Raw genomic sequence first — 57,671 nt, 5'->3', positions numbered from 1 at the left:
CCTGACCACTGTCAAACATTGTTAGAAACATTGGAACGCTATCCAAATTGTAAAATGGTTGGTAATGCAACAACATTCCGCATGTTCGAACAATTCTACCGCACACCAAAGCCTGATCAATATTACACAGTAAAAGAAGGCGACGAAATTTGCTTAGGTAAACATACTCTTGTATCCTACACAATGCCTATGGTTCACTGGCCAGAAGTAACTTGTACCTATGAAAAATCTACAGGTACATTGTTCTCTGCTGATGCATTCGGTACATTTGGTACAATCAATGGCAACATCTTTGCTGACCAAACTGATTTCGTAGCAACCTATGAAGATGAAGCTCGTCGTTACTACACAAACATCGTTGGTAAATACGGTCCTCAAGTACAAAATGCAATTCGCAAGGTTTCCGGCCTTGAAATCAAACGCATTGCTCCACTTCATGGTCCAATCTGGCGTACACCTGAAACGATTGAATATATCTTGCACAAATACTTACACTGGTCCAGCTACACAGCTGAGAAAAAAGGTGTTGTTATCGCCTTCGGTTCCATGTATGGCAACACTCGTGACATCGCTCAACAATTGGCTAAACAATTGTCTAAACGGGGTGTTACAGATATTAAAATCTACGATGTTTCCAAAACTAATCCTTCCTACATCATCGCTGATGCTTGGAAATATACAAACTTGGTAACAATTGCACCAACTTATAACTTGAACCTATACCTTACTATGGAAAACTTCATTCACGAGTTAAAAGCGCTTAACTTCCAAAATCATAAGGTATCCATCATCGGAAATCATTCCTGGGCTTCCGCTGCAATGAAAACAATGGTTGCTCATTTCGAAAACGACTTCAAAGATATTGAAATCGTATCCCAACCTCTTGATATCAAATCCTCTTTAAAAGAAGAAGATATCCCATTAATCGAAAAAATGGCAGACGATATCAAAGCATCCATCGATGCACAAGAAATCAAAGAAGTATTATAATATACTTACTAAAAGCCGTCCTTCGGGACGGCTTTTTAAAACTCTTATGAAACTATAATAATTCTACTATTTTGTTCTTGACATAAATCTAACTTTTTCATATACTATACAAGTACCTGTTACACAACAGAATACATGGAGAGGTGTCCGAGCGGCTGAAGGAGCATGATTGGAAATCATGTGTGCGGTTATACCGTACCCAGGGTTCAAATCCCTGTCTCTCCGCCACATATAAGAAGGTTATCCGATGGATGACCTTCTTTTTCTATATACAAGCAAAAAGGGACTGTACTTATACAGTCCCTCTTATTTATTTTACATGTATTTGTTTTGCTATTTCTTGAATGATATCAGGATTTGTTCGGCAACACCCACCGATTATATTAGCCCCGGCCTTGCGCCATACATCAATATAATCAATGAAGCTTTGTTGTCCGCCTGACCATGTTTTAGTTTCTCCATCATAGGTTTCACCAAGATTTGGATATACAGCAATCGGTTTATTGGTTACAGACCGTATATCTTTAATCAAGGATTCTACATATTCCGGCGCTGTACAGTTAATCCCTATCCCCGTTACTTGACGCACCTTATCGATCATTTCAGCGCATTTAATGATGGTCTCTCCGCTTGAGATATGATGTTCATCTTTGCAAGAGAAAGAAATCCATGCAGGAATGCCTTTTGTCGTAAGCGGATCACACAAGGTACGGGCAATGGCAATAGCCTCATCATAGCAAGGCACAGTTTCACAAGCTAACACATCTGGGTTTTCTTCGCAGAATAATGCAATGCGAGGAATATGGAATACTTCCAAATATTCGGTTTGTACACCATAATCACCACGATATTCAGAGCCATCTGCCAAGAAAGCACCATATGGGCCAACAGAGGCGGCTACCAATGGTTTTGGTAAAGCTCCTTCGGAGAAATAGCGAACACTACCATCTGGCAATTGTTCACCTAATGTAATGCCACGCAATGTAAGCGCATCATTCGCTTTAGCTTCTAAAAATTCATTACGTGCTTGCACGGCTAAACGAACGGATAACTTCACCAAATCTAGTGCTTCTTCTGTACCATACCCATGAGCTTTAAACCCGGCTACAGTTGCTTGATAACCAGAACTTTCAATAATATCTGCACCGGCTGCCAAGTAGGAAATGTGCACTTTTTTGATGATTTCTGGATTTTCAATAAGCATCTTAGACGACCACAACTCATCATGAATATTACATCCATGACGCTCTAATTCTGTACCGAATGCACCATCTAGTACAAGAGGTCCATTTTCCTTTACAATCTTCAAAAATGCTTTCCGTTTAGCCATTCTATCACCTATTTCAAATCTTCTGCAGGTGGTTCTTTACCAAACCACTTTTTATAAATCTCTGCATATTTACCATTAGCCTTAATTTTGGCTAATCCATCATTTATTTTACCAAGTAACTCCGTATTACCTTTTTTCACAGCAATACCGAGTGGCGCCGCATCATAGTCTTCACCGGTTACTTTAGCAATGATAACATAAACATATCATATCACTATATATATCCTAGGTCAATAATTCCTACTATATAAATATGTTTTATTTAATATAGATTATATCTATATATCTAAGACAATCCCCAAGTCATCTCCATATAAAAACGCTCTCTACGAATTGTATTCATAGAGAGCGTTATTCATAATCCTCTTAGAGAGGATTCATGTTATTTAGCTGTTTTTTTAGCTTTAATGTACATAGCTACCTTGTACAAGAATGCACAGAGTAACAAGTACATTACAATACTGAGGTATGTTGCTTCTGGTGTTTCTACCCATTCTTGAGCAAATACATCAATACCTGCAATACGAAGTACGGCACTGAACAAGGAACCAATAGCACCACCGGCTACAAGACCAGATGCAATTGTACTACCTTTGGAGAAGCGAAGGTCTGCCAACGCTTTATCGTTTGTACTATTTTGTACAAAGTATGCAATCAGACCACCAACTAGTAATGGGGTGTTGATTTCCATAGGTAGATATGTACCTAATGCAAATGCCAACGGTGGAACTTTCACCATCCATAAGATGATTGCAAACAATGCGCCTGCCATGTATAAAGGCCATTGTGCACTACCACCAGTCATCATAGGTTCAATGATAGCAGCCATTGCATTCGCTTGAGGAGCATTCAATGCATGGTCCCCTACGAAACCATAGGCACCATTTAATAAGATCATGACACCTACAGAAAGTACAGCACAGAGAATGGTACCAACGATTTGCCATTGTTCCATTTTTTTAGGTGTAGCACCTGTCATGTGCGCTACCTTAAGTTCTGACATAAAGTTACCGGCCATACCGATGGTTGTACCGATAAAGGATGCCATCATGAGGACTGCAATCATGCCGACTTTACCAGTCATACCAGCAGCTGTTAAGCATACAGCAGAAATGATAATCATAAAGATTGTCATACCGGATACCGGTTCTGTACCAGTATACGCAATAGAGCTAATACCTACTACAGCAAGTAAGAAGGACATAATTAGAACGATTAAGAAGGCTACGCCTGTTTGCGCGAGGCTTTCAGAATACATAAAGTGGAAGTATACGGCAAATAACACAGTACATAACAAGATGCCTGCACCAATCCAAGATGTAGGAACATCACGTTGCGTACGGAGCAAGTTAACTTCTGTAGTTTTGGATGTGAATATATCTAAAACTGCTTTTTTAACAACGCTGCCAACCACCTTAGACATGCTCAAAAGACCAATGATGCCGGCCATAGCAAGCATACCGATACCAATATGACGCACATAATCAAGGAATACCTTACGAATTGGAGCATCCGCTAAAAATACAGATTGACCATTGATGTGCATCACATGTTCTGGCGCTAAGAAGTATACAATTGGAATACATACGAACCAAGAGAAGAAGGAGCCCGCTGCAATAATCGCTGCATAGCGAAGGCCTGTAAAGTAACCAAGACCGAGCAACGCTGCATCAGTGTCTACGGCAGCCGTCAATTTAGTTTGGTCTGCTAAGGCAGCGCCCCATTTAAACGTAGCTGTACGAATGACCTCTTCCCACCAGCCAAGGCTGTTTAGAATAAAGTCATATACGAGAGCAATAAGGCCAGAACCTAACATCAATTTAGCTTTACTACCTTCATTACTCATCAATACTTCAGCTGCAGCGCGACCGCTTGGGAATGGATACACATAGTGCATTTCTTCTACAAAATAGCGACGGAACATAACGCATAATAGAACACCAAGTACGCCACCGAGAATAATTGGAATTGCCATTTGTGTAAAGGTTACATCTGTTACACCCCAAATGTAAAGGGCTGGCAAGAAGAACATAGCCCCAGCTAATGTGTTTGTACTAGAGCTGGCGATTGCTTGAATGTGTACGGTTTCAGCAAACGCATTTTTCCGTTTCAAAATAACTGCTGTACCCATGGCAAGTACAGATACTGGAGCAAAGGCATCTACTGTTTGACCAATTTTCAAACATAGATAGCCAACAGCCAGTGTAAAGATTGCTGCATAGAACAGGCCCCAAAATACTACGTATGAATTAATTTCTTCGTAGTCCTTTTTAGGATCAAGTACCGGTTCTACGGGCGGAATAGAACGAGTTTCGTCCGACATAGTAAAACCTCCTCATAAAAAACACAAACGTATATCTATCCACCTTTATACTATCACGGCATTATATACGATTCAATTGCTTTATATGCATAATACGAATATTTTTACACATTATGCACCGATAGACTTTGCATTTTATGTACTACTAGTCTACAATTAAGATATATAGGCTAAATAGGTCTAACTATGGTATCAACCAATTATATATTCAATACATTCTCTCAAGGAGGCTTATTATGGAACCAATGGTTGAACGTTTTGTACGCTACACAAGCATAAATACACGGTCTAACGAGGAAAGTACAACGATTCCCAGTACGCAAACGCAAGTTGATTTTGCTACCAATGTGCTTGTTCCTGATTTGAAAGCAATTGGTCTTGATGAGGTCATCTACAATCGAGAAAACGGATTTGTCATCGGTACATTAAATGCTAACACAGATGCAAAGGCCCCTTCCATTGGTTTTATCGCCCATATGGATACGGCCGACTATAACGCAGAAAATATTAAGCCACGCATCATTGAAAACTATGATGGCAACGATATTTGCCTCAACGAAGAACATCAAATTTTCACACGTCGTACAGATTTTCCTAATTTAAAGAACTATATTGGTAAGTCCTTGGTCGTAACAGATGGTCTCACACTACTCGGCGGTGACGACAAGGCTGGCATCTGCGAAATTATGGAAGCCCTCTCCTATCTCGTGGCTCACCCAGAAATCAAACACGGTAAAATCATGTGTGCCTTTGGCCCTGATGAAGAAATTGGTACTGGCGCAGATCACTTTGATGTGAAACAATTCCCTGTGGACTTTGCCTATACGATTGATGGTGAAAGCCTAGGTCAACTCGAGTATGAAACATTCAATGCGGCTGGCGGTACTGTAACGCTCAAAGGCGTATCGGTTCACACGGGTACAGCAAAGGGTATCATGATTAACTGTGCTAAACTGGCTATGCAATTTGACGCGTTATTACCTGGGGCGGCCGTTCCTGAACACACTTGTGGTCGTCAAGGTTTCTTTATGCTCATGAGCATGGAAACACAAGTAGATACTGGTAAGATGAACTACATCATCCGCGACCATGACAAAGAATTGTTCGAAGCGAAAAAAGCATTTTTCCTACAAGCAGGTCAAACATTAAATGAAATCTATGGCCGTGAAGTTTGCGAAGTCTCCGTAAAAGATCAATATTACAATATGTACGATATCATCAAAGACAACATGGAATGTGTAAACGTAGCCAAAGCAGCCATGGAAAAAGCAGGTATCACACCTATCTGCGATCCTATTCGTGGCGGTACCGATGGCTCTAAAATTTCTTTTATGGGCATTCCAACACCTAATATTTTTACTGGTGTAGAAAATCTCCATGGTCGTCATGAATTTGCATGTATCGACGATATGAAAAAAGCTGTTGAAGTTATCGTCAACATTGTAAATATCGAAAAATAATACTATAAGATAGCAAAATGACTATCCGAGCAACTGCTCGAATAGTCATTTTTTATTACTCTATAAAATTGTATACCCAATGTCAAACATCATTTTATGCAAGTTTACCATTACGTTTACGATTTCTAATTTGTTCTTCTTCAGCACGTGCTTTCATGGAAAGATCTTTATCTGTGCCTACATAACGGCCATAGAATAAATAATAAGCAACTAAGGCAACAAGGGCTACTACAACAGTTACATGGAACATGCTTGTATAACCTACAACTTCTTTAATGGCACCTAAGATATATGGACCAAAGCCAAGGCCCACATCCAAGGCGATAAAGTATGTTGATGTAGCAACACCAATGCGGTGAATCGGTACAATTTTAACTGTTACCGCTTGTCCATTTGACATGAATGTACCATATCCAAGTCCGACGAATACGGCGGATAAAAGTACAAGCCATGTAGAGTGAGCAATGGATAGTAAGAAAATACCAAGCGCTAAAGATACGAAACAAGGATATAAAACGAAGTTTTCCCCTTTCATATCAAATAGAATACCAAGTAAAGGTCTTGTAATAGTGATCACTACGGCATAGACAACGAAGAAGAATGTACCTGCCATAATAAGATCTAAGTCTTTTGTATAGGCCGCCATAAAGCCGATAACACCAGAGTATGCAAAGCCTACAAGCACAGAGACAAGGCTAATAGAATTCATACGAGGTTCAATATAATCGGAAATCTTAATGCCCTTATGAGCTTCAGAATCGATATCAAGCTTAGGCTCCTTAAACTTCATAATTACGGCGCCAATGCCACAAATAACGATAAGAGCAACACAGAATGCGATGATAAAATCATAGCCAAGACTGTGAAGCATTAAAATACCTAAGAATGGACCTACTGCAGCAGCAAGAGAAGTAGATAAACCGTAGTAGTTAATCCCTTCGCCACGACGAGATTGAGGTATAATAGCAGCAATAATCGTACTTGTTGCAGTTGATGTAATACCGTAAGCAAAACCATTTATGAATCGAACGCTATCGAGCATTAACAAGTTAGGTGTGTAGAAGTACATGGCTGTTGAAGCCAAATAAATAAACAAACCTAAGTACAGCATCTTTCGGCAACTTAAGACACTAATAAAGCGTCCCGCTAACAATCGTGCCACGACGGTACCGATAATATATATACCAACAGCTAAGCCTGCTTGACTGGCTGTGGCGTGAAGGTTATCTTTTGCCACTACGGCAATAATAACAATTAATAAATAATAAATCAAAAATACTAAGAAATTAATCAAAGTATCGAGGACAAATGATCTTGTCCATAAGGCCTCCTTAGCCTTATCCATAGTATCAACTCCTATATCTAAAATATTTGTCAACCATATAATGACATTGGTTAATTATAGACCTCTCATCATAAAAAACAAGAATTAAAAAGTTGTTTTTGTTATCACTTTTAATTATGACTAATCTCATAGATTTATATACAATAAGCGAATTACCATATCACCTATTTACGTAAATTTTTAATAATAAAAATACCTTTGATAGGTTCTACTCTAATTTACCAGTTAGAATAGACCATCAAAGGTATCCTACTATTATTCAATTATTTTGTTTCTAATCCACAAGCTTTAAAAAATGCTTTATAAGCCTCCGCCTTCTTCACAAGACTCAACGGATAGGCTCTAGAGGTAGATGGCAAACGCGTCAAAGAAAGTTCTCGACCTTCATAAACAAAAGGAATCGTTTCTCCTGTTTTAGGTAGTTTTACCTTTTCAGGTAATAAACTAAGTAAGATTTCTGTAGCCTTGCCACCTGTTGTACCAATATGAGTACAATCTGGTATTTGTGCTAATACGTCAGCGAGAGGAACGGGCTCAACTACCTTTAAAAACGCATCAGATGCATTACCATGCTCACGAATAGCTTTCAATACCGTTGGACAAGAAGCTATACCAATTTGAGATAAAAAAGCTTTAAGCTTTTCCGCATCAAATGCTTTTTCTTCCCCTTTTCTAAAATGTTCTTTATCATCAAAGAACACCAAACCGAAAACACGCCACATATCATTTTGAAAATTCGGATAATGAAATTCCATGGCTCGCTTTTCAGATGTTGGTGGAAATGTTCCCATCATCATAACCGTTGCATTCTTCGGCAAGAATGGCGGAAATGGTCTCGTCTCTACAACTTCATTAGAATGTACTTCAACAGTAGTATTATCTTTCACGATACACATCTCCTTATTGTTTATGTTAACTATCTACTCTCACATTAACAAGTTTAGATGATTGATACTATGATAAAACTCACCTTTTATTGAACCATAGGTTGGGTCATAATCGTATTGACCGCATCAAATCCTGTTGGTACAGGAGATACGAGATATAAACATACAACGGCAGCTATAGCAAATCCAATTGCTAGGTAAGAGAAGGTGCCCCGTTTAGGGAATTCATACAAACCAAGCATGCGTATCCCAATAGCCGCACCAATGGCTGTAATAAAGGATGGCAATGAGAACATGCCATATACGCCAAAGATAACCATCAATCCCGCATAACCGCCTACTACAGTAATCATTGGTAGCATACGATCCATAGAACACTTATAGTCTCGAGTCAACCCAGATGGATAGTTGGAGCTTTCAATACCGAATAAACCAAGCAAAATGCCGAAATCAACCCAGATAAATTCCCAAATGCCTTTAAATGCATTTCGATTACGGCCTGCATACCAAGCAAAGGCAGTAATGGCCAAGATGGCTAAACCAACTAAGCCAAAATAGTAATCCCCACTAATAGTAGGACCTACATAGGCGCCAATAGCTGTTACAATAGCACTGAGAACGGAAAGTACAATAACGCGATGAACAGCAGGACGTTCCTGTTCAGGAATGCGTTTGAACACGGTTGCTAGCAATTCCAATACAAAGCAAGCCATAAAGACAGCAATACCAATAGCTGGATTAATGAAGGTACCAACTACCGTCAAAACTAAAGGAATTAACAAGCGCCATTTAGGAAATAATACGAGATCCTTGTAATCAAGGCGTACATCTTGTGTTTCAGATGTGAAATTATTATACACTACAAAGAGGAGCATAAACGCAACCACATCTAGTGGTGTAGCGCCCCAAATCAACAAGGTTGGTACAATAATCATGGATAACGCCACACCAGATATTCTAGATAGGCCGGCGGCGATGAACCCTAGCAGTAAAAATGGTAATAATAATGTTAAATATTCGAACATAATAAACCTCCCATCATCATATAAATCTAAGTATATAGTAATTAACTACAAATTTCTATACCGAATGAGTTGAGGTTTATACAGATTTACCATACGACACCATACTATACTACGTCTTTACTAAGATTGTTGCTGCTTTAATCGGTTTCTTATAACAGACGGGGAACATTCGAGTTGTCGTGCGATAGCTGCAATGGATAATCCTTCCATCCGTAATCTACTAATCTCATTCGTATCTACCTCTAACCGTTTACCACGCAAAGCAACACCAGATTCTCGTAAATATAAGGCAACCGTATTAGCTTGCAGTTGATAGGCAATACCTATATCCTTTGTACTCAACCCATGATAGCTATATAAATAGCTCATTTCATCGATAGGCATCACCTTACGCCGCCCACCGCGTATATTGACACCCATGTGATGTAAGATATGTAATACCTTCCATCGTGAAAGCCCCATCATATGGGCAATACGAGTTGTACTATTACCACTTTCATAAGCCTTTTTAATACGATCTGGTTCTACACTATGTATAGAATGGTCATGAGTACACAACAGTCCATACTCATGTAATCGATTAGATATGGTCGCAGTGGATACATTAAAACGACGGGCCAAGGCTTCAATACTCGTATGACTCACTTCATATAAATTTACCAAGGTTGCGCGATTGATATCTTTACGCGTTTCACGTCGCGCAATCTTATACATCTGCATACGCCTTACAATTGTATCTACACTACACCCAATATAATCGGCAATGTCTCGTAAGGTCCATTTCTCTTTAACATATAGATTCTCTAATAATTGTTTTGGAATATTTCGTACGCTGCGATACATATAATCGCTCCTTTCACATAATTTAGGCGAACTATATCCACACACCTATTACACTTATTATGAAAGGCTAGTTTTAGTCTTAGCAATAGAAAAAGGGTTCCCAATAGTCACCCCGGTGACCATTGGGAACCCTGCCTTTATCAGGAACAGATATACATTATCGAACCCTATGACGCAATGCCTTCGGCTTTTCTAATATAAAAGCCCATTTCATACCTTCTTTAATATCATGACGCGACTTGCGAGCCTTCTTCGTTACAGGCTTCGTATGAGTCTCTACATCAACAAGAGGAATCTTTACTTCTTCCATTGCTTTTTGGCGCTTAAATTCTGCTAGGCGCTCAGTCAATGTAGAAACTGCAACCGTTTTACTAGTAGATACTTTATGTTCTTCTCGTTGTTTATATTGCTCTTTTTTAGGTTGTTCTGCAGATTGATTATAAGAAATTTGAGTATTAGACGACTGATAGACAGCATCATTAGATGTAGCATTAACCGGAGGTTCTTCTATTTTACGTTCAATAGAAATACCGTATTCACGCTCCATATCCTCCCAAGTCTTTTCAGCACCTGAGGTTTCATACTCATCAGCATCTTCAGTCTTTGAGCTTTTCAAAAAGGAGAACACGATATAAGCAATTATAGCTAGAACAAATATAGGATTATGCGTAAAGGCCGATAGTACTGTAGACAAAATAGAGTCCATAGCTACTCCTATTCACCATCTGCTAAATTCTCACGCATCTTAGTGTCTGCAATAATATTATTCATATTGTAGTAATCCATAACGCCGAGATTACCGTTTCTGAAAGCTTCTGCCAATGCTTTAGGAACTTCAGCTTGTGCTTCCACTACCTTAGCTTGCATATCTTGTGTTTTAGCACGCATTTCTTGTTCTGTAGCAACTGCCATAGCACGGCGTTCTTCGGCACGAGCTTGTGCGATTTTTTTATCTGCTTCCGCTTGGTCTGTTTGCAATTGAGCACCAATGTTACGTCCTACGTCTACGTCAGCGATATCAATGGATAAGATTTCGAATGCAGTACCCGCATCAAGGCCTTTACCCAATACAGTACGAGAAATGTGATCTGGATTTTCCAATACATCTGTATGCTCTTCAGAAGAACCTACCGTTGTTACGATACCTTCACCAACACGGGCGATAATTGTAGCTTCACCAGCACCACCAACGAGGCGATCAATATTAGCACGTACCGTTACGCGAGCACGAACCTTAAGTTCAATACCATTTTTTGCCACTGCAGAAATGATTGGTGTTTCAATCACCTTAGGATTAACGGACATTTGAACCGCTTCCAATACATCACGACCAGCGAGGTCTATAGCAGCAGAACGTTCAAATGTCAACGGAATAGATGCGCGTTCAGCAGCGATTAATGCATCTACAACGCGGTCAACGTCACCGCCAGCAAGGTAATGTGCTTCCAATTGATTTACATTAACCTCAAGACCCGCTTTATTCGCCTTAATTAAAGGCATTACAATTTGAGATGGATTTACACGACGTAAACGCATACCAACTAATGTAAAAATGCCTACGTTAACACCGGCTGCCAACGCGGATACCCAAAGGCCTAATGGCACAACATACAAGAATACCATAATCCCAATCAGTAGAATGGGAATCAAAATTAAAATACCTACATCCATAATAACCTCCATTATTTACGACGATGTGGTGAAAGCTTAATCGCGCTTTCTAACAATATTGCGGCCACCTACAACACGAAGCACCACAATGGGTGAACCGGCATCGATGAAGTCCCCTTCGGTTACAACATCCACTAAATTACCATCAATTTTAGCAATACCTGCAGGGCGTAATGTTGTATGCGCTATGCCCTCCTTGCCAGCTAGATCCTTTAATACATCATTAGACACATATCCAGCTTTTGTGGTAGATCGTTGCCCTAAGGTAAAGAGCTTGCCAATCCAAGTTTTTGAAAAGTGATTAAAGAAGGTTAATAATACCACGACTAATACAATCGTGATACCAAGCACCGCATATAAGGCTATATCTGTACCACCAAGGCCGATAAATACGCCCCACATAAACAAACAGTACCCGATAAGACCCGCAATACCACCAGGTATAACTAGTTCAATAGCCATCAATACGAGACCTATAATAAGCCAAAAAATATAATCCATATAAACCTCCTTTCACAAAACATTTCATACAATATATTATACAATAGCCATTTATATTTTTCCAATAGACACGCTTCTATGATATATATAAAGGCCCACTATACAAAAACGCGTAGCCGAAAAGCTACGCGTTAATTATAAGTCTTGCTATATAGTTAAATGTATAATCAATTATACATCCGTTTTCTTTAATTGATCATTACCAATACCTGTTTTTTGTAGGATAAGAAGTACAATGCTCATCCCCATACCTACAACAGTGGCCAAGCCCATTCCTTTTAAAACAACAGGACCAATTACGAGCTGTGCACCACTAAGGCCTACAACAAGAATAACAGATGTAAGAATCATGTTAACAGGATTTGTATAGTCTACCTTGCGTTCTACGAGCATACGCAAGCCAGAAGCCGCGATGATACCGAACAATAGAATCGATACACCACCCATAACAGGGATTGGAATGGCATGAATAAGAGCGGCTACCTTGCCCACGAAGGAAATAATCATAGCCAATATAGCTGCACCGCCGATAACCCAAACGCTAAAGCACCGTGTAATTGCTAGTACTCCAATATTTTCACCATACGTTGTATTTGGTGTAGCCCCAAAGAAACCAGAAAGAATATTGGCAAGGCCATCACCTAATAAAGAACGTTCTAAGCCAGGTTCTTTCATAAGATCTTTTGATACGATGTTACTTGTAACAACAAGGTGACCCACGTGTTCCGCAAATACTACAAATAATGCTGGCATAATCATGACGATGGCATTGATATCAAATTCAGGCATACCATAAAACTGTGGTAGCGAGAACCATGGTGCCGCTTCAACAGCGGAGAAATCGACAACGCCCATGATAGCAGATAAGATATAACCTGCCACTACGCCGATAAGCACAGGAATTACAGCAAGGAATCCTCGGAATACGACGGTTCCTAACAAGGTCACAATCAAGGAGAACATAGATACTATGATAGCCTGCTCATGAGACATGCCAAGATTTTGATCACCGATAAGTCCAGCCATACCCATAGCGACTGGAGCTAGTTCAAGACCGATGATAGCAACGATAGCCCCCATCGCAGCTGGTGGGAATAATTTATCAATCCAACCGATACCAATATAGCGAACTAAGAACGATAAAATAACAAAGGATAAGCCAAATACAACAAAGGCACCTTTAGCGGCCTCATAACCCAAGCCTGCAGCCAATACCGCACTGACAGGAGCAATAAAAGCAAAACTAGAGCCTAAATAGGCTGGAATCTTGCCTTTACATACAAATAAGTATAGCAATGTACCAATACCATTCATAAATAATGCCGTTGCTGGATCGACTTTCAACAAATACGGTACAAGTACGGTAGAGCCAAACATAGCAAATAAATGTTGAAAGCTAAGTGGTAATAATTTACCCAATGATGGGCGTTCTTGAATATCAATAAAATCGTTCATAATTTTCCCTCATACACAACACATATATTATCGTTTATTTGGTGGTACAAAACGTCCCGGTAATTTAGATTCAACCGTTCTATTCGGTCTAAACCGACTCTGCGTTTCCTCGCGCAACGACGGCAACGTTTCCTTATTACCTACTGCTTTAACACCTTCTACGCCACGTCTCGCAATACTTGCTAAAATACCGATAGCTAAACAATTCATCATTAGAGAAGAACCACCATAGCTAACGAATGGCAATGGCACACCTGTTACAGGCAACATACCACAAACCATGGCGATATTGAAGAATGCTTGACCACTGATGAGAATCGTAATCCCAATGGCTAACCATCTACCAAAAGCATCGCGTGCTCTATTAGCAATACGGAATCCAAAATACGTAAACATGGCCATTAAGAATACGACCAGAATACCGCCTAAAAATCCCATTTCCTGTGCCCAAACAGCGAAGGCAAAGTCCGTATGTGCTTCAGGCAGATAGAAATACTTTGACGTACCATTCAGAAGGCCTTGTCCAAAGAACCCACCTGAGCCTACGGCTAACAAACCTTGTACAGTTTGATAGCCTTTATCCTGTGCATAGGACCAGGGATCAAACCAAGATACAACGCGTTCCCACCGATATGAACTACTACGAGCAGCATAAATACCTACGACAATAGCACCCATCAAGGATAAGCCAAATATACTTTTCTCAAAGCCAGATAAGAATATTAACAGGTATGAGAAACCTATAATCAATACGGCAGTCCCCATATCCGGCTGTTTAATGGTGAGCAAAGCAAATATGATTGGCCAAAGCAACATATAGCACATATATCTTACGCGTTCAAAAATATAACCTAATGCTACCTCTTTTTGAGACAAACCCTTCTTAGGTTTAATCATAGATGTAAATCTAGGTTTTACCCACGGTTTATCCGCCAATTTAGCTGCTGTCCACATGAGTGCAGCCAATTTAGCAAACTCTGATGGCTGGAACGAGAATAGGCCAAGAGAAATCCACCGGCGCGCACCATTGACCTCTACACCGACCAAATATATAGCCACTAAGGATACTGCGGTCAATCCCATTATCCAGGTCAGTAATTTAGCATTTTGTAATCGACGATAATCAAATCGATACAAAAGGACACCCAAAATAGCAGAAGCCAATAAATAACCTAAATGTCTCGGTGCATAGCCCAACAATCCAGTATCTGTTGTAATCGACCCAACATAGGTGGCACTAAAGATATTAATGCTACCAATCAAGGCCATAAGCGCTATAGGCAATAACATGCCTTGTAGGTCGTTCTTAAACACTTTCTCCCAAAAGTGTCCCTTCTTTTCCCCTTTTTGCACCATATTATGCCTCCTTAGTAACAGTCGGTTTCACTGCTTCTAATCGGAAAATAGGTTGTCCCTTTGCGCTAAACTTCTCTTCATATTCCGTTTTTACATTCGGTAAATCTGTACTATGTAAATCATAGGTGACATTCTTGAGTTCCCACCCACAATTTTTGAACTCCTCTAGAGAGAACATAAACAAGTCTTCATTATCGGTTTTAAAGTGCACTTCGCCATTATCTTTTAACAAACGTGCATAGCGGTCAAGGAATGTATGATATGTTAAGCGACGCTTAGCATGCTTAGCCTTAGGCCATGGATCACAGAAATTGATATAGAATCGATCTACTTCTTCAGGGGCTACAATTTCTTCAATGCCTGCAATATCAAACAAAGATACTTTTGCATTATCCCGTTGAGCTTCGAAAATCTTTTGTGCTGCATAGTAAATTACACCGATTTGAACCTCAAAACCAACAAAATTTGCATCTGGATATGCTTCAGACATGCCCGCAATGAATCGTCCTTTACCTGTGCCTAGTTCCATGTATAATGGTCTTTCTGGATGCGAAAAAGCCTCTCTCCATCTGCCTTTATAAGCCTCTTGTCCTGATAAAATAATGTGTGAATCATACTCGCGGATAGCCTCATCAATCCACGGTTTTCTACGAAGACGCATCGTTACTCCTTATATGTCTATTCTGAAAGTACTATATTACATAACTAATTGTTACCTATCCTTATTATTATAGAAAAATGCTTTACTTTACGTCAATTAGTAATATAAAAAAGCCCCTGTCATTATGAAAAGACAAGGGCTCATCATTAATTAGATAGCATATTTTCTAAGTATTCAATTTGTTGTGGGCTCAAGCCAAGCTCTGTTAAACTTTTCTTAGATGTAGCAAACACCGCATTTGATTTACCAACACGAGTACCTAATGCCGCTGCTGCTACGAGTTCACGATCAAGTTTGCCTAGACGTGATCTGTTTCTATTTTGTGGTTTTGGCTTTTTAATACGGAATGTATTATATTTTACAGCTGTTGATGCTTCATCAGCTTTAATTTTGGCAGCCATATTTGTACTATTTGAGCCATTACCTAGTAGAGCACTTAAGCCCACTCGCTTTGGCACAAGTTTATCATAATCTACACCAAACTCAGGGCGTTCTTCGCGAAGTTGCTCAAATGTAGCAAGAGCCGCATTCATTTGCTTTAAACCCGCTGCAGAGTACAACTGACGAATGGCAATACTTACCTCTTGAGGTGTCAAAGTACCGCGTTCAATAGCAGAAATAATCGTTTCTCTCAAGGAGCCAAGATCTCCGCTAGCTGTATAACGTCCGATTTCAACAAGATCTTTTTGACGTTCATTGAGCTCTTTTGGCACATATATATTAAATTCTGAGATGGAAGGCGCTTTTTTGGTTATCGGTTCTGCGGCACCATTTACCTCACACAGATAACCACTGCTGACTACAGCCAAAGCCACGGCCAAAGTTAAAACCTTTTTCAATGTTTCCAAATCTCCCTTTACACACCAACAAAAGCACGTTTACGTTCATATACTAACCAATACAGATTTATAAATTAGTAAAACTGTATCATACATCCAAATGGGTCAGTCTATTTTTATTATATACTACTTCATCTATTATTTATAGTCATATTGATAAAAAACTATAAAATATTTTATTTATAAATACTATTTATAACTCATATTCATATATTCAAAAAGTAGTAGTTTCTATGCTAATTAGAAAGTACTACTACTTTTCAATTCATTTATAAACAATATTTATATAAGTTATATTCTGTAGCGATTTTAACTTAGCAATGCTTTTACATCAGCTACAATTTGTTCTACAGAAACACCGTTTTCCTGCAAAATATACCACAATCTAAGAAAAAGAGCCAGTCCATACAGAACCAGCTCTTTATGTAGCAAAAAGGCGGTACAACCAAATGGTTATACCGCCTTGATTCATCAATTATTCTGCAGTGAATGGCAATAAAGCGATTGCACGTGCACGTTTGATAGATGTAGTCAATTTGCGTTGATGTTTTGCGCAAGTACCGGAAATACGACGAGGTAAGATTTTGCCGCGTTCAGTCGTGAAACGACGAAGTTTTGCAACATCTTTATAGTCGATTTGATCGATATGGTCTGCACAGAAAACGCATACTTTTCTTCTTGGCTTTCTGCCTCTATCTCTTCTCATTGCGAATCCTCCTTTTCGAATTAGTAGGAGTCTCGGACACTAGAACGGGATGTGTTCGTCATCGCCGCCTGTACTGAAACTATCAAAATTGGACCCACCATCGAAAGAATTAGTATTCATATCAAGGGATTGGCCCACAAAGTTCGCTACCACTTCAGTAACGTAACGTTTTTGACCATCCTGAGTCTCGTAGGAACGAGTTTGCAAGCGACCTTCTACAAAGCAGCGACTGCCCTTACGAAGATTACCTGCCGCTTCACCAAGTTTGCCCCATGCAACGCAATTAATGAAAGCAGTTTGTTCTTTCGTTTCATTGGTCGTAGAGTCAACATAAGTATTAGTAGCAGCTACTGTGAAAGTTGCCACTGCTCTACCAGTTTTAGTAAAACGTACTTCAGGATCACGAGCTAAATTACCTAGAATTTGTACAGAGTTCATCTTTTCTCCTCCAGGCTTTAATTATGCATCGTGTTTAACAATCAGGTGTCTTAAGACATCATCGTTGATTTTCAACACACGGTCAATTTCTTTAATTTCAGCTGGATCAGCTTCGAAATTAACCAATACGTAGAAACCGTCAGTGAATTTTTTCACTGCGTAAGCAAGACGACGCTTGCCCCAACGATCTACCTTTTCTACTGTGCCGCCTACACGAGCAATTAAAGCTTCCACTTTTTCAATGACAGCGTTAGTTGCTTCTTCTTCAGCTGGTTTCACAATAACCATGACTTCGTATTTGTTCATACAAAATCACCTCCTCTTTCGGACTAATGCCCCTATCGACACATAGGGGTAGGAAGTGCTTACCATTAATAAGCTCTACTATTATAACCTAAATTAATAATGAAAGCAAGTAGGTCCTATATAATAAACGGCTCATTATCATTAATGATATAATAGATTTAAAATTCTATAGAAACCTCTTGCGCCAATCCCTTATATATTTTACTATATATAGAGAATTCTAATTATAAAAGGAGTCATCATGGCTAATATTAATGAAAACTATTTAAACCTACAAGGTTCTTATTTATTTGCTAACATTGCTAAAAAAGTAGCGGATTACCAAGCAGCTCATCCAGATGCTGACATTATTCGTCTTGGTATCGGCGATGTAACATTGCCTTTAGTACCTGCTATCGTAGATGCTATGACTAAGGCTGTTCAAGAAATGGGCAAAGCTGAAACATTCCGCGGTTATGGTCCTGAACAAGGTTATGATTTCCTTCGTAAAGCAATCATCGAAGGCGATTACAAACCATATGGCATCGAAATTAGTATGGACGAAGTATTCGTTTCTGACGGCGCAAAATCCGACGTTGGTAATATCCAAGAATTATTCAGCGAAGATAATATCATCGCTATCACCGACCCTGTATACCCTGTATACCTTGATTCCAACGTTATGGGCGGTCGTACAGGCCAAGCCGTTGATGGTATGTTCGAAAAGGTTGTATATCTTCCTACATTTGCAGAAAATAATTTCTCTCCAGAATTTCCTGCTGAACGTGTAGATATCGTATATCTTTGCTCTCCAAACAATCCTACAGGCACAGTACTCAGCCGTGCACGCTTAGCCGAATGGATTAAATGGTGTAAAGAAAACGACGCGATCTTGATGTTCGACTCCGCTTATGAAGCTTTCATCAGCACAGAAGACACTGTTAAATCTATCTATGAAATCGAAGGTGCCCGCGAAGTAGCTATTGAATTCCGTTCCTTCTCTAAAACTGCTGGCTTTACAGGTACACGTTGTGCCTACGCAGTCGTTCCAAAAGAAGTAACAGGCAAAACTAAATCTGGTGAACGTCAACCTTTGAATCCTATGTGGAACCGTCGTCAATGCACTAAATTTAACGGCGTACCTTATATCGTTCAACGTGGTGCTGAAGCAGTATATTCCAAAGAAGGCCGCGAACAAACTCGCGCAAACATCGCTTACTACAAAGAAAATGCACGCATCATCAAAGAAGGCCTCGAATCCATTGGCCTTACTGTATATGGTGGTACTGATGCACCTTATATTTGGTTAAAAACACCTGGCAACATGACAAGCTGGGAATTATTCGATCGTCTTCTTGAAAAGGTACAAATCGTGTCTACACCAGGCTCTGGTTTCGGTCCACATGGCGAAGGTTACCTTCGTTTAACTGCATTCGGCAGCCGTGAAAATACAATCCGTGCCGTAGAACGCATCAAAACTTTACAATTCTAATACATTTATATCTAAAAATATGTAATACAAAACGGTTGTGAAACCTTCTCTCCGAATGTTTCACAACCGTTTTTATTTTAAATCTAGATACTAATTAAAAGTTATGACGAATACCCGCATCTACACGATAGGATGTATCAACAGTACTACCAAAGTTTTTAGTAAATGTTCCATATACATATGTATTTGGACGGAAACTCCATGAACCACCGAGTTCAAGATCAAGCCAAGTATCCTTCAAATCTACTACGCTATTAGTCGTTGGTTCACCGGCCATGCTATAGGTTGCTTTCATCTTGCCAGAGAATTCATGCGCCAATGCAGCTTTAAGGAAAACATTACTATTCTTAGCTTCCTTACCAATGCCAATTCCTAAGCGCCCTATAGCGGAATTAACCGCATCAGAATTAATATGAACCGTGCTACCTGTATTCGTACGAGCATCGAAGCTTTCACCAGATAAGCGGCTAAGAATCAATTCCGCACTAGGGTCAATATAGAAACCATTATTTCTCTTGATACGTTTACCATATTCAAGGCTCAAAGATGCACCCGTATTACGGTAGTCACCACTCAACGACGTTCCTAAACTGTTATGTACGGTAAAATCATTTTTCAAACGATTGCCTTTAGCAATAATATCTAAGTAACGGCCATCATTAAATTGTTTAGCCCCATAGATTGCTAATCCAGCAGTTTTACCAGAACCTGAACCTAGTGTATAATCACTGTTGTTTGTACCATACAAGAAGGCACCGCCTATAATCCAGTTTCCTCGTTTCGTATCATAGCCAAATTGCGCCATATTATAATTTTGATTTACATAGGCAGAGTCTGTAATTTTAGATTTACCACCAATATATTTGCCCCATACGCCTTGACTATCGGAGTTAAGACGCACATCACCTAAGCGGCGTTGTAAATCATTGGTATCAGCTCGCATTTGCATAACAGAAGATGCTAATGCACTCTTAGCACCGGATACAATTTCACTTTCACTAGTGGATAATACGGTTTTATTAGACACCATAGCACGTCCATCTGTATCAAAATCATCCGGGCTAAGTTTAGCATTTAATGTAGGACTAATCACACCTGTTTCTAAATGCACATTAACACCAAGGTTTCGCTCACCCTTCGTATATCCATTGTAGACTATTTTCTTCACAAATTGATTTTCTGCTAATCCTGGAATCTCGGCATTAGCATGTTCTTTCAAAGCCTCTACGGAACTACGCAATGTAACAGAAGAGCCAGGGTCAGCATGATTAATTACAATTTCACCTTTACCGTTTTCTGCAGCAGGTGCACCTTTTTCATAATCAATAGCTGTATGACCAGCATAATTATTAATCGTAATAGGCCGTGCATCTACGGCTTGGATAATGCCGCGGCTACCTTCTGTGGCACCACCTATAAGATGCTCTACCTTACTACCTGTATAGAGATAATTTGCAGTATCTGGTCGGCCTTGTGTAGGGTATTCACGTTCAGCTCCTAACCATTCATTACGCCATGTAGCACCATTTTGTAAATACAATCTCAAACCGCTATGATGAGGATTATTGTTACTTTCATCAAATTCATTGAGTACACCACCCACTAATTTAGAATTTGGTGTCGTTAATCCTAATGAAATTTCTGATCCATGATTGTGTGGATTTTTATCAATACCATAGTTTTTATTGATAAAACCAATATTGCCATACATATTGACGTCCTTAGCACCTGGTTTCAATCCATCCATGCCAGTATTCACATAGACAAATCCTTCTTCTGAAAGTGCAGAATATGTATCAGATGTCGTTAAAGGATGTGTCTTTACATCTGCCCCACCTAGAATCCGAATGTATCCATCCTTATTAGCTTGCAAACCTACGCCAATGGCATCTACTTTGGCATTACCTTGTACGGTAATACGAGTATCATCATTATTACCATCATTTGTAACCCCACCATAACCAGCATATATACCACTCATATAATAGTGTGCTAAGTCTGGTCTGCGCTTCTCTCCACTTTCCGCAGGTGCTGGATTTACAACCGTTACATTTACATTTTTATCTATGGCAACCTGAGATCCATCAAGAGCATAAATACCGGTAACGTTATTATGGTATTTATTTCCATTTACACCAAGGCCAGATACATTGACGATCAAATCATCGGTATAGTGTTTATTTTCACCCCACAAATTCAACCCAATGGATTTTCCATCCGTATGGCTTTCAACTGTAGTGGCTGACACCATGGCCTCTGCACTAGCACCGGTAATAATTAAAGCAGCAATAACAGCAAGGTTTATCGTTCTTCTCATCTCATAACCTCCTCAAACTATACACAATAATATGCATATATTCATTGTATATATAGTAGGGGTATATGTGTCAATTTTTGCACATATGATGTTTTCTTTTATGTATATTCCCATACGCAATGTATCGATATAATGATGAATAATAACAAACGAATTATTCTCTCCACATAATATATGCTGTATAACTCTATAGAATATTATAAAAAGAGAAATTTCTATGTTATAATAAGTATATTAGTTATTACACTACATTTTATAATTATATAGGAGGCTAATATGAGCAAAATTCGTATTGGTATCGTAGGCTATGGCAACTTAGGCCGTGGCGTAGAAGCATCTGTTAAATTGCAACCAGATATGGAACTCGTAGGCGTATTTTCTCGTCGTAAAGGCTTAGAAACAGTGTCTGGTGTTCCTACATACACTATGGAAGATCTACCAAACTTCAAAGGTAAGATCGATGTTATGGTTCTTTGCGGTGGTTCTGCAACAGACCTTATCGAACAAACTCCAATGGTAACTAAATACTTCAACTGTATCGATTCCTTCGATACACATGCACGTATCCCTGAGCATTTTGCTAATGTAGACAAAGTAGCTAAAGAAGCTAAGACTGCTACATTGATTTCTTGCGGTTGGGACCCAGGCATGTTCTCTTTACAACGTGTTTACGCTGAAAGCATCTTGCCTCATGGCAAATCTTACACATTCTGGGGCCGCGGCGTGTCCCAAGGTCACTCCGATGCTATCCGTCGTATCGATGGTGTTCTTGATGCTCGTCAATACACTGTTCCTAAAGAACAATACCTTGAAGCAATTCGCAACGGCGAAACTCCAGACGTTGATGGCTACAAAGGCCACCTTCGTGAATGCTATGTAGTAGCTGCTCCTGATGCAGACAAAGCAAAAATTGAAAACGAAATCAAAACTATGGAAAACTACTTCGTAGGTTACGAAACTGTAGTCAACTTTATTTCCCAAGAAGAACTTGATCGCAACCACAAGGGTATTCCACATGGTGGCTTCGTTCTTCGTTCTGGTGAAAGCACTGACGGCACTCGTCATGTTGTTGAATACTCTTTAAAACTTGATTCTAACCCTGAATTCACTGGCTCCGCACTTGTTGCTTACGCTCGTGGTATCTACCGTCTCGCTAAACACGGTGGTACTGGTTGCTACACAGTATTCGATATTCCACCAGCTTGGATTTCCACACATTCTGCTGAAGAATTGCGAGCTCACTCTCTATAATTCTATACGCACCTTAAGAGGATAACTTCGGTTATCCTCTTTTTACATTTAACAATAGCGTATGACGACACACAAAAAGGACCGCCTTAAGACGGTCCTTTTTTCGTATTAAAATCTATCTATTAATACCAACGTGTTAATGGCAATTCATTGTTAACATCTTTTGTCATAAGGATTTGATGCAAATCCATATTGCCAATATAGAAACCTGCTGCACAACCACAGAGGTATAAGTCCCACATACGAACGAATTCAGTACCGCGAGCTTTTTCTACTTGGTCACGTACACCTTGGAAATTATTGTACCAATGCATCAATGTTTTATAGTAGTGCAAGCGCAAGCTTTCAACATCGATAACATTAAAATCATAGTCATAAGCAATAGAAACAATTTCACGAAGAGACGGTAAGCATCCACCTGGGAAGATATATTTACGAATCCATGCACTAGATTCTTTTTCTGATGGATCACTGATGTAATGGAGCAAGAATAAACCACCATCATTTAACATAGTGGATGCATCCTCCATATACAATGGGAAATTAGGACGACCTACATGTTCCAACATACCAACGCTGACGATACGATCGAATGTACGACCAGATGCCGCTACATCACGATAATCAATGAGTTCGATTTCGACTTGACCTTCAAGTCCGAATTCTTTAATCCGTTCTTGGCCTTTCTTCCATTGTTCTTCAGACAATGTACAACCATAGCCTTTAACGCCATATTTACGGGCTGCTTCAATTAAAAGGAATCCCCAACCACAACCAATATCGAGTAATGTCATACCTTCTTTTAAATATAATTTATCGAGAATATGATGAACCTTTTGGTATTGTGCATCTTCTAAGCTATCATCTTCATGTTTAAAGTACGCACAAGAATAGCTCATCGTCTTATCAAGCCATAAGCTATAAAAATCATTGCCAAGGTCGTAGTGAGAAGACACTTGTTGTTTTTGATCTTTCTTTTTAAGACCTACATTAAAGAGAGAACTAAGTACCTTTTTATTGATAGAATCTTTATTAACATGACCTAGTACAACACAAAGAGCTTTGAATAAATCGCCTTCTATTTCAATATCCTTACGCATATACGCTTCGCCAAGTGCAAGTTCAGCAGAAACGAGCAAATCTTTCTTAGGGATATCGCGGTTTACACGAATGGTAAACTCAGGTGTACCTTCGCCAATGGTATATTCATTGTCACCCACTTTTACACTAAAGCAGTGATCATTAAAACGTTCTAAATAGTGAACTAAAAAACTATCAAATAACTTAGAAAACATACTTAACTTCCTTTCCTAGCAGCGTTACATGACGTTTACGTTCAATCAAAATGACACGTCCGCCTGTACACTGACATAGTCATATCTGCTCATCAAAATTTTCTATAAAATAAATCATAAGAAGAACTTATATTTTTATTATATAAATACATCTACTTATCATTATTTTTTATAAGAAACTTCAACTTTCTCTCTAATATTATAGCACTTCTTGATAAATAATCTAGACTAATTCTATAGAAATGTATATATCCATTAGAATATGATATAATATGTGTTTGACAAGGCTTTTATAAGAAACAATATTTCTAATGAAAGCTTTCACAAAGAACGAAATTAATTTTAATAAAGGTGGTACCATGAGCACAAATTTAGAAGTAGGCATCGTAGGCCTTCCAAATGTTGGTAAAAGTACATTATTCAACGCTATTACAAAAGCTGGCGCTGAGGCTGCCAACTATCCATTCTGTACAATTGAGCCAAACGTAGGTGTTGTTGATGTTCCAGACAGTCGTCTAGCTGTATTAGCGGAAATGTTCGGTTCCAAACGCATCCTCCCTGCTGCTATGCGATTTGTAGATATTGCAGGTCTCGTTGAAGGTGCATCTAAAGGCGAAGGTTTAGGTAACAAATTCCTTAGCCATATTCGTCAAGTAGATGCAATTGCACAAGTTATTCGTTGTTTCGATGACCCTAATATCACTCACGTTGCAGGGTCTATCGATCCAATCCGAGACATCGAAATCATCAATACAGAGCTCTGCCTTGCAGACCTTGAATCCGTAGAAAAACGGAAACAACGCATTGAAAAAATTGCAAAATCCGGCGATAAAGATGCTCGCGCTGAGTTACCATTGCTAGAACGCATTATCGAAGGTCTCGGTGAAGCAAAACCAGTTCGTGCCCAAGGTCTTAACGAAGAAGAGTTAGAAATGATTAAAGAGTTGACATTACTTACAGCAAAACCATCTCTTTATGTTGCTAACATTTCTGAAGATGAAGTATCTGATTACTCCGCTAACGAGCACGTAAAACGCGTAGAAGAATACGCGAAGAACGAAGGTGCTGGCATCGTTGTTGTATCCGCTCGTATCGAATCCGAAATTGCTGAGTTATCTGATGAAGAATCCGCTGCATTCCTAGAAGATCTCGGTCTTGAAGAATCTGGCTTAACTAAGCTTATCAAGGCAAGTTATGCACTCTTAGGCCTCATCAACTACTTTACAGCTGGTGAAATGGAAGCTCGTGCATGGACAATTGTAAACGGCACAAAAGCACCTCAAGCAGCTGGAAAAATTCACTCCGATATTGAAAAAGGCTTTATCCGCGCTGAAATCGTATCCTTCGATGACTTACAAGCTTGCGGCAGCCAAAATGCTGCTAAAGAAAAAGGCCTTGTTCGCCTAGAAGGCAAGGAATATGTTATGAAAGACGGCGACGTAACACACTTCCGCTTCAACGTATAATGCAAATTAATAGCAATAAAAAACCAGTAAATCGAACGATTTACTGGTTTTTGTTGTCTCTTAATGAGATTTTCTTTATGTGATTGTTGAATAAACACGAGTTTATTCTTTATCGTTATCAACAGAGTTTTTCAAGCCGTCAAGTGCGCCTTCTACAGCATCTTTAACATCTTCTACAACGTCTTTAACTTTAGCAGTTGTTTTTTCTACAGCACCTTCTGATTCCAATTTTTTGTCACCAGTTAATTTGCCAACATTTTCTTTTAGTGCACCTTTAGCTTGGTTGAGTTTTTCTTCTAATGCCATAATAGTGACTCCTTTCATGTAAAATCACGTTTAGCTATATTAGACCTACTTTTATAAGTAGATTACTATCCCCTTTTTCCGAAGAAAAATGAGACTACAGCAACAATAATGACTGCACCTAATACAGATGGAATTAAGGACATACCTGCTAAGCTAGGACCCCAGGTACCAAATAGGGACTGACCTACGGACGATCCAATTAAACCAGCAACAACTTTAGCGATAACGCCCATTGCACCGCCTTTGTTAGTGATGGCACCTGCTAGGAACCCGATAAAACCACCAACAATAATTGACCATAACATATAATCACTCCTTTACGCTTATATACATGTATCTTAAAAATCATCTAAATATACAGATATGTTAAACATTCAAAATATTCTGTATATTTATAACGTACCATTCATTTTTAAAGGTTAAATGAAGTTCGATATATAAAGTTGGCATACTTTAGCAAAAGTAGTGTTCTATGGTCCTAACATTCTTCTTGTAAATATTTTGATATATTCTATTCAACGACCTTTACAATTTCATCCATTGTACGACGTGTTTTATTACGGTGAGGTTCTTCATCACGGTAACCAAAGGCTGCCATTACAGAAATACCAAAATGTTTAGTATCGAAAAGACCAAGTTCATCACCTAAGAGTGCAGTCATCTTATCTTGATTAAAACCTTCTAAAGCACAAGAATCTAAACCTTCATACGCTGCCATAGTCATCATGTTCGCCATTACAATATATGTTTGTTTAGATGCCCAGTCAAAGGCCGCACGTTCAGATTCAAATGTTTTGTAATCTTCTTTTGTAAATTGAGCATATTTTTCACGATATGCAGCATCAACTTCAGCTGGTAATTGTTTCACCTCTTCTTGAATATGACGGATATATGATGAATCGAATTCAAGATCTGCCTTTTTACGAGCTAAGAAAACCACTACATGACTGGCTTCAAGCCCTGCTAAGATACCCCAACCATAAGCTTTCATCTTTTCTCGAATTTCTGGATTTTGAATCACCAACAATTGATACGCCTCGAAGCCAAGAGATGTTGGAGACAAACGCGCTGCATTCAGAATCGCATTCCAATCATCGTCAGAAATCTTTTTAGTGCTATCGAATTTTTTACATGCATAACGATATGTCATAGCATATTCTAAATCGTTACGATCCAATTTAGGGGCTGTTAATTTTACGTTTTCTATTTCATATTTGCTCATTGAAATTCAACCTTTCATTACATTATTCCAAAAACTTAACCTAGATACATAACATATGATGCGCATTAGCCAAAATTTTGACCAAATAGAATCATACGTTCTTTTTCCTTATAAAATAAATCGAGACCTAACTTATATAAGCCATTTAAATCACCATCATTTAACAGAGTCATATATTCACCTCTATCATCTTTGTTAATGATAATAGGCGCTAATTTCTGTTGTAAGCAAGCGTGTACAATAAGAGCTCTTCCTGTACGGCCATTACCATCAGCAAAAGGATGAATACGTTCAAATTGCAAATGTTGTTCCATAATGGCACGCACCCGCTCTTCATCATTTGGGGATATCTCTAAACGATATTGCAAGGTATCACACCAGTTTTTTAAAGCTTCTTGTACTTGATATGGTTTTGTTGGCTCAAAATCAGCACCAATAACCATGTTTTGAACAATCTTAAATTGCCCATTATCATCACGGATATGTGCTAGTAACAATCGTTGTGTCTCTTTTATGATATCTATCGTAATTACTTCTTGATATGATTCCATCAAGAATACTAAATAGTCGCGATAATTAGATACTTCATAGAACTCACGCAAATCCATTTTACGGGGTATCATATTATCTAATAGGATACTCTTTGCTTCCCCTTGTGTTAACGTATTCCCCTCGATTGCTGTACTATGATGGGCCATACGGACGACCATATCGTCTATATATTCGCGAGGCAAGGTAAAATCAACCATGTATATCTCCTATACAATAAGATTTTTATATATTAATGTTATCATATATAGATAAATTTCGATACTAATAAATCGATTTAATCTTTATAAGCTAAAACTGGTTTCCCTTTTTCATACCAAAATAAGCCTGACGTACTAATCTTATGTTCTTTTAGGATAGTCTGAACTTGTTCTACAGTATTCAAGTCTATTTGAATGGACAAACCACACATATCATTCAATTCTGGCGGTGTAGCCATCAGTTGGTGAGGCACCGAAAGTTCTGTTAATATCTTATCTGCTTTATCCCCAAAATAATAGGATGTAAAAACGACAAGCAACTTTTTATTGTTCAACGCCTCACCCCCAATAATATTACTTAATCATTTACAACATAGATACGAGTATTATAGTTTAACAAGATTTTCCCCAACGATAGCATCTGTAATCGCATACATGTTTGTAATAGAGCCTACCCCCACTTGATCTTTTAGACCATAATAGTCGAGACAAATGCCACATGCAGCAATTTCAACACCAAGATCAGCTAACTTTTTAATATTATCTAAATGAACAGAATCGTTGGTTACCATTTTAACGCTACTATTGATGAAATAAATTGTAGATGGTTTCACATCGGCTTCAACCATGCACACCCAGAAGGTTTTCATCAAATTACGGCCAAGCTCCTCACTATCTTCACCAAGATAATCTTTCGTCATCAAAATGATGCGGTCACTATAATTCATAGGTTTGCAACCAATTTCCGGTGCAGGTTCTACATTCGGCGTAAGTTTAATGAAAAAATCTATACCATCTTGTCCAATTGCCACATCATAGCCACGAGACTTCCCAAATTTCTCTACATTATCGCGACTCACCTCGTTATCTACAATGGTCGTAATAATCGCGTCTGGATTTGCATCGCTTACCTTCTTCGTTTCAATCACAGGTTTTGGACACAAACTGCCACGCACATCTACAGTTAATTCATTTGTATTACTCATTATTTACCTCAATATTATTATATATTTTGTGAAAGCATCAACGCACAACTACTCTATATACTATTAAAATCAAAATTGTAATATATCTTATTTAGTGACGCGTACCGCTAAGCCACTAAAGCTTTCAACAGCACCAACTATAGTGGCACCTTCAACGCCCACATCATGTAAAGCTTTCACAAAATCCGGTCCTTCTGTAGCAGGCACAGAGAATAAAAGACCGCCTGATGTTTGTGGATCAAATAAAATATCCGTCCACACAGAATCTAATATTTTATCTACTTGTACATCTGTAATAGCCTTACGATTGCCATAGGACGCCGCTGGTACAAGGCCCATTCGAGCCGCGTCAATGACGTCATCAAAGAGCGGAATATCATAAATCTTGATATGAATTGTTACATTAGAGGCACTCGCCATTTCTACAGAATGCCCCATAAGGCTAAAGCCCGTCACATCAGTACACGCATGAATTGTAAAATTATGGGCCACCTCAGCAGCCACACGATTCAACGTACTCATGCTAGCAACCGCCTGCGCAGTACCAGTAGGAAATAAATCAGCTTTCAACGCATTATTCATAATACCTGTGCCGATGCGTTTTGTTAACACCAATACATCCCCTACTCGAGCGCCTTTATTCTTCCAAATCTCATTAGGATTAACTTGACCTGTGATCGACATGCCAAAAATAGGTTCCTTATTTTCGATGCTGTGACCACCTACAATGGCTGCACCAGATTCAGAAACAATGGACGCAGCCCCATTGAGTACATCCGTCAATACGCCTTGTTCTACTAAGGGAACAGGAAATCCAACGATGTTCATCGCCGTTAGGGGTATCCCCCCCATCGCATATACATCGCTCAATGCATTAGCCGCTGCAATTTTACCGAATAACGTAGGGTCATTGACAACAGGCGTGAAAAAATCCAATGTTTGTACAAGGGCAAGTTGATCAGAAATTTGATATACCCCTGCATCATCAGCACCAGTCATATCAGCTAGAACATGTTCATTTATAACAGGTGTAACGGCCTTTAAAACACGTTCTAATATATGAGGACCAATCTTACACGCACAGCCTCCACTCGTAACATAATCAGTGAGTCGCACCATAGTCCTACCTCATTCATTTTCAGGCAAGCGCGATACTATTTTCTTCGCGGCCTTTTCAAATTTAGGGCGAGGCATCAACAACTGATGACCACAACCTTTACAAACGATAAGAAAATCTGTACCTATGCGCTTGACCTCCCACTCATCACTGCCACAGGGATGCGATTTTTTCATTTGTACTATATCGCCCACATAATATCTAATAAACGCCATAGCGCCTCCTTATACTATTTCTATTATATATATCTTATTATACTTAAAATATGTTCTCCAATATAGGTAAAAGTACACTTTGACTAATAAGATCTATCGGCTTAATCAGAATTGTTACCAAAAACAAACAGCTCTATAAACAATAATGATTTTCCATATAATTCTCATTCTCATTATCAGTAATTCTATTTTTAATAAATCCATTACTTAACAGGCTTTCAAAAACCGCTTATTTACTACATTGATAACATTTATCATTTAGAAAATTTTCGAAATAAATTTTTACAAAAACACTTGCATTTCTCATTTAGTATGTTACAATATAGTCAACAATGATTATTCGTTAAGTATACGAATCAAAAACATTGTGGTGTAAATTATAGGCAAGTGCCTCTTTACAAATATAGGTAAGTACTCATTTAAAAGATAAGCAAGTGCTTTTTTCAAATATAGACAAGTGTCTATCTAATCAGTATATAAATAAGTTTTTATTTAACTTAAACTCAAGTGAGTTACCCACCATTGCATTCACAACCAAGTGGTTATGAATATATAACTAAGGTAAAAATTTTGAAATTTGATGTAAGTACAAAGGAGTATTAAAATGGCAGAATTAAAAGGTTCTAACACTGAAAAAAATCTTCAAACAGCATTTGCTGGTGAATCCCAAGCATTCCAAAAATATACATATTATGCAGCAGCAGCTCGTAAAGCTGGCATGAACGAAATCGCTGATTATTTCGAAGAAACAGCTCACAACGAATCTGCACATGCTAAAGTTTGGTTCAAAGCTCTTCATGGTGGCGACATCTCCGCTGACATCGAAGCTAACCTTCGCGATGCAGCAGCTGGTGAAAACTATGAACACACTACAATGTACAAAGATTTCGCTGACGAAGCAGAAAAAGAAGGCTTCACTGCTATCGCTTTCAAAATGCGCGAAGTTGGTAAAATCGAAGCTCGCCATGAAGCTCGTTACCTTGCATTAGCAGCTCGTGTTTCTGGTAACAAAGTGTTCCACAACGATCAACCAGTTGCATGGATTTGCGCTAACTGCGGTTACATTCACGTTGGTGAAGAAGCTCCTAAAGTTTGCCCAGTATGTGCTCACCCACAAGCTTTCTTCCAACGCCACGTTGAATCCATCTAATCTATAAGTTTAGATAAAACAATATTTTAAATACAGATATTTGATACTGCAAGTGCAGTTCTTCCTAACTGTATGTACAGACAACCTCAATAAAAAAGACGATGACTTCGGTCATCGTCTTTTTTGTGTTCTATTAGTTATATATGTATTAAGAGTCGTAAATCATACTATTTACTATTAAAGGCTAGATGCTAATTCTTTAAATTGTCGAACCGCTTCATGAGGCTTTTCTGCATGGGCAATGGCAGATATAACGGCTACACCACAAGCACCAGCATGGAGTACTGCCATTGTATTGTCTAAGGTAATACCTCCAATTCCAACGCATGGTAAGGTTAATCCTTCTGCCTGTAGTTCAGCTGTACGTTCCGGACCGCATGGTTCTTGTGCATCAGGCTTGCTACTAGTTGTATACATAGGACCTACTCCTACACAATCAGCATACAGTACATCTGTCTTATGGAGTTCCTCTATGGAATGGATGGATATCCCCACTACCTTATGACCTACGATATTACGCACATCTTCTAAGCACATATCGTCTTGCCCTACGTGAATACCATCCGCATTAACAGCGACCGCTAGCTCTACATCATCATTGATAATATAGAGCACATGATACTTGGCACAGATATGTTGTAACTGTTGTGCTAGTTCTAACTTCTGTTGACCTTCTAATGTACCATCGCCCTTTTCTCTAAACTGAAAGCAGGTTATACCACCACGACAAGCATCTTCTACGATTTCGAGCAACCGTTTTTTGTTAAGTTCTGTATCTTGTGTACCACACACAAAATACACCTGTAATTGATCTGGTACAACTACGGGCCGCACACGATTTTCAGATACAAGCACCTCATCATCTAGCGTATACAAAGCATCCATAAAGGCTATGCTAAAGCTACCTGGTTTTATTCCACTTACCTTAACAGCACTTTCACCAGCTAAACCATAATACGCCAATGCATAGGCAAGAAATTCACCTGTAGACAGGCTATCCTTAAAGGAATCATAAATTCCAAAAAAGGCTGCTAATACGGCCCCCAAGAGACAGCCTGTTCCCGTTACAGCAGTCATAATCGAATGACCATGAGGCACTGCAAAGACTCGAGTTCCATCAGATACATAATCCTCTTCGCCCGTTGCTACTACAGGACAGTTAATAAGACGCGCTAAACGATATGCGATAATGGCACTATCCGCTACCTGCGCTCCATCAACGCCCTTACCTAACGGAGAGATTTCATCCTTATTATCAGAACTCAGTGCATCATAAACAGCCTTAACTTCGCTTTGATTGCCTCGTAATAACGAAATAGAACCAGTCTTAATCAAATCTAAGACCACCGACAATCGGTAAGCTCCTGCATGACAGCCCACAGGATCAAGAATAATTGGTACATCATATTCCTTCGCTAGTTTAATAGCCTCTTTATAGTAACCAACCTTCTCAGGTGTAAGTGTCCCAATATTGATGAGCAGTGCTGATGCATACACAATAAGATCCTTTAAATCTTCACTACATTCGCTCATGATAGGCGATGCCCCAATAGCTAGTAGTCCATTAGCAGTAAAGGTTCGTACCACATCATTGGTAATACAAATCACAAGAGGATTTTTCTTCCTCAATGTGTATAATATATTGAATTCAGGCCTAATTTGATTATGTATATATGGGTTCATAGCATCATCTCCTCTCATCTTTTTTCAAGAGCTCATCCATCGTTTCAGTTCCATTCGCCAATAAACCATAGGCCATGTGGTTAACTGGGCCACACCCATTGCCTAACGCTGGATTGTACTTAATAGCAAGAGCAATATAGTCCTTGGCAATACCGATGGCATCCATTACATCACGGCCTTTAGCAAGCTCCGCTGTAATAACCGCTGAGAAGGTACAGCCCGTACCATGAGTATGCACCGTATCGTATTTAGGACTCGTCCACGTACGAACGCTACCATCTCTTGTGAAAGCATAATCTGTTGCATCTTCGCCAATATGGCCACCTTTAATGATGACCACTTGGGGCCCTAAGTCATGTAAAATTCGATTGGCAGCCGTTGTTATGTCACTTTCACAATCAATAGACATGTCCGCTAAGGCCTCAGCCTCACTGCGATTAGGTGTGATAACTGTAGCGGTAGGAATGAGTTTAGATTTTAAGAGATGTACAGCCTCATCTGATACGAGTCGATCACCGCTAGTGGCAATCATAACGGGGTCCATTACATAAGGAATTGGTTTACTCACATAAGGATAGATGAGGTCCATCATCTCTGGCAATGCAATCATGCCCGTCTTAACGGCTTGTGGTTCAATGTCAGAATATACATCGTGTAATTGTTGTTCAATACTCTCTAGCGATAGATGTTCTACATGATGTACGCCCGTTGTATTTTGAGCTACCACGGACGTAACCACGGCCATGCCGTATACGTTACGGCTTTGAAAAGATTTTAAATCAGCCATAATGCCAGCGCCACCACTCGGGTCAGTGCCAGCAATTGTAAGTGCAGTATGTAGTTTCATTATGCCTCCTTATGTAATAGATGACGACGAGATAAAATTTGTAATACGATAAAACCAATACAAGCACCTGTAACAGAGCTCATAGAGAAAGAGGTAATCAAGGTCAAGAGAGCCAATGGTTTACCTAACAAGAAATTGGCTATTGGATAGCTTACAAAAGCACCAATAAGGCCTGTACCGATAATCTCGCCTAAAGTTGCCACCCAGATGGCGTTGTATTTTTTATATAAATACGCAGATAACCAAGCGCCAATCATGCTGCCAGGAAAGGCTAAAGGAGAACCTAGTGCCAATACATTACGCAAACAAGATGTACTAAAGGCAGCACCTACGGAGAATCTCGCTCCTACTACAACGGCTAAAATTACATTAATCATATGTTGAAACGGAAAAATACGAGCTGGACCAACGGGAATTGATGTAGTAGATAACACTACGCCTAAGGCCACACATATGCTAGCAATAATTAATTTTTTCATAATACCTCCAAACATATAAAAACGAGACCACTCCCAATGGAATGGTCTCGTAATAGTTTAGTATTATGTTGCACTCCACTTTCCTACGCCAGTATTATCTGGATCAGGTCTAGGGTTTTGAATGGTCAATCTCAGCATAAGCACCCCTAGTGGCAATATATTTTTATACTCTAGTTATAACATCATTATACAATCTATGCAAGAAAATAATTGACGGGGTTCTCTTAACAGCCTATAATGAAGCCATAACGGGGTGCTCACATGAGTGGGCTGAGAGTAAGCTAATGCTTTAACCCATAACCTGATTTGGATAATGCCAACGTAGGGAACATAGAGGATTAATAGCCGAGTTCCTATGAACTCGGCTTTTTCTATGACTTCCTGGCAAGGAGGACGTATGAAAGACACATACATTACACAACCACAGTTCGCCATGATATGGTTTGGTGCCGCTCTATCTATAGCGGAAATTATGACAGGAACCTATCTGGCCCCCTTAGGACTCACCCAAGGTCTATATGCCATCATCTTAGGACATATCATCGGCGGCATACTGCTCTTTGGGGCTGGCCTTATCGGTGGACGTTTGCGGCAAGGCAGTATGAATACTACCGCCTTCAGCTTTGGCCCACTAGGGGCTAAAGGCTTTGCCTTTTTAAATATGCTTCAACTTATCGGCTGGACTAGCATCATGATCTACGATGCTATGCTAGCCTTACAAGAACTAGCACCTCTATCTCCTATAATTTGGACGATAGCTATTGGCGCGCTTGTCATCTTGTGGCTTTTCATCGGCCTCCACAATACGGGCTATATTCAAGCTATCGTATCAGTTCTATTGTTAGGTCTCACACTCTACATGGGCGCTCACATGATATCACAATGGCCTAATGAAGGTATCATTCTAACTAGTGGAAACATGAGTTTCATCGCTGCTCTTGAATTATCTATCGCCATGCCACTATCTTGGCTACCTCTCATCAGTGATTACACCCGTGAAAGTAAAAAACCTTTCTCCGCATCACTTACAAGTGCTACAGTCTACACTGTAACAAGTATCGTTATGTACACCTTAGGTCTTAGTGCCGCTATCTTTGGCGGCGGCGACTCCATCATTACGATCATGATGAATGCAGGCCTCGGTCTTGCGGGCCTCATCGTTATTATTTTCTCTACCGTAACTACAACCTTTATGGACGCTTACTCTGCAGGCGTATCTAGTACTACCATCTATAACAGTGCATCTAGTAAAGGCATCGCCGTCATCGTAACTATTATCGGCACCATCGCTGCCATTCTATATCCAATGGATGATATTACAGACTTTCTATACCTCATCGGCTCTGTATTTGCACCGATGATTGCCATCTTATTGGCGGACTACTTTATCAATCGCCAACAAGTACAAACATTATCCGCTTATCTCGTACGAGGTCTTATTTGGGCCGTATCCGTTGGTTTATACCACTATATGTTACATAGTGAAAGCACAATAGGTGCTACATTACCAGCCTTTACAATGGCATTTGTCGTTACAGCTATCGTTGGCTTCATAAGTCATACAGAAAACTCATCTGTCGAAATAAAACAACACTAAAACAAAAACACCTTCGTAAGCAATCATGCTTATGAAGGTGTTTTACTACTCAGGTATAATAATTTGTCCGTCTTCACAGATCCAGTGTCTATCACCAACTGCATCAGCTTCACTTTCATCATGGGTCACCCATACACAAGGTACGTCCCATTCACGAATGATGGAAACAAGATCCTCACGCACTTGTTTCCGAAGGTTCCAATCTAATGCAGATAAAGGTTCATCAAGAAGCAATATAGTTGGTTTTGAATAGAGTGCACGACCTAAAGCCACACGTTGTTGTTCACCACCAGATAAGCGCCCAGCCTTAGTGTTACGGTATTTTTCTAATCCTAAACGTTTTAATAGAGAATCACACATATCAGGTGTGCCTCGTTTACTATATGTAATATTGTGTTCCACGGATAAATGAGGAAATACGATATTGCCTTGTGGCATATATCCTACCTGACGCTCTTGAGCTGGCACCCATATATTTTGATCTCGGTCAACCCATGTTCGTTCATCGCATCGAATGATACCAGTTGTAGGTTTCACTAACCCTGCAATACATTTAATAAACGTACTTTTACCACTTCCAGATGAACCGGTTAACACCGTAATTCCTGAAGCTAAAGTACCATCGGCTTTCACAATCATAGAAGGTCTTGCTATGGTAAAAGAAAATGTAATCATAGTCCCTCCTAATTACGCCCTAAATTGCGGAACAAGGATCCTTTTGTAAGGATGTGAATCCCACTCAATAGCGCTAATGTAAGCACACAAATGTAAATAACGAGTTCAAAGGCATCCATGTACTGTCCTGCCTCTACATAGGAATAGATAGCAAGTGGCATGGTACGAGTAATTTTAGGAATATTACCTGCGATTAATATGGTAGCACCGAACTCACCCATAGCACGACAAAATGCCAATATGCTCCCCGTTAAAATCCCCTTCCATGCCAATGGTACAGAGATTGTAAAAAATATGCGCAGCTCTGAAGCACCTAATGTACGTGCTACGTCTTCCATATTATGGTCTACAGACTGCAATGCGGACCGCACCGTTTGATAAAACAAAGGAAAGGCAATAACAGAAGAGGCCACAACGGCACCTGCTGCAGTAAATACGACGCCTAAACCATGTGATTCTAACCAAGCGCCGAATGCATAGCCCGGTGTAAATACCATAAGCAAAGCAAAGCCAACTACTACTGGAGGCAATACGAGCGGCAATGTTATTAGGGCATCTAGAATAGCGATACCACTCCACTTACATCGATTCATCCAGTAACAAGCAGCTAAGCCAGTCAATATAACAATAACTAGAGCTAAACTCGCCACCCACAATGACAACCAAAATGGACTCATATCGGGCCTCCTTTCTTTTCCGAATCTCTGCCGAATAATAAATTATAACTCTATTGTATCATAAGAAAACGCTAGCCCTAAAAGCTAGCGTTAAATTCTTATTTAGTCGTAGAGAACCCATATTTTTCCAATACTTTTTGGCCCTCTGGGCTCATTACGTATGTATAGAAATCTTGAGCCAAAGCATTATCATATTTCTTAATAATACCGATAGGGTATATAACAGGATCATGAGAATCTGCAGGTGTTACTGCAGCAATTTCAACTGCATCACCGGCTGCAATAGCATCCGTCTTATAGATAAAGCCCGCATCACCAGCTGCTTGGCTAATGGAAGCCGTTACAGCTTTAACGTCTTTAGCATATACCACATTAGGTTCTACTTGGTCCCATACACCTAATTTTGTTAGTACTTGCTTACCATAGTTACCAGCGGGTACGGTATCTGGATTACCTAAAACAATACGTTTTACAGATGCGATTTGATCTAACTCAATTTTAGGTTGTCCTTTAGGAACTACAAGAACGAGTTCATTTGTTACAAATGGTTTTACATTTGTTACTAAATCTTTATCTTGTAACATCTTCATATTTTTTTCGTCTGCAGAAATGAATAAGCTTGCAGGTGCACCTTGTTCAATCTGTTGACGCAATGTGCCAGAGCCAGCAAAGTTAATTGTGATTTGATCATCTGCTAAGTTATGCTCTTTCTTATACGCATCTGCTAATTCAGTAAGAGCCCCCTTAAGGCTAGCAGCCGCTTGAATTGTAATCTTTTCAGACGTACTTGGCTTTGCGCTATCCGTAGTTTTACTTGCATCATTACCACAGCCGACTACAAAGACAAGCATACAAATACTCATTAAAACTAATAGAATTTTTCTCATACAACCTCCTGCTCCCTACGGAATTAATACATATAAATGCTTAAAAATATAAACCTAAACACTACATCCTATGGTATGATACTATTATAAAGAAATCAGGTATAAGCTATATATGAAATGTATGATATATATAACATAGTATATTGATTATAACCGAAGTATGCCATGATTGTAATCACAATTATACATATTATAGAACTCTAGGTGAGACCATGAATTTATTAATATTAATAGGCCATATCTTCATGAATTCCATGATTCCTATATTTATGCTTATAGGCGTTGGATTTGTATTAGATAAAAAATTTAAACTTGACTTATATACACTGAGCAAACTTAATTTCTATATATTATTGCCCACCTTCGTATTTAGGGCGATGTATGAGGCTAAATTCACTTCAAGTACATTGGAAATTGTTTTCTGTGCACTGTGTGTACTCATACTAAACTCTATTATTTCTGAAATTATTGGGCGCATACGGGGTTACGATGTAGCTAAAATCGCAACATTAAAAAACTGTGTCATGTTCAATAATGTAGGTAATATGGGGGTTGCCCTTGCCATCTTTGTATTTGCTAATGTACCATATGTCATCGATGGGGCCACGCCCTATGCCAACTTAGGACTCGTGAGTGTAGTATCTATCATGATTATTCAAACTATTACGAGCAATACTTATGGATTCTATCAAGCAGGTGCAGGTCGATTGAGTACGAAAGATGCACTAAATGTCGTATTCCACATGCCCATGGTATACGCCATTCCACTAGCCTTACTATGCCAATTATTGCCATTTGATCTTCACGGGCTCTTCTTCTTTGCTCCCCTCAACATCTTTGCTAACGCCTTCGTTGGTGTAGCCATGATAGCCTTAGGGGTACAAATTAACCGGACCCCATTGAATTTCTTTAAAGCTGACGTCATGTTAGCCAGTGCATTACGACTTATCATAAGTCCCCTATTAGCCGCTGTTATGACCATACTATTTATTATCTTCTATGGTCCTATGCATCCAATTGCGGCACAAACAATCGTCATTACCTATAGCGTACCAACGGCTATCAACATGGCCCTCATCGCTATCGAAATGAAAAACAACCCAGAATACGCTACGCAAATCGTAATGGGTACCACCATATTATCGGCAGTGACCATGCCACTCTTTATCACATTCGCTTATTATATATTTCCATTATACTAAAAATATATACATCAAAAGGGAGCCCCGAGAGGCTCCCTTTCTTGTATCTAATTCATATAATGCAATGTGATAGACCAGGTACAGTACTCTATTGATGTGATACGTGATCCATACCCATTCGTACAAGGCCTTCTACATGATCATCATTTAAAGAATAATATGCAGTTTTCCCTTCCTTGCGATATGTTACAAGACGAGCTTGTCGCAATACTCGCAACTGATGTGAAATAGCAGATTGTCCCATGCCCATTGTCTCTGCAATATGATTAACACACATCTCATTTTCTAGCAGTATCTCAACAATCTTTAGGCGCGTTGGATCGCCAAGAATCTTAAACAATTCTGCTAACTTTAACAATGATTCGTTCCCGTCGATCATAGGGATCCTTTCTTTTAAACTAACACTAATAATCTATCTAAATTTAAATACTATCTCTATGATATCTATTATATACAAAAAAAGGCTTTGTACACAATGACAAAGCCTTTAAATTGTATGATATTATTTAACGACCAATACTGGGCAAGAGGAATGACTAGTTACATAGCTACTTACACTACCCATGAATAAACCTTTCAAAGGTCCAAGACCACGGCTACCCATTACGATAAGATCAGCATTGTATTTTTTAGCAACAGCTAACAATGCTGGGCCAGGGGAACCAACTTCAAATACAGATTTAACTTTAACACCTGTAGGAATTTCTTTCACTACATCGTTCAAAATTTCTTTACCTGTTTCTTCCATGTCTTCTGCAATTTGTTCAGACACATAGCCACCAGAAATTGGTGTTTGATCAAAGTTGGAAATAGCAGATACAATATTTGCTACATGAACAACAATCAATTCTGCTTTGTTACGATCTGCTACTGCAAGTGCATGTTCTAGTGCACGTTTAGCATTTTCAGAACCATCAGTAGGTACGACAATAGTTTTGTAGGTAACCATATTAACCCCTCCTATTTCTAATCCCCATGAAGGGATATGATTAAAAATCGTTTAGTCTATTTATAATATTCTAGACGAATTAGGAAAAATCCTCTTTTTTTGATTAGGATTTATATACATTATAGCACATTTTTTTGCAGATTAAAGAACTTGAGACGAATTATTGATATTTAAAGAATTCGTTAACTTAAATCCATCTAAAATATCGATTAGTTCAGGTGTAGTCAATACAGTACCAATTGGTGCTATCATGCGAGCTACACCGACATTGCCATTATTTCCAAGAATAATCGTAGCTCCGAATGTAACAGTTTCCGCCGTATTCGTATCTGCGACTTCAGGATTCTTCATTGTCCCAGCTACATAAAACATAACGGCACCATCAATAATATGTGTTTCATATCGTTCAATGGTGGCCTTATTTACATCCACCAAAGATTTCACGTATTGGTCACCTAGCATCTGCTTGCCCATCATCGTAGGCATAGCACTGCTCACCGCTTGTACAGGAACAGAAAAACTTTCTATGTCGAGACGAATCTTATCCTTTGTGAAAGTAATCTTTTTAGGGTCATTAATGCGTGAAAATCCTTTAGGACTAACGAATTTCAAACCTTCTGCTACATTGATATCACTGGAACCTGACAATAGTTTCTTAACATTATTTAATGTAGAGCCAGTCTTCTTAGTATCTAACAAAGAAAATGAAGGAACTGTCGTTTCCATAAGACCTTGTTCCATAAATTTAGCCTGAATAGGTGGATACGTACTTACAAGATTATAGCGATGCGTTGGATCTTTTTCCATAATAAATTCAGCTTCAAAAATAGAATGAACCTTTTCCGTAGATGTCATCTCTGCATAGGACTTCGGTGTCGTGCGGCTCCAGCGTGCTGCTTGTGCACCCTTTTTAGGGAAGAATCCGCCCACTATATCGTTAGTATCAAATACATTACTATGTTGACGCCAAATACGAAGGTATTCTTCATCCGTCATACCCTTAATTGGAACATCATACCATGTTGTATTCCACACCTTTTGTGACACATTGCCTTGCGGTGTATTATTTCTCTTTGTAAAAGACACGGTATAGGCGTCGTCTTGATTTGGTCCAGACAAATTAAAGGAATACCCCTGTATATGTTCACTTTCACTCCGTACATCCATATCAATCATAACACCATCATTTACACGCCAAGGAATGGTGAAAGTATAACCGTGTTTCGTATCCTTTACAACCGTATTCATCTTAGTAGCATACGATTTATATTGCTCTGGCAATACGGAAAGAGCATCTGCTTGCGAGGCTACGATAGACTTTGGCGTAGCATGTTCAGGAGAGGCTCCGTAAGCAACGCTAGATACGATGGACAATCCAGCTAATACTAATGCGATAGGTAATTTCATAAAGTTCCTTTCATATATGTGAAGGTACCACCTATGATTACATAGGTGGTAAGGATTATAACATATTTTCTAAAAAAGCTTTAGTTCTAGGAGATTGCGGATTGGTAAACAATTGTTCCGGTTCCCCTTCTTCTTGAATGATACCATCTGCCATAAAGATGATACGATCTGAAACTTCTCGAGCAAAGTTCATTTCATGGGTAACAATAATCATAGTCATCCGATCATCGGCTAGTTGTTTAATCGTTTTTAATACTTCTCCAGTCAATTCTGGATCAAGGGCAGACGTTGGTTCATCAAAGAGCATAATTTCTGGGTTCATGGCTAATGCACGAGCAATTGCCACACGCTGTTGTTGACCGCCAGACAATCTAGAGGGATACATATCTCGTTTATCCCAAAGACCTACTTTATTAAGTAAGCGTTCTGCGATTGGCATAATATCGGTATCTTTCATACCTTTTACCATACGCGGTGCCACCATAATATTTTCAAGAACAGTCATATGGGGGAACAAATTGAAGGATTGGAATACCATACCCATGCGAAGTAATAAATCATGCATGGTATGTTTATCAGCGTAGGTAACGACGCCGCTAGCATCTGTAGATGCCAACGTTACACCATCAACGGTAATAGTACCACCGTCAATCGTTTCCAACTGACCTAAGCAGCGCAAAAATGTAGACTTACCGGAGCCAGATGGGCCGATAATAGATACAATTTCGCCCTTATTCATTTGCAAGGAAACATCTTTCAATACCACATTATTATTAAAGTGTTTCTCTATGCGTTCCATATTTACAAAAGTCATAATTACCTCTTACTCATCATATACAGAGAAACGTTTTTCTAAATAATTAAAGATATTTGTCAAAATAAATGTAAAGATTAGATAGAATATAGCGGCCACAAGGAACGCAGAAATATCAAAATCACGTTGTACAATAGATTTTGTAATACGCAAAATATCATTCATAGCTAATACGTATACGAGGGATGTATCTTTTAATAAGTTAATCGTTTCGTTGGCAAGTGGTGGCAACACGCGTTTAAACATTTGTGGCAAAATTATGGTACGCATCGTTTGACCATAGGTAAAACCAAGAACCTTTGCCCCTTCATATTGACCACGTGGAATCGATTGGATACCGCCGCGGAAGATTTCACAAAGGTACGCTGCATAGTTGAGTACAAATGTAACCACAGCAGCCGTTGCATCATCCATTTGGATAGCCCCATCCGTCATGATTGGCAATGCAAAGTACATGAATAAAATTTGTAACATCAACGGCGTACCACGCATTAGATATACAAAGGCTTCAACAATTTTATCGACTACAGGAAGCTTAGATAGTCGCAGTAAAGCTAATATGATACCACCAGGTATAGATAGTACCCATACGACACAGAACAGTGCAATGGTGACCTTAAGCCCATCCGCAATGGTCGGGATAATCTGCAATAAATAATCTAACATGAAATACTCCTTCAAAACACGAATAGAGAAGAGGCACATGGCCTCTTCTCTAGTGTACATTTCGTTCTTTAATTATCAGTTGTACATACTGACCACAGTACTATTAGTATATCACGAATCGTACTATTTAGCATCGCTCTTATCTAGATCTGCGCTAGAGCCCAACCATTTTTCAACAATTTTATCAGCAGTACCATCTTTTTTCATTTCGGCTAAGATACTATTGATTTTATCGCGTAATGCGGTATCATCTTTGCGGAACCCTACAGCAAAGTTATCTACGCCGTAATCAGTGCCTTCTACAATTTTGTATTTGCCAGGTTCTTTTGTCATGAGGTAACGAGCAATAACACCATCAGCGATAACTGCATCGACACGACCAATGCCAAGATCCATGAATGCACTTACGAAATCAGCATAGGATTTAATTTCTTTAACGGTTTTGCCACTAGGATCGTTTTGTAATGCAGATTCACCAGTACTAGCTTGTTGCACACCTACAACCTTGCCAGCAAGATCAGATTTACCCTTGATAGCATTATCATCGTTACGAACAACGATGTATTGTTTATCTTTCATATATGTATCGGAGAACAAGATATTTTTCTCACGTTCAGGAGAAACAGTTAAACCATTCCACAATACGTCGATTTTCTTAGATTTTAACTCCGCTTCTTTGCTGGACCAGTCAATCGCTTTAAACTCAACGTCCATACCAGCACGCTTAGCAGCCTCTTTAGCCAAGTCGATATCTAACCCTACGATTTCACCTTTATCATCTTTAAAGCCCATTGGTGGAAAGCTATCATCTAGACCAATAACAATTTTCTTAGGTAATTGAGTATCAGCCTTCTTTGTATCACTACCACAACCGCTTACAAAAGCCATCATAGAAACTGCAGCCAAACCTACAGCCATAATCTTTTTCCAGTTCATAATATCCTCCACACAATATGTTATAGGTCATGTTTTAACTTATGAACCTATTATACTTTAGCATATTAAAGTTGTAAATAGTTAAATCAATAAATTTACAAAATTATATATCATGTGTATCTCTATAATGTTTTATGGCGGCTTGAAGGCGCATTTTATCCTTATATGGTGCAAGTTGCAGATCTAAAGGTACTACATAAATGCCACCATGAGTATTAACGGCTTGTAGTTCTTTCCAATCAGGCGTAAACCCAACTACGCTTTCAAAAGGAACATACACATAGTAATCATCTAAATTAATGGCACTACGAAAATAGTCACGTAAATTTGTCGGTCTCTGTTTGATAACAAAGCCTTTTTCACAAATATATACAAGCACTACATCGAGCCCGTGTACCCACCATAACAAGCAAACGACCAATGCATAACAAAGCATGCGATTACCTATATCATGTGGGGCCCATTTAATGAGGGCAACACAAATTACAATGCCTAGAATCCGTCCTAGCCACTGTACGGCCTTATGTGTGGTGACCATGTGCTTTACATGGCCACCCGAAAATCGTTCGCTTACCTCTTGTTTTGTCATAATTGACCTCAAAAGTGTATGTAAATACTTATTTACGGCAAAGCCCCATCGCTTGTTCAACCTTGCGATACATCATAGATGCTTTTGCATGTGCTTTTGCAGCACCTTCATCTAAAATGACATCTAGTTCAGGGCTTGTTATGAGTTCATTGTATCGTTGTTGAATTGGTTCAAGTGTTGCTACAAGCAAATCAGCAATATCCGATTTAAATGCGCCATACCCTTTACCAGCATACATTTCTTCGATAGCTTCATAGCTGTCTTTTGTGATAGCACGGTAAATGCCCATCAAGTTAGAAATGCCAGGTTTGTTTTCTTTATCGTAACGCACCGCGTTGTCAGAGTCAGTTTGAGCGCGTTTCAATTTTTTCACGATCAAGTCTGGTGCATCCAAAAGACGAATTGTAGCATTTTGGTTATCATCAGATTTACTCATTTTCTTAGTTGGCTCTTGTAAGCTCATAACGCGAGCACCACCTTCGCCTACCTTGATATCAGGTACTACGAAAGTTTCTCCAAATCTACGGTTAAAACGCTCTGCCAAATTACGAGTCAACTCAAGATGTTGTTTTTGGTCCTCACCTACTGGAACATAGTTAGTACCATATAACAAAATATCTGCCGCCATCAATGGTGGATACGTAAGCAACGCTGTAGGAATAGAGTCACCTTGCTTTTGAGATTTATCCTTATATTGTGTCATACGTTCTAATTCGCCTACATAGCTGATAGATTGCATAACCCAACCAAGTTTTACATGTTCAGGTACTTCGGATTGAACAAATAAAGTTACCTTTTTAGGATCTAGGCCAACAGCAAGATACAAGGCTGCCAAATTACGAGTATTTTGAAATAACTCTGTTGGATCTTGTGGTACTGTAATCGCATGTTGGTTAACGATACAATAGTAACATTCATCAGTATCTTGATAGTCTAAGAAATTACGTAAAGCCCCCAAATAGTTACCAAGTGTCAATTCACCACTTGGTTGGATGCCGGAAAATATAACTGCCATAATAGTCTCCCTATATTGAAATAAACCAACAGTGCCGAGGCACTGTTGGTTATATATATTATTCTACGGTTACAGATTTAGCTAAGTTACGTGGTTTATCTACATCTGCGCCGCGTGTAATCGCTGCGTAATACGCCAATAATTGCAATGGTACAACAGCGAGGATTGGAGCGATGAATTTATTCGCACGAGGCACATAAATCGTATGGTCTACGTGTTTAGACAATTCTTCGTCACCCTTCATACCGATACCAATTACAACCGCTTCACGCGCTTTTACTTCGCGGATGTTGCTGATCATCTTATCGTACACATCTTCTTGTGTAGCCAATGCGATAACAGGTACGCCTTCTTCAATAAGAGCCAATGTACCATGTTTCAACTCGCCACCAGCATATGCTTCAGCATGGATGTAAGAAATTTCTTTCAATTTCAAAGCACCTTCCATCGCTACTGCATAATCGATAGCACGGCCTAAGAAGAATGCATCAGATTTGAAGCCATAATGTTTTGCAAAGGCTTTCATATCTTCGTCTACTTCAAAGATTTCATGAATCAATGTAGGCAAGCTTTTAACACCGCAAAGGATTTCTCCGCCTAAAGCCGGATCCATTTTACCATTTAATTGGCCAAGGTATACAGCGAACAACAAGCCTGCTACTAATTGAGTAGTATACGCTTTTGTAGACGCCACAGAGATTTCAGGACCTGCCCATGTGTACACAGTGTTATCTGCTTCACGGGAAATACTGGAACCTACTACGTTTGTAATTGCCAAGGATTTAGCGCCATGACGTTTAGCCTCTTTCAAAGCAGCCAATGTATCAGACGTTTCACCGGATTGACTGATAACGATACATAATGTTTTATCATCAGTCAACGGATTGCTATAACGATACTCAGATGCAATTTCCACATTTACAGGAATGCGCGCCAAGTTTTCAATATATTGTTTTGTTACAAGACCTGCATGGTATGCTGTACCACATGCAACGATGAGGATTTTATTGAAAGCTGCTACATCGTCAGCAGTCCAATTTAACTCATCAAAGATTACTGTTTTACCATCTTCGGAGATATGTGTACCGAATGTATCGCGCACAGCTTTTGGTTGGTCATGAATTTCTTTCAACATGAAATGTTCATAACCACCTTTTTCAGCAGCCTCTGCATTCCAGCTTACATGGAATACTTCTTTATCAATAGTATTGCCTGCACGATCAAATACGGATACATTATCACGTGTTACGATAGCCAATTCACCATCGTTTAAGATGTATGTATCACGTGTGTAGTTAATGATTGCTGGAATATCGGAAGCAACGAAGTTTTCCCCTTTGCCAAGGCCGATAACCAATGGGTTTTCTTTTTTAGTACAAATGATTTTGTCCGGCTCATCAGCACAGATAATTTCAAGAGCATACGCACCGTCAACACGATCAAGCATGCGACGAACAGTACTTACGAAATCGCCATCGTACATATCCTCTAATAAATGAGCCACTACTTCTGTATCAGTTTCAGATTTGAAATGGTACCCTTTTTCGATGAGCTCTTCTTTTAAAGGCATGTAGTTTTCAATGATACCGTTGTGAACAACAGCAAATTTACCATCTTCAGAGGAGTGAGGATGGGCGTTCATATCGGATGGACGACCATGAGTAGCCCAACGAGTATGACCAATACCTACAGTCCCTTCATTAGGATCTGCTTTTACAATCGCCTCAAGATTAGCTAGACGGCCAACCTTTTTTTGAATTTTAATTACATTTTCAGGGCCGATAACAGCAATACCTGCAGAGTCATAACCACGGTATTCTAATTTCGCCATACCGTCCAATAAGAAATCAGATGCTTGATTAAAGCCAATGTATCCTACGATACCGCACATAAGTATATCCTCCTATAACTGGGGGTATTTCTAGCCCCAGCCAACAACTAAGGCTAACTAATTAATGTTCTAGATTAATGTTTCAATTATGTATTAATTATTACTTTAATACAATTCATTCAGATACACTTTGTCTCCATTGTTACCAATGGGCTTTTTAGTATCTGTTACGACATGAATGTGCCGGAAGAGCATCCGCTGATTATTCGATCACTCTTCACCTCGTCTACCCTAACGACTGCCTTCGCGGGTACTTGCGCTATTCGCCTTTACGAATTTGGAACTCCTTTCACTCATATGTGGCAGAACTAGTACAATTGTAATCATACTAAATTATATTATACTAAATCGATGTAATGAATGTAAAGAATCTAGGCCTTATGAAAGCATTAAACACGAGATATAACGCTTATTTTCATAGGGGTACATAAAGCCAAACGATTTCATAGATCATTCATACACCATCATTATACTACTTATTATAAAAATTTTATACAATCATATTTATCAAAATTTATATGATATATATTTATTGTCTACCAGGAGAGATTACAATGAATACACAAAATAATAAAACACATAAAAAGACAACATCTCTAAACCATAAACACTCATATAGAAAATTACGCCGTTGGGTCCTTCCTGCCGTATTAGGTGCCGCCCTTTCTACATTGGCATTCCTTCCAACCTTTGCAGAAGACATACCAAGTGCACCACCAGCTGGAAATCCACCTATGAGTGCACCTAATGGGCCAGTTCCAAAAGCTGAAGCTAATCCTAATACTTTCACAGGTACTACGGTAGCAACCGAAAATAAAGCCATTGCGCATGAATTGATATCTAATACAACATCAGATCAAAATGCGTTCATCGGCAAAGATAAAGCAGTCATAACCATCGAAAACAGCGTATTCGATAAAACAGGCAATACGACAAACGATGACAATAGTAATTTCCGTGGTCAAAACGCAGTAATACTCGGTATCGACGGTAGTCAAATCAACATCAAAGGCAGCAATATTACATCCAATTCCAATGGCTCGAATGCAGTATTTGCCACTGGTGAAGGTTCTGTCATCAACGTAGAGAATACTAATATTCACACAAAGAGCGATTCCTCCCGCGGTTTAGATGCCACTTATAAAGGCACTGTAAACGGCAGAAATCTTACTATTACAACCGAAGGTGCTCACTCTGCTACATTAGCTACAGACCGTGGCGAAGGTACCATTACAGCAGAGGCTGCCAAATTAACAACATCTGGTGAAGGTAGCCCTATTATCTACTCTACTGGTAATATCACAGCTGACTATATTACGGGCGAAGCTAAAAACAGTGAAATTGGTGTCGTAGAAGGCAAAAATTCCATCACACTTACCAACTCTAATGTAACAGGCTACAAAGACAATGGTTTTATGTTATACCAAAGCTTTTCTGGTGATGCTGAAAGTGGTATTGCCCGTCTCAAAGCAGAAAACAACTCACTCACCACCCATGCTACAGGCGCTTTCATCTATGTGAACAACACCACTGCAGAGGTAGACCTTACTGGCAATGCTATCTCTACTCCCAATACTACAACACTAGTGAAAGCAGCGGCCGACTCCCGTTGGGGCAAAACCGGTGAAAATGGCGGTCACCTTACACTTCGCGCCTCCAACCAAGCCTTAAACGGCAATATTGTAGCCGATGCAATTAGCACCATTGCGCTAGACATGACAAATGGATCTAGTTTAGTTGGCGCTATAAACACTGACAATACGGCAAAAGAAATTACATTGAAACTCAGCAAAGATTCCACTTGGACACTTACAGGCGATAGCTATATAAAATCCTTAACGAACGAAGATACAACAGGTGAAAACATTCACTTGAATGGATATAAACTCGTTGTTGCTGATAAATAATGACAAAAGCACTACTCTGAATAATTACAATTCAAAGTAGTGCTTTTTTATCAAAATTATATAGCTATTCAGTGACTCAGCATTTGCAAGCTCACAAACGCTCCTCTGCCGCCTCACACCCTACTTTTATTCCGCAAGTCCTTGTTCTCTACCGATGATATCAGCAATTTCTTGGCATAAGGCTTGTAGTGCTTCTTGGTCTGGACCTTCAGCCATTACGCGGATGAGTGGTTCTGTACCAGATGCACGTACCAATACGCGACCTTCGTCACCAAGTTCACCTTCAGCTGTTACGATAGCAGCCTTAATAATATCGTTTTCTTCCCAACCAGTCTTTGTAGCAACGCGTACGTTTATAAGAACTTGTGGGTATTTTGTCATGATGCCAGCCAATTCAGAAAGTGGTTGGCCTTTTTCTTTTACAAGAGCCGCCACTTGAACAGCAGTCAACATGCCATCACCAGTTGTGTTATGATCGAGGAAAATAACGTGACCAGATTGTTCACCGCCAATGGAAAGGTCGTGTTCACGCATATATTCCAATACATAGCGGTCACCAACAGCAGTAGAAACGGTTTTCATACCAAGTTCTTCAGCTGCTTTGTGAAAGCCAATATTACTCATAACGGTACCAACTACGGTATCGCCTTTGAGCTTACCTTCTTCTTTCAATTTAAGAGCGCATAATAGCATGATTTGGTCGCCATCGAGGACTTGACCTTTTTCGTCTACTAACAAGCAACGATCTGCATCACCATCATTGGCAATGCCTAAATCAGCATGGTGTTGTTGAACAGCTACTTGCAAGCCTTCGATATGGGTAGAACCGCAATGATGATTGATGTTCAAACCATCTGGATTGACATTGATATTGATCACCTTTGCACCAAGACCAGACAAAATTTCAGGACCTACGCTAGAAGCGGCACCATTCGCGCCATCATAGACAATCGTTAAACCTTCAAGGGATGTATCGATTGTATGACGAACAAAGTGAGCATAGTGATGTGCAAGATTTGCATTATACTCTACACGACCAATGCCAGCACCTGTAGGACGAGGTAATTCGTTATCTGCACTTTGACGTACATATACTTCTAATTGATCTTCTACTTCATCTGGTAATTTAAAACCACTACCATCAAAGAATTTAATACCATTATCTGGGAATGGGTTATGAGATGCAGAAATAACAGCGCCCGCATCAAAACCTTGTTGCTTTACAAGGTATGCTACAGCAGGTGTAGGAATGACTCCCGCCATAACTACATTACCGCCTACAGAACAGATGCCAGATGCCAACGCGCATTCCAACATGGAACCAGAGATACGCGTATCTCTACCAATTAAAAATGTAGGATGTTCTTTTTCTTTACCAAAATGTGTTGCCGCTGCACGCCCCAAATGGTATGCCAATTCAGGTGTTAAAAATTCATTAACAACGCCACGTACACCATCAGTACCAAATAATCGAGCCATATTCTCCTCCGTTTACAAACGAATGTATTTCAATCTATGTTGTGTGTATTATATCACACGAGTTTGTACAATTTATAAAATCCAGGTTGAGCTTTCACCATAGCACGTAAATGTATAAATCTATTTGTAAAAGTATCATTCATTAGGTTTTGCATACATGCTCATGCACGCAATCGCCGTTTCTGCACCATCCAAGGCGGCACTCATGATGCCACCCGCATAGCCTGCACCTTCCCCCATCGGGTAAAAGCCACCGACTGTAGTGGATACGCGATTTTCATCACGTCCCATACGAAGTGGAGAAGATGTGCGCGTTTCAACGCCGGTCATACAGATTTCAGGGTTATCAAAGCCTTTGATACGGCGTCCCCAATACGGTAAGGCCCGTTCTAAAACAGACGATACATAATCAGGTAAACACTGGTGCAAATCGCAATCTACGATATGAGGTTCATAACTATGTATACTGCTTTCAACAGACGGCGCATCAGCCTGGCCTAAGAAAGAACCTACCGTTTGAGCCGGTGCATTAAAGTTTGAACCACCCAATTTATAAGCCTTGCGTTCCCATTCTCGTTGAAATGCCACGCCATCTAAAGGATGGGTACCAAAATCATCAGGGCCTACATTTACAACGATAGCACTATTAGCAACGCCACTATCACGAGCATACAAGCTCATACCATTAGTTACAACACCACCCGGTTCGGATGCAGATGCTACTACCTGTCCACCAGGACACATACAGAAGCTATAGGCAGTGCGTCCCGATTCCTTATCATGATATACCAAGGAATACTCAGCAGCGCCTAGTCCTAGGCTCTTTGGATCCACACCGTACTGAGATTGATCTATGACATCTTGAGGATGTTCAATGCGAACACCGATAGCAAATGGTTTAGCTATCATATCGATACCGCGTTTAAATAACATTTCATACGTATCTCGCGCGCTATGACCTACACCAGATAAAACTAGAGTCGTATCAATACGTTCCGCACCATTCACCTCGATACCGACCACATGGTCCTGATTAACAAATACATCGGTTACCTTAGCTCCAAAGCGGACTTCGCCGCCCCATTCGATAATGCGCTCACGCATGGCTTTTACCATATGACGTAATTTATCTGTTCCTACGTGAGGTTTATGCTTGTATAGGATTTCTTCCGGTGCCCCGAATTCTACAAAGTATTTTGAAATTTCATGCAACCGCGGATGTGTGACGCGCGTAGTCAATTTACCATCAGAAAATGTACCGGCCCCACCTTCACCGAATTGAACATTTGATTCCGGTTTAAAGGATCCCGTTTTCCAAAATGTTTCCACATCCTTTGCACGAGTATCTACATCTTGTCCCCGTTCTAACACGATAGGGCGATAGCCTTCACGGGCTAAGTAAAAGGCCGCCATCATACCTGCGGGACCAAAGCCCATCACAACAGGCCTATGTGCTAAAGGTCTATCACCAATTACAATCGGTTCTGGATCCTCAGGTGTAAATAAGGTAACATCCTTTTGCTTGCCTAGTTTCTTGATGATTTTTTCTTCATGTTGAGCCTCTACAAAAAGGGTGTACACAAATACAATATTAGGTTTCTTACGAGCATCAACAGCACGTCTTACCACATGAATTTTCTGTATATATCCCTTTAGTTGAGGGTATTTCTTTTCTACTATTTCCTCAATCGTAGCCTTTACGGTAACGGCTACGCGAAGATTTATTATTCTTATCATATCTATGCTTTTCTTTGTATATCCACTGTTACATGAACCGTAGTCATTTTACTAGTAAGGCCATCAGGAATTACTATATTATAGGTACCATCAATAGGTGCCGTAGCATTACTTATATCAATAGATTCCGTCTTAAGATCCGAAACAGAATCCACCATTTCTTCACGGCCTGTAATTGTTACTTGTACAGGCTTAATCGTAATACCTTTGACTTCATAACCATCCGCTACTTGACCTACGGTTATTGCCGAAATAGGTACGGCTTTATCTTTTCTAAGTAAATTTAATTCATACTGTGCTTGGCCTTGTGTTGGGCTAATATTTACATCGAGCACATTGCCCGCATTATCCCAAGCTTCCAAATCAGCAACAGCACTAAAATTTTTAGTTTGACCAGCCACATTAACCTTCATGACAACTCGTGTGGCAGCCATTACTTGTTGTTTACGACCGGATACGGTAACTTCCTTCGGAATGACTGTAACCGATTTTAATGCTACATTATCCGGAATTTGTCCGATTGGCACAATTTCAACAGGTAATTTCTTTGATGCATATTCATCAACATTAATCGTTACTGTATCAGGTTTGATTTCAACTATGCTCATCCCCGATGGTGGATTAAAGTGGATGGTTACATTATTTTGACCCGTTGAAACCCCTGACGCATCTATATAAGCCTTAAGGTTTTCAGACTTCAAATTAATAATCGTATCGCGAGGCCCACTAAGCGTAACGCGTACATATTGAGGTGCATCCTCTATGATGTAATTAGCTGCCAAATTTTGCACCTGTACAGGCACCGTATAGGAAACCTCCATCACAGGATTTTGGTCGCGCATAATAAAAAACCACATGACGATGGCTGCCAATAATGAAAGTATTTTTGCAGGCCAGTTGCGTTTCAAATGAATCATCATTTCTTGCCACCCCATTTCCACATGCTCGTAATATTTTGACGAGGTCTTTCCATAAATGTACGAAGGGCCTCTTTAATTTGATCTTCTGGTAAATGACGATAAATATGTCCGCCATAGGTATAAGAAATGACACCCGTTTCTTCGCTGACAACAACGACAACTGCATCTGTTTGTTCAGACAGACCGATAGCCGCGCGATGACGTGTACCAAGTTCGGTACTCAATGTACGGTCCTCGGTAAGCGGCAATAGACAACCTGCAGCCTGAATGCGACCATTACGGATAATCATAGCCCCATCATGAAGAGGTGTACTAGGAACGAAAATATTTTTAATCAATTCCCGACTAAGTACAGCATCAACAATAATGCCTGTATCAATAAAGTCGTTTAAGCCTACCTCCCGTTCAAATACGATGAGGGCCCCTGTATGTTCACGAGACATAACGCGTGCAGCAGCCATCACTTCATTGATAGTCATGTCCATTTCTTCTTCGTTTACATTCTGTGCTTTACTAAAAATACGGCCACGCCCAAGTTGCTCTAGGGCTCGACGTAATTCCGGTTGGAACACGACAGGTAAAGCAAAGAGGATAACGGTCATCCCTTGTTGGAGAATCCAGTTAATAACATACAGATTCATTACATGGCTTAAAACATTCAAAATAGCCAAAAATAATAACCCTTTTAGCAAGGCTACAGCGCGTGTATCCTTTAAGAGTTTATACATATAATAAATACCGATAGCAACCGTCAAGATATCGATGAGATCAAGGATTCTAAAGGTATGTATGAGGGCTTCAAAATGCATATGTGCAACTCCTTATACAAAATAATAAGGTACAGCCATTACATTAGCTGTACCTTATATTTTATCGCATTTTATGAGCACTGTAAATTTAAAACGAAGTCATACATTCTGCGTTTTAATCCATACATCCATGCAACCGCCACAGACCATGCCTTCTTTTACGGCTATATCATCATTTAATTTTACTTCAATACGTCGATGTTGCTCCTTCTTCTTCATGGAATCAATAGCACTGAGGCGTATTTCATTTTCTGCGCGGCCACCGCCAATAGTGCCAAAAATAGATCCATCAGGGAATACAACCATCGAGGTACCTGCTTTACGAGGCGTAGAACCAGCCGTATGAAGAATTGTTGCCACTGCTAGTGTTTCATCTGTGCGATGACTCAAATATTCTACAAACTCACGATTCATGACTTACAACTCTCTTTCTGCGTAAAAACTGACCTTGTTTACCTCGTACAACAGCAAGGTACTCACTGACGATAGATAAAGCAATTTCCTCTGGTGTTTGAGCACCTAAATCTAGGCCAATAGGAGCATAGATCATATCGAGTTCCTCTTGCGTCCAACCTTTGGCTTTCAAATTTTCTAATGCATAATGAATGCGTTGTTGACTGCCCATAACACCCATATAAGTAGGCAGTTGATCTCTCAATTGTTCAAGGCATGTGTTATCGAATTCATGGGCTCTCGTAACGATAATAAATCCATTATATTCATCAAGAGGTAACTTGTCTCTAAAATCATCCAAAGGCAAACATTTTCTTGTTACACGCTCATCAAAGAATTCAGGCACCACATATTCAGGTCGATCATCAACAACAGTAGCACGACATCCGATAAATAATAATAAATCCGTAATAGCACGGCTTACATGGCCTGCCCCAAGGACAAGTACAGATGGATCCTTTTCAACAGGTTCAACAAAACATTCAGTGCTACCAAATACACATAAAGTATTCGGCTTGACTCTATTTAGTGTAAAGCCTTCTATAGCGTCACCATATAATATATCCCCATCCTGATTATAGATAGTTCTATCCCCTTGACGAGGCCCCGATAGGATGGTCACCAAAAATGTTGGCTCCGTCACCTGTAATCGGTCTTTCATAATATCATAAATGCTTTCCATCTTTATTCCTTTCATAGTCCCATGCAGTAACAGCCTCTAAGACACCGCCGCCAACAGCGAGGGATTTGTCAGAAATACTATAACAATGCGATTCCTCACAACGAGCATCCACATCAGCCAATTTAAAATGGTCAGATACGATAAGTCCCGTTTTTAAAATGCCCCGTAATGTACCGGTAATCTTAGCCCGCACCGGTTCTTCATCAACATAACCAATCACTTCGTTAGCTTGCACCTCGTCACCAATATGACGTTTAGCTGTAAATACCCCTGCCTTGGGCGAATGAATCACCCGTTCATGGGTATAACCACCCACATTGCCAGGAATACCCGTATTAGGTTCCGCTTCACCATCATAAATGCAGCGTCCTAAATTATGGCCACGCATAGTTTCGATGACTACATTCACATCGCGGCCAGCGCTAAATCCGGGACCTACACCAATAACAAAGGGCGCATCGAGTCTAGTAGTTCCTACATTCTTTTTAGCCAAAATGGCATCTACAACAACATCCGGATGCAGTTGATCTAATAACTCTTCATAGGACGATGTTACAACAGGAATCACACCTTGTGATAACGTATCCTGAATTTCACCGATACACACATGACGTGCAACCAACCGTTCAAGAATCATTTCACCGCAATGAACAGCATTACCATAACTCACCTCTCTACGAATCATAGTAGGTATAGCAATTTCATTAACTACTACAGGGTACCCTGCACGTCTCAATCTATAAATTGCACCGGAAGCGATATCGCCGCCTCCACGCACAAGTATTAAAGGCTTCATACACCCTCACTTTCACGATGTTGCAAATCGTTATAATCCTCTGGCGTATCTATATCAAATCCCCATTCAGGAATAATACTTACATATTCTACAAAATTATGCCCCACACCACGAATGATCGTTCGTCCACCTTGGTCACCCTCGATGTGTTGCAAGTCCTCAAACCAATGGGCACCAAACAAAACTGGATTGCCAGGGTGTTGAGTTATTCCATATTTAGGTACTACGATTGTTCTATTTGTTTCATCCCTATGCTGTTGAAAGCTAGTAATGAGTTGTTCAACAACCATTGGATTCAGTAACGGTTGATCAGACACCGAGCAAATAATACCATCTAAAGTGCGTGTGCCAAATTTATTCATCAAGTATTTCACGCCTAATGCGATGGATGTACCTTGACCTAAATCAGAACATTCATTATGAATAATGGAAAATCCATACCTACTAGCAATATGGTCAATATCATGGTCCCCACCTGTAACGGCAACCATTGGATAGGTTTTTAAATTCCATGAAGGATTAGTTTGTTCCCAGCCAATTTGTAATGCATGACATACCGCGTCAAGAATCGTCTTTCCGCGCCACGGAAGTAATTGCTTATTTGTTCCCATTCGTCGAGACTGACCTGCTGCTAACAAAACAATGCCAATACGAGGTGTTTCTCGTGAAAGGGCGCCCCCTAAGGGAGCGCTTTCACCTGTCTTATATTCCATTTTGTTACCTAGCGACATTGAATAATGCGACGAATTTCACAACTAGCCTTATACCCATCAGCCAACACAATGGCCGTGATATCACTATCTACCACATGACTTATGAAATCATCAATAATACGATGTTGTACCGTGTCATAACCAGTGCAGAACAAGATTTTCTTGCCCTTACTATATTGG

General features: G+C 39.6%; 59 protein-coding genes, 1 tRNA gene, 1 pseudogene and 2 riboswitches (2 of these 63 cut by a window edge). Of the genes and pseudogenes, 10 read left to right on the top strand and 51 right to left on the bottom strand.

Annotated features, from left to right (window positions below; genetic code table 11):
• Together VAHSUH02_RS00585 and VAHSUH02_RS00580 are read left to right on the top strand one after the other, a co-directional pair.
• Positions 1-990, top strand: the 3' portion of a protein-coding gene (locus VAHSUH02_RS00585) for an FprA family A-type flavoprotein (RefSeq protein ID WP_005382151.1). Its footprint begins 246 nt before the window's first position; the window shows 990 of its 1,236 coding nt (coding positions 247-1,236); its start codon lies off the left edge, out of view; the stop codon is at positions 988-990.
• Between the two features lie 137 nt (positions 991-1,127).
• Positions 1,128-1,218: transfer RNA gene (locus VAHSUH02_RS00580), tRNA-Ser, on the top strand.
• A gap of 82 nt (positions 1,219-1,300) precedes the next feature.
• On the opposite strand, the gene mmuM is transcribed toward VAHSUH02_RS00580, so the two are convergent.
• The 3 genes and pseudogenes from mmuM to VAHSUH02_RS00565 form a co-directional block, all read right to left on the bottom strand.
• A complete protein-coding gene (gene mmuM / locus VAHSUH02_RS00575) occupies positions 1,301-2,320 on the bottom strand; it encodes a homocysteine S-methyltransferase (protein ID WP_005382150.1) in 1,020 nt (339 codons plus the stop codon).
• 8 nt (positions 2,321-2,328) lie between these two features.
• A pseudogene (locus VAHSUH02_RS00570) lies at positions 2,329-2,511 on the bottom strand (transporter substrate-binding domain-containing protein); the annotation flags it as partial.
• Positions 2,512-2,702: 191 nt separating this feature from the next.
• Entirely contained in the window at positions 2,703-4,643 is a 1,941-nt protein-coding gene (locus VAHSUH02_RS00565) for an OPT family oligopeptide transporter (protein ID WP_005382148.1), read from the bottom strand.
• 236 nt (positions 4,644-4,879) lie between these two features.
• Between VAHSUH02_RS00565 and pepT the strand changes: the two genes are divergently transcribed.
• Positions 4,880-6,103, top strand: coding sequence for a peptidase T (gene pepT, locus VAHSUH02_RS00560; protein WP_005377708.1), 1,224 nt, complete (start codon positions 4,880-4,882; stop codon positions 6,101-6,103).
• A 94-nt stretch (positions 6,104-6,197) separates the two neighbouring features.
• Here pepT and VAHSUH02_RS00555 read toward each other — a convergent pair whose 3' ends face one another.
• The 14 genes from VAHSUH02_RS00555 to rpsF form a co-directional block, all read right to left on the bottom strand.
• Positions 6,198-7,448 (bottom strand): MFS transporter, encoded by a 1,251-nt coding sequence (locus tag VAHSUH02_RS00555; protein WP_005377653.1) that lies wholly within the window; start codon positions 7,446-7,448, stop codon positions 6,198-6,200.
• Positions 7,449-7,711: 263 nt separating this feature from the next.
• Positions 7,712-8,344 carry a hypothetical protein gene (locus VAHSUH02_RS00550; RefSeq protein ID WP_005382145.1) on the bottom strand — a complete coding sequence of 211 codons (633 nt, stop codon included), beginning with the start codon at positions 8,342-8,344 and terminating at the stop codon, positions 7,712-7,714.
• A gap of 77 nt (positions 8,345-8,421) precedes the next feature.
• Positions 8,422-9,360, bottom strand: coding sequence for a hypothetical protein (locus VAHSUH02_RS00545; RefSeq protein WP_005382143.1), 939 nt, complete (start codon positions 9,358-9,360; stop codon positions 8,422-8,424).
• A 120-nt stretch (positions 9,361-9,480) separates the two neighbouring features.
• On the bottom strand, positions 9,481-10,203 hold the full coding sequence (locus VAHSUH02_RS00540) for a helix-turn-helix domain-containing protein (protein ID WP_005382142.1): 723 nt from the start codon (positions 10,201-10,203) through the stop codon (positions 9,481-9,483).
• A gap of 157 nt (positions 10,204-10,360) precedes the next feature.
• A complete protein-coding gene (locus VAHSUH02_RS00535) occupies positions 10,361-10,909 on the bottom strand; it encodes a hypothetical protein (RefSeq protein ID WP_005382140.1) in 549 nt (182 codons plus the stop codon).
• Positions 10,910-10,917: 8 nt separating this feature from the next.
• The gene (gene floA / locus VAHSUH02_RS00530) at positions 10,918-11,874 is read right to left on the bottom strand and encodes a flotillin-like protein FloA (RefSeq protein WP_005377705.1); all 957 of its coding nucleotides are present in this window, start codon (positions 11,872-11,874) and stop codon (positions 10,918-10,920) included.
• Positions 11,875-11,910: 36 nt separating this feature from the next.
• Positions 11,911-12,375 (bottom strand): NfeD family protein, encoded by a 465-nt coding sequence (locus tag VAHSUH02_RS00525; protein WP_005382138.1) that lies wholly within the window; start codon positions 12,373-12,375, stop codon positions 11,911-11,913.
• 171 nt (positions 12,376-12,546) lie between these two features.
• Positions 12,547-13,830, bottom strand: a complete 1,284-nt coding sequence (gene uraA, locus VAHSUH02_RS00520; RefSeq protein WP_005377680.1) for a uracil permease — start codon at positions 13,828-13,830, stop codon at positions 12,547-12,549.
• 27 nt (positions 13,831-13,857) lie between these two features.
• On the bottom strand, positions 13,858-15,186 hold the full coding sequence (locus VAHSUH02_RS00515) for an FtsW/RodA/SpoVE family cell cycle protein (RefSeq protein ID WP_005382137.1): 1,329 nt from the start codon (positions 15,184-15,186) through the stop codon (positions 13,858-13,860).
• Position 15,187: 1 nt separating this feature from the next.
• Positions 15,188-15,847 (bottom strand): tRNA (guanosine(46)-N7)-methyltransferase TrmB, encoded by a 660-nt coding sequence (gene trmB, locus VAHSUH02_RS00510; protein ID WP_005380282.1) that lies wholly within the window; start codon positions 15,845-15,847, stop codon positions 15,188-15,190.
• A gap of 146 nt (positions 15,848-15,993) precedes the next feature.
• Positions 15,994-16,686, bottom strand: coding sequence for a hypothetical protein (locus VAHSUH02_RS00505; RefSeq protein WP_005377675.1), 693 nt, complete (start codon positions 16,684-16,686; stop codon positions 15,994-15,996).
• Positions 16,687-17,161: 475 nt separating this feature from the next.
• Positions 17,162-17,392 carry a 30S ribosomal protein S18 gene (rpsR, locus tag VAHSUH02_RS00500; RefSeq protein WP_004693795.1) on the bottom strand — a complete coding sequence of 77 codons (231 nt, stop codon included), beginning with the start codon at positions 17,390-17,392 and terminating at the stop codon, positions 17,162-17,164.
• 39 nt (positions 17,393-17,431) lie between these two features.
• Positions 17,432-17,830 (bottom strand): single-stranded DNA-binding protein, encoded by a 399-nt coding sequence (locus VAHSUH02_RS00495; protein ID WP_005382135.1) that lies wholly within the window; start codon positions 17,828-17,830, stop codon positions 17,432-17,434.
• Between the two features lie 21 nt (positions 17,831-17,851).
• Positions 17,852-18,136, bottom strand: a complete 285-nt coding sequence (rpsF, locus tag VAHSUH02_RS00490) for a 30S ribosomal protein S6 (protein ID WP_005377647.1) — start codon at positions 18,134-18,136, stop codon at positions 17,852-17,854.
• A 241-nt stretch (positions 18,137-18,377) separates the two neighbouring features.
• On the opposite strand from rpsF, the gene VAHSUH02_RS00485 reads away from it, so the two are divergent.
• Positions 18,378-19,607: an LL-diaminopimelate aminotransferase gene (locus tag VAHSUH02_RS00485; protein WP_005382134.1), complete on the top strand. Its 1,230-nt coding sequence runs from the start codon at positions 18,378-18,380 to the stop codon at positions 19,605-19,607.
• A 94-nt stretch (positions 19,608-19,701) separates the two neighbouring features.
• Here VAHSUH02_RS00485 and VAHSUH02_RS00480 read toward each other — a convergent pair whose 3' ends face one another.
• Positions 19,702-21,924, bottom strand: a complete 2,223-nt coding sequence (locus VAHSUH02_RS00480; protein ID WP_005382133.1) for an autotransporter outer membrane beta-barrel domain-containing protein — start codon at positions 21,922-21,924, stop codon at positions 19,702-19,704.
• Positions 21,925-22,200: 276 nt separating this feature from the next.
• Here VAHSUH02_RS00480 and VAHSUH02_RS00475 point away from each other — a divergent pair, with 276 nt between their 5' ends.
• Entirely contained in the window at positions 22,201-23,175 is a 975-nt protein-coding gene (locus VAHSUH02_RS00475; RefSeq protein ID WP_005379726.1) for a diaminopimelate dehydrogenase, read from the top strand.
• Between the two features lie 122 nt (positions 23,176-23,297).
• Here the strand turns inward: VAHSUH02_RS00475 and VAHSUH02_RS00470 are convergent, their stop codons facing one another.
• Positions 23,298-24,470: an SAM-dependent methyltransferase gene (locus VAHSUH02_RS00470; protein WP_005382132.1), complete on the bottom strand. Its 1,173-nt coding sequence runs from the start codon at positions 24,468-24,470 to the stop codon at positions 23,298-23,300.
• A gap of 359 nt (positions 24,471-24,829) precedes the next feature.
• On the opposite strand from VAHSUH02_RS00470, the gene ychF reads away from it, so the two are divergent.
• Positions 24,830-25,936 carry a redox-regulated ATPase YchF gene (gene ychF / locus VAHSUH02_RS00465; protein ID WP_038141582.1) on the top strand — a complete coding sequence of 369 codons (1,107 nt, stop codon included), beginning with the start codon at positions 24,830-24,832 and terminating at the stop codon, positions 25,934-25,936.
• A 102-nt stretch (positions 25,937-26,038) separates the two neighbouring features.
• Here the strand turns inward: ychF and VAHSUH02_RS00460 are convergent, their stop codons facing one another.
• The 8 genes from VAHSUH02_RS00460 to VAHSUH02_RS00425 form a co-directional block, all read right to left on the bottom strand.
• Positions 26,039-26,242, bottom strand: coding sequence for a CsbD family protein (locus tag VAHSUH02_RS00460; RefSeq protein ID WP_005379485.1), 204 nt, complete (start codon positions 26,240-26,242; stop codon positions 26,039-26,041).
• Between the two features lie 65 nt (positions 26,243-26,307).
• Positions 26,308-26,547 carry a GlsB/YeaQ/YmgE family stress response membrane protein gene (locus VAHSUH02_RS00455; RefSeq protein WP_005379503.1) on the bottom strand — a complete coding sequence of 80 codons (240 nt, stop codon included), beginning with the start codon at positions 26,545-26,547 and terminating at the stop codon, positions 26,308-26,310.
• A gap of 206 nt (positions 26,548-26,753) precedes the next feature.
• A complete protein-coding gene (locus VAHSUH02_RS00450) occupies positions 26,754-27,464 on the bottom strand; it encodes an NAD(P)H-dependent oxidoreductase (protein ID WP_005382129.1) in 711 nt (236 codons plus the stop codon).
• A gap of 65 nt (positions 27,465-27,529) precedes the next feature.
• Positions 27,530-28,213 carry a Fic family protein gene (locus VAHSUH02_RS00445; RefSeq protein ID WP_005382128.1) on the bottom strand — a complete coding sequence of 228 codons (684 nt, stop codon included), beginning with the start codon at positions 28,211-28,213 and terminating at the stop codon, positions 27,530-27,532.
• A 77-nt stretch (positions 28,214-28,290) separates the two neighbouring features.
• The gene (locus VAHSUH02_RS00440; RefSeq protein WP_005382127.1) at positions 28,291-28,548 is read right to left on the bottom strand and encodes a putative Se/S carrier protein; all 258 of its coding nucleotides are present in this window, start codon (positions 28,546-28,548) and stop codon (positions 28,291-28,293) included.
• Positions 28,549-28,599: 51 nt separating this feature from the next.
• Positions 28,600-29,199 (bottom strand): sulfurtransferase-like selenium metabolism protein YedF, encoded by a 600-nt coding sequence (gene yedF, locus VAHSUH02_RS00435; RefSeq protein WP_005379487.1) that lies wholly within the window; start codon positions 29,197-29,199, stop codon positions 28,600-28,602.
• A gap of 87 nt (positions 29,200-29,286) precedes the next feature.
• On the bottom strand, positions 29,287-30,318 hold the full coding sequence (gene selD, locus VAHSUH02_RS00430) for a selenide, water dikinase SelD (RefSeq protein WP_005382126.1): 1,032 nt from the start codon (positions 30,316-30,318) through the stop codon (positions 29,287-29,289).
• A gap of 9 nt (positions 30,319-30,327) precedes the next feature.
• The gene (locus VAHSUH02_RS00425) at positions 30,328-30,531 is read right to left on the bottom strand and encodes a DUF951 domain-containing protein (RefSeq protein WP_005379561.1); all 204 of its coding nucleotides are present in this window, start codon (positions 30,529-30,531) and stop codon (positions 30,328-30,330) included.
• A 604-nt stretch (positions 30,532-31,135) separates the two neighbouring features.
• Between VAHSUH02_RS00425 and rbr the strand changes: the two genes are divergently transcribed.
• Complete coding sequence (gene rbr, locus VAHSUH02_RS00420) at positions 31,136-31,681, top strand: rubrerythrin (RefSeq protein WP_005379557.1); 546 nt, start codon at positions 31,136-31,138, stop codon at positions 31,679-31,681.
• Between the two features lie 177 nt (positions 31,682-31,858).
• On the opposite strand, the gene thiM is transcribed toward rbr, so the two are convergent.
• Genes thiM through thiW form a run of 3 tightly spaced genes read right to left on the bottom strand, consistent with a single transcriptional unit; the run spans position 31,859 to position 34,690 of the window.
• On the bottom strand, positions 31,859-33,364 hold the full coding sequence (gene thiM, locus VAHSUH02_RS00415; RefSeq protein WP_038148429.1) for a hydroxyethylthiazole kinase: 1,506 nt from the start codon (positions 33,362-33,364) through the stop codon (positions 31,859-31,861).
• Between the two features lie 4 nt (positions 33,365-33,368).
• Complete coding sequence (gene thiD / locus VAHSUH02_RS00410) at positions 33,369-34,211, bottom strand: bifunctional hydroxymethylpyrimidine kinase/phosphomethylpyrimidine kinase (RefSeq protein WP_005379527.1); 843 nt, start codon at positions 34,209-34,211, stop codon at positions 33,369-33,371.
• Positions 34,211-34,690 (bottom strand): energy coupling factor transporter S component ThiW, encoded by a 480-nt coding sequence (thiW, locus tag VAHSUH02_RS00405; RefSeq protein ID WP_038148428.1) that lies wholly within the window; start codon positions 34,688-34,690, stop codon positions 34,211-34,213. Before thiW ends, thiD begins: the two co-directional genes overlap by 1 nt.
• Before the next feature lie 63 nt (positions 34,691-34,753).
• Positions 34,754-34,848, bottom strand: a riboswitch (TPP riboswitch).
• 81 nt (positions 34,849-34,929) lie between these two features.
• A riboswitch (TPP riboswitch) is annotated at positions 34,930-35,035 on the top strand.
• 52 nt (positions 35,036-35,087) lie between these two features.
• Here thiW and cytX point away from each other — a divergent pair.
• A complete protein-coding gene (gene cytX, locus VAHSUH02_RS00400) occupies positions 35,088-36,287 on the top strand; it encodes a putative hydroxymethylpyrimidine transporter CytX (RefSeq protein WP_038148420.1) in 1,200 nt (399 codons plus the stop codon).
• A 45-nt stretch (positions 36,288-36,332) separates the two neighbouring features.
• On the opposite strand, the gene VAHSUH02_RS00395 is transcribed toward cytX, so the two are convergent.
• From VAHSUH02_RS00395 to modA, 3 genes are all read right to left on the bottom strand, one after another.
• Positions 36,333-36,962 (bottom strand): ATP-binding cassette domain-containing protein, encoded by a 630-nt coding sequence (locus VAHSUH02_RS00395; protein ID WP_005382121.1) that lies wholly within the window; start codon positions 36,960-36,962, stop codon positions 36,333-36,335.
• Positions 36,963-36,970: 8 nt separating this feature from the next.
• Positions 36,971-37,639: a molybdate ABC transporter permease subunit gene (modB, locus tag VAHSUH02_RS00390; protein WP_005379554.1), complete on the bottom strand. Its 669-nt coding sequence runs from the start codon at positions 37,637-37,639 to the stop codon at positions 36,971-36,973.
• A 98-nt stretch (positions 37,640-37,737) separates the two neighbouring features.
• Positions 37,738-38,526 (bottom strand): molybdate ABC transporter substrate-binding protein, encoded by a 789-nt coding sequence (gene modA / locus VAHSUH02_RS00385; protein WP_005382120.1) that lies wholly within the window; start codon positions 38,524-38,526, stop codon positions 37,738-37,740.
• A 212-nt stretch (positions 38,527-38,738) separates the two neighbouring features.
• On the opposite strand from modA, the gene VAHSUH02_RS00380 reads away from it, so the two are divergent.
• Positions 38,739-39,728 carry an AEC family transporter gene (locus VAHSUH02_RS00380; RefSeq protein ID WP_005382119.1) on the top strand — a complete coding sequence of 330 codons (990 nt, stop codon included), beginning with the start codon at positions 38,739-38,741 and terminating at the stop codon, positions 39,726-39,728.
• A gap of 88 nt (positions 39,729-39,816) precedes the next feature.
• Here the strand turns inward: VAHSUH02_RS00380 and VAHSUH02_RS00375 are convergent, their stop codons facing one another.
• The 9 genes from VAHSUH02_RS00375 to glmS all read right to left on the bottom strand — a co-directional run bounded on the left by VAHSUH02_RS00375 (position 39,817) and on the right by glmS (position 47,995).
• On the bottom strand, positions 39,817-40,107 hold the full coding sequence (locus VAHSUH02_RS00375; RefSeq protein ID WP_005379548.1) for an ArsR/SmtB family transcription factor: 291 nt from the start codon (positions 40,105-40,107) through the stop codon (positions 39,817-39,819).
• Positions 40,108-40,230: 123 nt separating this feature from the next.
• Positions 40,231-40,677, bottom strand: coding sequence for a universal stress protein (locus VAHSUH02_RS00370; RefSeq protein WP_005379465.1), 447 nt, complete (start codon positions 40,675-40,677; stop codon positions 40,231-40,233).
• Positions 40,678-40,818: 141 nt separating this feature from the next.
• Entirely contained in the window at positions 40,819-42,084 is a 1,266-nt protein-coding gene (locus tag VAHSUH02_RS00365) for a hypothetical protein (protein ID WP_005382118.1), read from the bottom strand.
• Between the two features lie 55 nt (positions 42,085-42,139).
• Positions 42,140-42,898 (bottom strand): amino acid ABC transporter ATP-binding protein, encoded by a 759-nt coding sequence (locus VAHSUH02_RS00360; RefSeq protein WP_005379467.1) that lies wholly within the window; start codon positions 42,896-42,898, stop codon positions 42,140-42,142.
• 9 nt (positions 42,899-42,907) lie between these two features.
• Entirely contained in the window at positions 42,908-43,564 is a 657-nt protein-coding gene (locus tag VAHSUH02_RS00355) for an amino acid ABC transporter permease (protein ID WP_005379533.1), read from the bottom strand.
• Between the two features lie 123 nt (positions 43,565-43,687).
• Positions 43,688-44,500, bottom strand: coding sequence for an amino acid ABC transporter substrate-binding protein (locus VAHSUH02_RS00350; RefSeq protein ID WP_005379507.1), 813 nt, complete (start codon positions 44,498-44,500; stop codon positions 43,688-43,690).
• Positions 44,501-44,603: 103 nt separating this feature from the next.
• Positions 44,604-45,089 carry a hypothetical protein gene (locus VAHSUH02_RS00345; RefSeq protein ID WP_005379491.1) on the bottom strand — a complete coding sequence of 162 codons (486 nt, stop codon included), beginning with the start codon at positions 45,087-45,089 and terminating at the stop codon, positions 44,604-44,606.
• Positions 45,090-45,117: 28 nt separating this feature from the next.
• Positions 45,118-46,104 (bottom strand): tryptophan--tRNA ligase, encoded by a 987-nt coding sequence (gene trpS / locus VAHSUH02_RS00340; protein ID WP_005379509.1) that lies wholly within the window; start codon positions 46,102-46,104, stop codon positions 45,118-45,120.
• Positions 46,105-46,162: 58 nt separating this feature from the next.
• Positions 46,163-47,995, bottom strand: coding sequence for a glutamine--fructose-6-phosphate transaminase (isomerizing) (gene glmS, locus VAHSUH02_RS00335; protein WP_005382115.1), 1,833 nt, complete (start codon positions 47,993-47,995; stop codon positions 46,163-46,165).
• Positions 47,996-48,549: 554 nt separating this feature from the next.
• Between glmS and VAHSUH02_RS00330 the strand changes: the two genes are divergently transcribed.
• Positions 48,550-49,902 carry a hypothetical protein gene (locus VAHSUH02_RS00330; RefSeq protein ID WP_038148418.1) on the top strand — a complete coding sequence of 451 codons (1,353 nt, stop codon included), beginning with the start codon at positions 48,550-48,552 and terminating at the stop codon, positions 49,900-49,902.
• Between the two features lie 126 nt (positions 49,903-50,028).
• Here VAHSUH02_RS00330 and glmM read toward each other — a convergent pair whose 3' ends face one another.
• The 9 genes from glmM to yqeC all read right to left on the bottom strand — a co-directional run.
• A complete protein-coding gene (glmM, locus tag VAHSUH02_RS00325; RefSeq protein WP_005379550.1) occupies positions 50,029-51,381 on the bottom strand; it encodes a phosphoglucosamine mutase in 1,353 nt (450 codons plus the stop codon).
• Between the two features lie 135 nt (positions 51,382-51,516).
• Positions 51,517-53,118 carry an NAD(P)/FAD-dependent oxidoreductase gene (locus tag VAHSUH02_RS00320; RefSeq protein ID WP_005382113.1) on the bottom strand — a complete coding sequence of 534 codons (1,602 nt, stop codon included), beginning with the start codon at positions 53,116-53,118 and terminating at the stop codon, positions 51,517-51,519.
• A gap of 2 nt (positions 53,119-53,120) precedes the next feature.
• Positions 53,121-54,038 carry a CdaR family protein gene (locus tag VAHSUH02_RS00315; RefSeq protein WP_038148412.1) on the bottom strand — a complete coding sequence of 306 codons (918 nt, stop codon included), beginning with the start codon at positions 54,036-54,038 and terminating at the stop codon, positions 53,121-53,123.
• Entirely contained in the window at positions 54,035-54,847 is an 813-nt protein-coding gene (gene cdaA, locus VAHSUH02_RS00310) for a diadenylate cyclase CdaA (RefSeq protein ID WP_005382111.1), read from the bottom strand. The genes VAHSUH02_RS00315 and cdaA overlap by 4 nt, the downstream gene beginning before the upstream one ends.
• 99 nt (positions 54,848-54,946) lie before the next feature.
• A complete protein-coding gene (locus VAHSUH02_RS00305; RefSeq protein ID WP_005382110.1) occupies positions 54,947-55,261 on the bottom strand; it encodes an XdhC family protein in 315 nt (104 codons plus the stop codon).
• Positions 55,251-55,982, bottom strand: a complete 732-nt coding sequence (locus VAHSUH02_RS00300) for an XdhC family protein (RefSeq protein ID WP_038148410.1) — start codon at positions 55,980-55,982, stop codon at positions 55,251-55,253. The genes VAHSUH02_RS00305 and VAHSUH02_RS00300 overlap by 11 nt, the downstream gene beginning before the upstream one ends.
• The gene (gene yqeB / locus VAHSUH02_RS00295; RefSeq protein ID WP_005375441.1) at positions 55,966-56,778 is read right to left on the bottom strand and encodes a selenium-dependent molybdenum cofactor biosynthesis protein YqeB; all 813 of its coding nucleotides are present in this window, start codon (positions 56,776-56,778) and stop codon (positions 55,966-55,968) included. The genes VAHSUH02_RS00300 and yqeB overlap by 17 nt, the downstream gene beginning before the upstream one ends.
• Complete coding sequence (locus VAHSUH02_RS00290) at positions 56,775-57,491, bottom strand: nucleotidyltransferase family protein (protein WP_038148449.1); 717 nt, start codon at positions 57,489-57,491, stop codon at positions 56,775-56,777. Before VAHSUH02_RS00290 ends, yqeB begins: the two co-directional genes overlap by 4 nt.
• A gap of 8 nt (positions 57,492-57,499) precedes the next feature.
• Positions 57,500-57,671: the 3' end of a selenium cofactor biosynthesis protein YqeC gene (yqeC, locus tag VAHSUH02_RS00285; protein ID WP_005382104.1), read on the bottom strand. The gene runs 587 nt beyond the window's last position; only the last 172 of its 759 coding nucleotides appear in the window; its start codon lies beyond the right edge, outside the window; the stop codon is at positions 57,500-57,502.

The sequence above is a fragment of the Veillonella atypica KON genome, assembly GCF_002959915.1.
Taxonomy (GTDB): Bacteria; Bacillota; Negativicutes; order Veillonellales; family Veillonellaceae; genus Veillonella; species Veillonella atypica.
This window is presented reverse-complemented; position numbering and strand designations above follow the sequence as displayed.

Coding starts and splice junctions, on each gene's coding strand:
- uraA (WP_005377680.1), bottom strand. CDS start 13,830: ATGAACGATTTTATTGATATTCAAGAACGCCCATCATTGGGTAAATTA.
- mmuM (WP_005382150.1), bottom strand. CDS start 2,320: ATGGCTAAACGGAAAGCATTTTTGAAGATTGTAAAGGAAAATGGACCT.
- VAHSUH02_RS00300 (WP_038148410.1), bottom strand. CDS start 55,982: ATGGAAAGCATTTATGATATTATGAAAGACCGATTACAGGTGACGGAG.
- VAHSUH02_RS00370 (WP_005379465.1), bottom strand. CDS start 40,677: ATGGTTACCTACAAAACTATTGTCGTACCTACTGATGGTTCTGAAAAT.
- VAHSUH02_RS00395 (WP_005382121.1), bottom strand. CDS start 36,962: ATGATTACATTTTCTTTTACCATAGCAAGACCTTCTATGATTGTGAAA.
- VAHSUH02_RS00450 (WP_005382129.1), bottom strand. CDS start 27,464: ATGAGCAAATATGAAATAGAAAACGTAAAATTAACAGCCCCTAAATTG.
- ychF (WP_038141582.1), top strand. CDS start 24,830: ATGAGCACAAATTTAGAAGTAGGCATCGTAGGCCTTCCAAATGTTGGT.
- selD (WP_005382126.1), bottom strand. CDS start 30,318: ATGGTGCGACTCACTGATTATGTTACGAGTGGAGGCTGTGCGTGTAAG.
- VAHSUH02_RS00565 (WP_005382148.1), bottom strand. CDS start 4,643: ATGTCGGACGAAACTCGTTCTATTCCGCCCGTAGAACCGGTACTTGAT.
- yqeB (WP_005375441.1), bottom strand. CDS start 56,778: ATGAAGCCTTTAATACTTGTGCGTGGAGGCGGCGATATCGCTTCCGGT.
- VAHSUH02_RS00290 (WP_038148449.1), bottom strand. CDS start 57,491: ATGGAATATAAGACAGGTGAAAGCGCTCCCTTAGGGGGCGCCCTTTCA.
- rpsR (WP_004693795.1), bottom strand. CDS start 17,392: ATGAGAAGAGATAGAGGCAGAAAGCCAAGAAGAAAAGTATGCGTTTTC.
- VAHSUH02_RS00345 (WP_005379491.1), bottom strand. CDS start 45,089: ATGACAAAACAAGAGGTAAGCGAACGATTTTCGGGTGGCCATGTAAAG.
- VAHSUH02_RS00480 (WP_005382133.1), bottom strand. CDS start 21,924: ATGAGAAGAACGATAAACCTTGCTGTTATTGCTGCTTTAATTATTACC.
- VAHSUH02_RS00535 (WP_005382140.1), bottom strand. CDS start 10,909: ATGGACTCTATTTTGTCTACAGTACTATCGGCCTTTACGCATAATCCT.
- VAHSUH02_RS00540 (WP_005382142.1), bottom strand. CDS start 10,203: ATGTATCGCAGCGTACGAAATATTCCAAAACAATTATTAGAGAATCTA.
- VAHSUH02_RS00470 (WP_005382132.1), bottom strand. CDS start 24,470: ATGTTTTCTAAGTTATTTGATAGTTTTTTAGTTCACTATTTAGAACGT.
- VAHSUH02_RS00350 (WP_005379507.1), bottom strand. CDS start 44,500: ATGAACTGGAAAAAGATTATGGCTGTAGGTTTGGCTGCAGTTTCTATG.
- rbr (WP_005379557.1), top strand. CDS start 31,136: ATGGCAGAATTAAAAGGTTCTAACACTGAAAAAAATCTTCAAACAGCA.
- VAHSUH02_RS00375 (WP_005379548.1), bottom strand. CDS start 40,107: ATGATCGACGGGAACGAATCATTGTTAAAGTTAGCAGAATTGTTTAAG.
- modB (WP_005379554.1), bottom strand. CDS start 37,639: ATGAGTCCATTTTGGTTGTCATTGTGGGTGGCGAGTTTAGCTCTAGTT.
- VAHSUH02_RS00315 (WP_038148412.1), bottom strand. CDS start 54,038: ATGATGATTCATTTGAAACGCAACTGGCCTGCAAAAATACTTTCATTA.
- VAHSUH02_RS00555 (WP_005377653.1), bottom strand. CDS start 7,448: ATGGATAAGGCTAAGGAGGCCTTATGGACAAGATCATTTGTCCTCGAT.
- yedF (WP_005379487.1), bottom strand. CDS start 29,199: ATGAGTAATACAAATGAATTAACTGTAGATGTGCGTGGCAGTTTGTGT.
- VAHSUH02_RS00425 (WP_005379561.1), bottom strand. CDS start 30,531: ATGGCGTTTATTAGATATTATGTGGGCGATATAGTACAAATGAAAAAA.
- trpS (WP_005379509.1), bottom strand. CDS start 46,104: ATGGCAGTTATATTTTCCGGCATCCAACCAAGTGGTGAATTGACACTT.
- VAHSUH02_RS00495 (WP_005382135.1), bottom strand. CDS start 17,830: ATGAACTCTGTACAAATTCTAGGTAATTTAGCTCGTGATCCTGAAGTA.
- VAHSUH02_RS00550 (WP_005382145.1), bottom strand. CDS start 8,344: ATGTGTATCGTGAAAGATAATACTACTGTTGAAGTACATTCTAATGAA.
- glmM (WP_005379550.1), bottom strand. CDS start 51,381: ATGGCTCGATTATTTGGTACTGATGGTGTACGTGGCGTTGTTAATGAA.
- VAHSUH02_RS00330 (WP_038148418.1), top strand. CDS start 48,550: ATGAATACACAAAATAATAAAACACATAAAAAGACAACATCTCTAAAC.
- floA (WP_005377705.1), bottom strand. CDS start 11,874: ATGGATGTAGGTATTTTAATTTTGATTCCCATTCTACTGATTGGGATT.
- thiM (WP_038148429.1), bottom strand. CDS start 33,364: ATGAACCCATATATACATAATCAAATTAGGCCTGAATTCAATATATTA.
- VAHSUH02_RS00445 (WP_005382128.1), bottom strand. CDS start 28,213: ATGGTTGATTTTACCTTGCCTCGCGAATATATAGACGATATGGTCGTC.
- thiD (WP_005379527.1), bottom strand. CDS start 34,211: ATGAAACTACATACTGCACTTACAATTGCTGGCACTGACCCGAGTGGT.
- cytX (WP_038148420.1), top strand. CDS start 35,088: ATGAAAGACACATACATTACACAACCACAGTTCGCCATGATATGGTTT.
- cdaA (WP_005382111.1), bottom strand. CDS start 54,847: ATGCATTTTGAAGCCCTCATACATACCTTTAGAATCCTTGATCTCATC.
- VAHSUH02_RS00460 (WP_005379485.1), bottom strand. CDS start 26,242: ATGGCATTAGAAGAAAAACTCAACCAAGCTAAAGGTGCACTAAAAGAA.
- thiW (WP_038148428.1), bottom strand. CDS start 34,690: ATGAAAAAATTAATTATTGCTAGCATATGTGTGGCCTTAGGCGTAGTG.
- VAHSUH02_RS00320 (WP_005382113.1), bottom strand. CDS start 53,118: ATGATAAGAATAATAAATCTTCGCGTAGCCGTTACCGTAAAGGCTACG.
- VAHSUH02_RS00365 (WP_005382118.1), bottom strand. CDS start 42,084: ATGAAATTACCTATCGCATTAGTATTAGCTGGATTGTCCATCGTATCT.
- VAHSUH02_RS00485 (WP_005382134.1), top strand. CDS start 18,378: ATGGCTAATATTAATGAAAACTATTTAAACCTACAAGGTTCTTATTTA.
- glmS (WP_005382115.1), bottom strand. CDS start 47,995: ATGTGCGGTATCGTAGGATACATTGGCTTTAATCAAGCATCTGATTTC.
- VAHSUH02_RS00525 (WP_005382138.1), bottom strand. CDS start 12,375: ATGGATTATATTTTTTGGCTTATTATAGGTCTCGTATTGATGGCTATT.
- rpsF (WP_005377647.1), bottom strand. CDS start 18,136: ATGAACAAATACGAAGTCATGGTTATTGTGAAACCAGCTGAAGAAGAA.
- VAHSUH02_RS00475 (WP_005379726.1), top strand. CDS start 22,201: ATGAGCAAAATTCGTATTGGTATCGTAGGCTATGGCAACTTAGGCCGT.
- VAHSUH02_RS00515 (WP_005382137.1), bottom strand. CDS start 15,186: ATGGTGCAAAAAGGGGAAAAGAAGGGACACTTTTGGGAGAAAGTGTTT.
- VAHSUH02_RS00360 (WP_005379467.1), bottom strand. CDS start 42,898: ATGACTTTTGTAAATATGGAACGCATAGAGAAACACTTTAATAATAAT.
- modA (WP_005382120.1), bottom strand. CDS start 38,526: ATGAGAAAAATTCTATTAGTTTTAATGAGTATTTGTATGCTTGTCTTT.
- VAHSUH02_RS00355 (WP_005379533.1), bottom strand. CDS start 43,564: ATGTTAGATTATTTATTGCAGATTATCCCGACCATTGCGGATGGGCTT.
- VAHSUH02_RS00455 (WP_005379503.1), bottom strand. CDS start 26,547: ATGTTATGGTCAATTATTGTTGGTGGTTTTATCGGGTTCCTAGCAGGT.
- VAHSUH02_RS00380 (WP_005382119.1), top strand. CDS start 38,739: ATGAATTTATTAATATTAATAGGCCATATCTTCATGAATTCCATGATT.
- VAHSUH02_RS00305 (WP_005382110.1), bottom strand. CDS start 55,261: ATGAATCGTGAGTTTGTAGAATATTTGAGTCATCGCACAGATGAAACA.
- trmB (WP_005380282.1), bottom strand. CDS start 15,847: ATGCGTCTTCGTAGAAAACCGTGGATTGATGAGGCTATCCGCGAGTAT.
- pepT (WP_005377708.1), top strand. CDS start 4,880: ATGGAACCAATGGTTGAACGTTTTGTACGCTACACAAGCATAAATACA.
- VAHSUH02_RS00545 (WP_005382143.1), bottom strand. CDS start 9,360: ATGTTCGAATATTTAACATTATTATTACCATTTTTACTGCTAGGGTTC.